The sequence below is a fragment of the Candidatus Halocynthiibacter alkanivorans genome (assembly GCF_003333265.1).
Taxonomy (GTDB): Bacteria; Pseudomonadota; Alphaproteobacteria; order Rhodobacterales; family Rhodobacteraceae; genus Halocyntiibacter_A; species Halocyntiibacter_A alkanivorans.
Genome location: NZ_QOLB01000136.1, coordinates 1 through 44,467 on the forward strand (window position 1 = coordinate 1; position 44,467 = coordinate 44,467).

General features: G+C 60.8%; 42 protein-coding genes, 1 tRNA gene and 1 riboswitch. Of the genes, 16 read left to right on the forward strand and 27 right to left on the reverse strand.

Annotation, left to right across the window (positions count from 1 at the left end; translation table 11 throughout):
• Positions 1-27: 27 nt before the first annotated feature.
• On the forward strand, positions 28-1,050 hold the full coding sequence (locus tag DWA01_RS17180; RefSeq protein WP_235008597.1) for a LacI family DNA-binding transcriptional regulator: 1,023 nt from the start codon (positions 28-30) through the stop codon (positions 1,048-1,050).
• Between the two features lie 226 nt (positions 1,051-1,276).
• Here the strand turns inward: DWA01_RS17180 and cuyB are convergent, their stop codons facing one another.
• Together cuyB and cuyA are read right to left on the reverse strand one after the other, a co-directional pair.
• Positions 1,277-1,981: a cysteate racemase gene (gene cuyB / locus DWA01_RS17185; protein ID WP_114287038.1), complete on the reverse strand. Its 705-nt coding sequence runs from the start codon at positions 1,979-1,981 to the stop codon at positions 1,277-1,279.
• 93 nt (positions 1,982-2,074) lie between these two features.
• Positions 2,075-3,094, reverse strand: a complete 1,020-nt coding sequence (cuyA, locus tag DWA01_RS17190) for a D-cysteate sulfo-lyase (protein WP_114287039.1) — start codon at positions 3,092-3,094, stop codon at positions 2,075-2,077.
• A gap of 80 nt (positions 3,095-3,174) precedes the next feature.
• Here cuyA and DWA01_RS17195 point away from each other — a divergent pair, with 80 nt between their 5' ends.
• Complete coding sequence (locus DWA01_RS17195) at positions 3,175-4,110, forward strand: LysR family transcriptional regulator (RefSeq protein WP_114287040.1); 936 nt, start codon at positions 3,175-3,177, stop codon at positions 4,108-4,110.
• Positions 4,111-4,343: 233 nt separating this feature from the next.
• Here the strand turns inward: DWA01_RS17195 and DWA01_RS17200 are convergent.
• Positions 4,344-4,419: transfer RNA gene (locus DWA01_RS17200), tRNA-Lys, on the reverse strand.
• Between the two features lie 125 nt (positions 4,420-4,544).
• On the opposite strand from DWA01_RS17200, the gene dapF reads away from it, so the two are divergent.
• Both dapF and mtaB read left to right on the forward strand, forming a co-directional pair.
• A complete protein-coding gene (gene dapF / locus DWA01_RS17205) occupies positions 4,545-5,378 on the forward strand; it encodes a diaminopimelate epimerase (protein ID WP_114287041.1) in 834 nt (277 codons plus the stop codon).
• The gene (gene mtaB, locus DWA01_RS17210) at positions 5,378-6,664 is read left to right on the forward strand and encodes a tRNA (N(6)-L-threonylcarbamoyladenosine(37)-C(2))-methylthiotransferase MtaB (protein ID WP_114287042.1); all 1,287 of its coding nucleotides are present in this window, start codon (positions 5,378-5,380) and stop codon (positions 6,662-6,664) included. Before dapF ends, mtaB begins: the two co-directional genes overlap by 1 nt.
• A 78-nt stretch (positions 6,665-6,742) precedes the next feature.
• Here mtaB and DWA01_RS17215 read toward each other — a convergent pair whose 3' ends face one another.
• Positions 6,743-7,636: a DMT family transporter gene (locus DWA01_RS17215; RefSeq protein WP_114287043.1), complete on the reverse strand. Its 894-nt coding sequence runs from the start codon at positions 7,634-7,636 to the stop codon at positions 6,743-6,745.
• A gap of 321 nt (positions 7,637-7,957) precedes the next feature.
• On the opposite strand from DWA01_RS17215, the gene DWA01_RS17220 reads away from it, so the two are divergent.
• The 5 genes from DWA01_RS17220 to DWA01_RS17240 all read left to right on the forward strand — a co-directional run bounded on the left by DWA01_RS17220 (position 7,958) and on the right by DWA01_RS17240 (position 12,442).
• The gene (locus DWA01_RS17220; protein WP_114287044.1) at positions 7,958-8,671 is read left to right on the forward strand and encodes a glutathione S-transferase; all 714 of its coding nucleotides are present in this window, start codon (positions 7,958-7,960) and stop codon (positions 8,669-8,671) included.
• Between the two features lie 3 nt (positions 8,672-8,674).
• Positions 8,675-9,286 carry an FMN-binding negative transcriptional regulator gene (locus DWA01_RS17225; RefSeq protein ID WP_114287045.1) on the forward strand — a complete coding sequence of 204 codons (612 nt, stop codon included), beginning with the start codon at positions 8,675-8,677 and terminating at the stop codon, positions 9,284-9,286.
• Between the two features lie 417 nt (positions 9,287-9,703).
• Positions 9,704-10,264, forward strand: coding sequence for a ubiquinol-cytochrome c reductase iron-sulfur subunit (petA, locus tag DWA01_RS17230; RefSeq protein ID WP_114287046.1), 561 nt, complete (start codon positions 9,704-9,706; stop codon positions 10,262-10,264).
• Between the two features lie 11 nt (positions 10,265-10,275).
• On the forward strand, positions 10,276-11,607 hold the full coding sequence (gene petB / locus DWA01_RS17235; protein WP_114287047.1) for a cytochrome b: 1,332 nt from the start codon (positions 10,276-10,278) through the stop codon (positions 11,605-11,607).
• Positions 11,608-11,623: 16 nt separating this feature from the next.
• Positions 11,624-12,442 carry a cytochrome c1 gene (locus DWA01_RS17240; protein ID WP_114287073.1) on the forward strand — a complete coding sequence of 273 codons (819 nt, stop codon included), beginning with the start codon at positions 11,624-11,626 and terminating at the stop codon, positions 12,440-12,442.
• Between the two features lie 527 nt (positions 12,443-12,969).
• Here DWA01_RS17240 and DWA01_RS17245 read toward each other — a convergent pair.
• From DWA01_RS17245 to thiB, 3 genes are read right to left on the reverse strand one after another with little or no spacing between them, the layout of a single operon-like run.
• Positions 12,970-13,668, reverse strand: a complete 699-nt coding sequence (locus tag DWA01_RS17245; protein WP_114287048.1) for a thiamine ABC transporter ATP-binding protein — start codon at positions 13,666-13,668, stop codon at positions 12,970-12,972.
• Entirely contained in the window at positions 13,655-15,232 is a 1,578-nt protein-coding gene (locus DWA01_RS17250) for a thiamine/thiamine pyrophosphate ABC transporter permease ThiP (RefSeq protein WP_114287049.1), read from the reverse strand. The genes DWA01_RS17245 and DWA01_RS17250 overlap by 14 nt, the downstream gene beginning before the upstream one ends.
• On the reverse strand, positions 15,208-16,200 hold the full coding sequence (gene thiB / locus DWA01_RS17255) for a thiamine ABC transporter substrate binding subunit (protein ID WP_114287050.1): 993 nt from the start codon (positions 16,198-16,200) through the stop codon (positions 15,208-15,210). The genes DWA01_RS17250 and thiB overlap by 25 nt, the downstream gene beginning before the upstream one ends.
• Before the next feature lie 36 nt (positions 16,201-16,236).
• Positions 16,237-16,346, reverse strand: a riboswitch (TPP riboswitch).
• A 276-nt stretch (positions 16,347-16,622) separates the two neighbouring features.
• On the opposite strand from thiB, the gene DWA01_RS17260 reads away from it, so the two are divergent.
• Together DWA01_RS17260 and aroC are read left to right on the forward strand one after the other, a co-directional pair.
• Entirely contained in the window at positions 16,623-17,363 is a 741-nt protein-coding gene (locus DWA01_RS17260) for a porin family protein (protein ID WP_114287051.1), read from the forward strand.
• A 137-nt stretch (positions 17,364-17,500) separates the two neighbouring features.
• Positions 17,501-18,604 (forward strand): chorismate synthase, encoded by a 1,104-nt coding sequence (gene aroC / locus DWA01_RS17265; RefSeq protein ID WP_114287052.1) that lies wholly within the window; start codon positions 17,501-17,503, stop codon positions 18,602-18,604.
• 309 nt (positions 18,605-18,913) lie between these two features.
• Here the strand turns inward: aroC and DWA01_RS17270 are convergent, their stop codons facing one another.
• Both DWA01_RS17270 and DWA01_RS23180 read right to left on the reverse strand, forming a co-directional pair.
• Positions 18,914-19,333, reverse strand: a complete 420-nt coding sequence (locus DWA01_RS17270; protein WP_114287053.1) for a hypothetical protein — start codon at positions 19,331-19,333, stop codon at positions 18,914-18,916.
• A 24-nt stretch (positions 19,334-19,357) separates the two neighbouring features.
• Positions 19,358-19,759 (reverse strand): sugar transferase, encoded by a 402-nt coding sequence (locus tag DWA01_RS23180; protein ID WP_160116074.1) that lies wholly within the window; start codon positions 19,757-19,759, stop codon positions 19,358-19,360.
• Positions 19,760-19,789: 30 nt separating this feature from the next.
• Here DWA01_RS23180 and DWA01_RS23185 point away from each other — a divergent pair, with 30 nt between their 5' ends.
• Positions 19,790-20,239: a hypothetical protein gene (locus DWA01_RS23185; RefSeq protein ID WP_160116075.1), complete on the forward strand. Its 450-nt coding sequence runs from the start codon at positions 19,790-19,792 to the stop codon at positions 20,237-20,239.
• A gap of 79 nt (positions 20,240-20,318) precedes the next feature.
• Here DWA01_RS23185 and DWA01_RS17280 read toward each other — a convergent pair whose 3' ends face one another.
• The 3 genes from DWA01_RS17280 to DWA01_RS17290 form a co-directional block, all read right to left on the reverse strand.
• Positions 20,319-21,200, reverse strand: coding sequence for a DMT family transporter (locus DWA01_RS17280; protein WP_114287074.1), 882 nt, complete (start codon positions 21,198-21,200; stop codon positions 20,319-20,321).
• A 78-nt stretch (positions 21,201-21,278) separates the two neighbouring features.
• Complete coding sequence (locus DWA01_RS17285) at positions 21,279-21,566, reverse strand: HU family DNA-binding protein (protein WP_114287055.1); 288 nt, start codon at positions 21,564-21,566, stop codon at positions 21,279-21,281.
• A gap of 139 nt (positions 21,567-21,705) precedes the next feature.
• Complete coding sequence (locus DWA01_RS17290; protein ID WP_114287056.1) at positions 21,706-23,190, reverse strand: AMP nucleosidase; 1,485 nt, start codon at positions 23,188-23,190, stop codon at positions 21,706-21,708.
• A 255-nt stretch (positions 23,191-23,445) separates the two neighbouring features.
• On the opposite strand from DWA01_RS17290, the gene DWA01_RS17295 reads away from it, so the two are divergent.
• On the forward strand, positions 23,446-24,306 hold the full coding sequence (locus DWA01_RS17295; RefSeq protein ID WP_114287057.1) for an SDR family oxidoreductase: 861 nt from the start codon (positions 23,446-23,448) through the stop codon (positions 24,304-24,306).
• Between the two features lie 101 nt (positions 24,307-24,407).
• Here the strand turns inward: DWA01_RS17295 and dxs are convergent, their stop codons facing one another.
• The 5 genes from dxs to DWA01_RS17320 form a co-directional block, all read right to left on the reverse strand.
• Positions 24,408-26,336 carry a 1-deoxy-D-xylulose-5-phosphate synthase gene (dxs, locus tag DWA01_RS17300; protein ID WP_114287058.1) on the reverse strand — a complete coding sequence of 643 codons (1,929 nt, stop codon included), beginning with the start codon at positions 26,334-26,336 and terminating at the stop codon, positions 24,408-24,410.
• 19 nt (positions 26,337-26,355) lie between these two features.
• Entirely contained in the window at positions 26,356-27,222 is an 867-nt protein-coding gene (locus DWA01_RS17305) for a polyprenyl synthetase family protein (protein ID WP_114287059.1), read from the reverse strand.
• A complete protein-coding gene (locus DWA01_RS17310) occupies positions 27,222-27,464 on the reverse strand; it encodes an exodeoxyribonuclease VII small subunit (RefSeq protein WP_114287060.1) in 243 nt (80 codons plus the stop codon). Before DWA01_RS17310 ends, DWA01_RS17305 begins: the two co-directional genes overlap by 1 nt.
• 231 nt (positions 27,465-27,695) lie before the next feature.
• On the reverse strand, positions 27,696-28,400 hold the full coding sequence (locus DWA01_RS17315) for a response regulator (RefSeq protein ID WP_419187019.1): 705 nt from the start codon (positions 28,398-28,400) through the stop codon (positions 27,696-27,698).
• Positions 28,397-28,909, reverse strand: a complete 513-nt coding sequence (locus DWA01_RS17320; RefSeq protein WP_114287061.1) for a MarR family winged helix-turn-helix transcriptional regulator — start codon at positions 28,907-28,909, stop codon at positions 28,397-28,399. The genes DWA01_RS17315 and DWA01_RS17320 overlap by 4 nt, the downstream gene beginning before the upstream one ends.
• A gap of 178 nt (positions 28,910-29,087) precedes the next feature.
• Here DWA01_RS17320 and DWA01_RS17325 point away from each other — a divergent pair, with 178 nt between their 5' ends.
• On the forward strand, positions 29,088-29,957 hold the full coding sequence (locus DWA01_RS17325) for a branched-chain amino acid aminotransferase (protein ID WP_114287062.1): 870 nt from the start codon (positions 29,088-29,090) through the stop codon (positions 29,955-29,957).
• 54 nt (positions 29,958-30,011) lie between these two features.
• Here DWA01_RS17325 and DWA01_RS23000 read toward each other — a convergent pair whose 3' ends face one another.
• Positions 30,012-30,209 carry a hypothetical protein gene (locus DWA01_RS23000; RefSeq protein ID WP_136057775.1) on the reverse strand — a complete coding sequence of 66 codons (198 nt, stop codon included), beginning with the start codon at positions 30,207-30,209 and terminating at the stop codon, positions 30,012-30,014.
• Positions 30,210-30,412: 203 nt separating this feature from the next.
• Between DWA01_RS23000 and DWA01_RS17335 the strand changes: the two genes are divergently transcribed.
• Entirely contained in the window at positions 30,413-30,865 is a 453-nt protein-coding gene (locus DWA01_RS17335; RefSeq protein ID WP_114287064.1) for a hypothetical protein, read from the forward strand.
• Between the two features lie 239 nt (positions 30,866-31,104).
• Here DWA01_RS17335 and DWA01_RS17340 read toward each other — a convergent pair whose 3' ends face one another.
• The 8 genes from DWA01_RS17340 to DWA01_RS17375 all read right to left on the reverse strand — a co-directional run bounded on the left by DWA01_RS17340 (position 31,105) and on the right by DWA01_RS17375 (position 42,364).
• Positions 31,105-32,028, reverse strand: coding sequence for a DMT family transporter (locus tag DWA01_RS17340; RefSeq protein WP_114287065.1), 924 nt, complete (start codon positions 32,026-32,028; stop codon positions 31,105-31,107).
• Positions 32,029-32,056: 28 nt separating this feature from the next.
• Positions 32,057-32,413, reverse strand: coding sequence for a DUF1294 domain-containing protein (locus DWA01_RS17345; RefSeq protein ID WP_235008596.1), 357 nt, complete (start codon positions 32,411-32,413; stop codon positions 32,057-32,059).
• Entirely contained in the window at positions 32,410-33,441 is a 1,032-nt protein-coding gene (gene queG / locus DWA01_RS17350) for a tRNA epoxyqueuosine(34) reductase QueG (protein ID WP_114287066.1), read from the reverse strand. Before queG ends, DWA01_RS17345 begins: the two co-directional genes overlap by 4 nt.
• 102 nt (positions 33,442-33,543) lie before the next feature.
• A complete protein-coding gene (gene fzlA, locus DWA01_RS17355) occupies positions 33,544-34,209 on the reverse strand; it encodes an FtsZ-binding protein FzlA (protein ID WP_114287067.1) in 666 nt (221 codons plus the stop codon).
• Between the two features lie 66 nt (positions 34,210-34,275).
• Positions 34,276-35,067 carry a monofunctional biosynthetic peptidoglycan transglycosylase gene (mtgA, locus tag DWA01_RS17360; RefSeq protein WP_114287068.1) on the reverse strand — a complete coding sequence of 264 codons (792 nt, stop codon included), beginning with the start codon at positions 35,065-35,067 and terminating at the stop codon, positions 34,276-34,278.
• Between the two features lie 41 nt (positions 35,068-35,108).
• Positions 35,109-36,050, reverse strand: coding sequence for a Hint domain-containing protein (locus tag DWA01_RS17365; protein WP_160116076.1), 942 nt, complete (start codon positions 36,048-36,050; stop codon positions 35,109-35,111).
• Positions 36,051-36,195: 145 nt separating this feature from the next.
• Positions 36,196-40,734, reverse strand: a complete 4,539-nt coding sequence (gltB, locus tag DWA01_RS17370; protein ID WP_114287077.1) for a glutamate synthase large subunit — start codon at positions 40,732-40,734, stop codon at positions 36,196-36,198.
• A 196-nt stretch (positions 40,735-40,930) separates the two neighbouring features.
• Positions 40,931-42,364, reverse strand: coding sequence for an NAD(P)-dependent oxidoreductase (locus DWA01_RS17375; RefSeq protein WP_114287070.1), 1,434 nt, complete (start codon positions 42,362-42,364; stop codon positions 40,931-40,933).
• 218 nt (positions 42,365-42,582) lie between these two features.
• Here DWA01_RS17375 and DWA01_RS17380 point away from each other — a divergent pair, with 218 nt between their 5' ends.
• On the forward strand, positions 42,583-43,386 hold the full coding sequence (locus DWA01_RS17380) for an undecaprenyl-diphosphate phosphatase (protein ID WP_200832608.1): 804 nt from the start codon (positions 42,583-42,585) through the stop codon (positions 43,384-43,386).
• Here DWA01_RS17380 and DWA01_RS17385 read toward each other — a convergent pair whose 3' ends face one another.
• Positions 43,387-44,373 carry a complex I NDUFA9 subunit family protein gene (locus DWA01_RS17385; protein ID WP_114287072.1) on the reverse strand — a complete coding sequence of 329 codons (987 nt, stop codon included), beginning with the start codon at positions 44,371-44,373 and terminating at the stop codon, positions 43,387-43,389.
• Between the last annotated feature and the right edge of the window lie 94 nt (positions 44,374-44,467).

Sequence of the window (44,467 nt, forward strand, 5' to 3'; positions counted from 1 at the left end):
GGATGTGTAGAAGAGACAGCCTTGACCATGCGCGATGTGTCTGAGGCCTCCGGGGTCAGCGAAATGACCGTCAGCCGCGTTTTGCGCAACCGGGGCGACGTGTCAGAAGCCACAAGGGCCCGGGTTCTGGAAGCCGCCAGAGTGATGGGCTATGTGCCCAACAAGATCGCCGGCGCCCTGGCCAGCCAGCGGGTAAACCTGGTTGCGGTGATCATCCCGTCCCTGTCCAATATGGTGTTTCCCGAAGTGATGACCGGCATCACCGGCGTGCTGGACAACACCGAGCTGCAGCCGGTGATCGGCATCACCCAGTACCGGCCCGAGCGCGAAGAAAAAGTGCTGTATGAAATGCTGTCCTGGCGGCCCTCCGGGCTGATCATCGCCGGGCTGGAACATTCCGACGCCTCGCGCGCCATGATCAAAGCCTCCGGCGTGCCCTGTGTTGAGATTATGGATGTGGACGGCACACCTGCGGATGCGGTCGTGGGCATTTCCCACCGCCGGGCCGGGCGCAATATGGCGCTGGCGATCGTCAAGGCGGGCTACCGGCGCATCGGCTTTATGGGCACCAAAATGCCGCTCGACCACCGCGCCCGCAAACGCTTTGAAGGCTTTACCGAAGCGCTGGCCAAAGAAGGTCTGGAGATCGTGGACCAGGAATTTTATTCCGGCGGCTCCGGCCTTGCCAAGGGGCGTGAAATGACCGCCGCTATGCTGGAACGCACACCTGACATCGATTTCCTGTATTATTCCAACGACATGATCGGTGCGGGCGGTTTGTTGCATTGCCTCGATGCCGGGCTGAACGTGCCTGGCGACATCGGGCTGGCCGGTTTTAACGGGGTGGAACTGCTCGACGGGCTGCCGCGTCAGCTGGCGACAATGGATGCCTGCCGCAATGAAATCGGCCGCAAAGCCGCTGAGATCATCGCCAAACGGGTGTCTGAGGGCGGCAGCGGTGGCGAAAGCATCGTGCTGGAGCCCTCGGTGGATTATGGCGACACGCTGCGCCTGTCGCGCAAAGGCGTGGCGCAACCGGGCCCCGAATAAAGCGGGCCGGGCGAGATCGGACACACAGGCGGCCCTGCGGGCCGCCTGTGGCCGTCTCAACCGGCAGCAAACGCGCCGGGACATCCGCTTTGCCTGCCTTGCACCAGTAACCGTGAGTGGTCTGCTGGGGGAGGTCTGGTTTAGACAGGTGAGCGGAATTTATAGTTGGCACCCCGGGCCGACGCAGCGCGCGCAATGCCCGGTGCCAGCAGCGGGTCCGGCGCAGCTACAGGCTGTCACCCAGTGCAAAATCAACGGCGGCCTGCACGATAACATCAAGACTGTCTGAGACCGGCACTGTGGCCACTATGGATTTGCGCAGCAGGGAGAACTCGGTACAGGCGACCAAAATACCGGCGACACCTGCGGCTTCAAGCTCACGCGCAAGCGCATTCAGCCCATCCACCGCGTCCGGCGTCGGTCCACCGGCCTTTACCACCCGGATAATCCTGAGCAGCGCGTCATCATCCGTGGCGTAAACCGGTTCCATGCCCACCCTGGCCAGCTCCGCTTCAAACAACCGGCTCAAGCGCACCGCCGGGGAGGCCAGCAGGCCGATCCTGCTGCCCGCAGGCAGCTCTGATGCGAGCTTTTCACAGGTCAGGGATATCATGTTGAGGAAAGGGACCGATATGTCTGTTTCAATGAAACCGGCATAGTGATGCGCGGTATTACACGGCATGATCAGCGCTTCAGCGCCGGCGCCTTCCAGATCCCGTGCCATTCTTTGCAGCACAGGTCCGGGGTTTTCGCCGGTGCCGTGGATCAGTGCGTCGATGCGGGAAGGGACCTGCGGGTTGTTGTCCACGATCATCGGAATGTGATCGCGGTCATCCTGAACCGGTGTCGCATCAATGATCTTCTGCATCAGCAGGACCGTGGCCTCCGGTCCCATGCCACCCAGGATTCCTATCTTGCGGGGCGTTGGCATCAAGCTCTCCATTGTTCGCTGAAGTTTATCAGGGGCGTGCGATGCGCAATGCCCGGCACTGCGCATCTGCGTGTTTTGACAGGTCAGCCAAGCTTAGCTGGCGCCGCGAAGGTGAGAAAAGTCAAAGACGGAATCGTAACCGAACAGCGCCACGGAGCCGCCGGTGTGAATGAAGACAATGCGTTCGTCTTTGCTGAAGACACCTTTGCGGATCAGATCGATCAACCCGGCAGCGCCTTTGGCAGAATAGACCGGATCAAGCAGGATGCCCTCCAGTTCGGCAAACATGCGGATGGCCTCAATGCCGCTTTGGGTCGGAATGCCATAGCCTTCACCGACATAATCGGTGTTTGCCACCACATCCTCGCGCTGAACAATGCCCGGGCAGCCGAGTTTTTCGGCCGTGGCCAGCGCCAGTTTGTAGACGTTTTCTTCCTGCAGCGCTTTGGGCGCCCGCACACCGATGCCCAGCAGAGAGATATTGGCGTTGATGGCTTTCAGACCAGTGATCAGCCCCGCCTGGGTGCCCGCCGAACCGGTCGCATGCACGATATGGTCAATTTTCAGATTGGAATTGTTCACCTGCCCCAACAATTCAAACGCACAGTTAACATAACCCAGCGCCCCGGTCGGGTTGGAGCCGCCACCGGGGATGATGTAGACCGTCTTGCCGTCCGCCCGCATCTTTTCCGCAACAGCTTCCATTTCGGCAGCCATATCGGTGCCGCCCGGAAGAATTTCGGTTGTGGCGCCATGCAGGTGGTCCAGCAGCACGTTGCCGTTGGTATTGTAGTTGGCATTGTCTGAGCCGGTGCGGTCTTCGAGCAAGATGTGGCACGGGATCCCCAGCTTCGCGGCAAAAGCGGCGGTCTGGCGGGCATGGTTGGATTGGGTCGCACCCTGGGTGATCACCATATCGGCGCCCTCCAGCTCGGCCTCGGCCATCAGGAACTCGAGCTTGCGCGTTTTGTTGCCGCCGGTTGAGAGGCCGGTGCAGTCGTCCCGTTTGATCCAGATTTCGGGTCCGCCCAACTCTTTGCTAAGGCGGTCGAGACGTTCCAGCGGGGTCGGCAGATGGGCGATAAAGCGGCGGGGAAAGCGGGCGAGATGCATGGGAGACTCCTGATTTCATGTATGGAGCGCATCATGTTCGCGGGTGATCCGCTGGGCAAGTGCGAAATACTGCGGTAAAGATGCAAGAATGGCATCATGTGGGGCGCACCATGCGACTGGAATGGATTGAAGACATACTGGCGGTGATTGATACCGGATCATTGGCGCGCGCCGCTGACAGGCGTTTGCGCACCCAATCCGCCTTCAGCAGGAGGCTCAACGCGCTTGAGGCCTACCTGGGAAACCCGCTGTTTGACCGCTCGATAAAACCTTTAAGACCATTGCCGGTGGTGTTTGAGCATGAAGCCGAATTGCGCGATCTGGCCGAACGGCTCAGACAGATCGAAAAATCTCTTGGCGCCAAATCCGGCAAAAACCGCCGGAAGCTCACCATTGTAAGCCCGCAGTCTCTGGCCACGACCCACGCCCCGCGCCTTGTTCAGCTCATTCACCATCGCTTTGATATTGGCGTGAATGTGCAATCGTCAGACCGGGACACCTGCATTATGGCGCTGCTGTCCGGGGAAGCCGATCTGGGGATTTTTTTCCGGCCCGTTGAAGAAGATAAGATCCTGAGCCGGATTGATGTCGAAGTGGTTTCAATCGGTGCGGACAGCTTTATTCCCGTCGCAACGCCACAGACCAGGGAACATTTGACCGCCCCGCAAAGCACCTGCCCGGTGATCGCCTATCCCAAGGGGGTCTTTTTCGGGCAGTTGGTCAATATTCGCCTGATTCCCGAACTGGCGAAAACACACCACCCCGAGGTCGTTGTAGAAAGCGAACTTACCCATGCTGTGCTTCAGCTTGTGCTGCAGGGGACCGGGATGGGGTGGTTGCCACAATCCCTGGTGCGCGATCACCTGGCAAAAGGGGAGCTGGTCGATCTGAGCGACAGTTTCCCACATGCCGGGTTCCAGGTGGTTCTTGTGCGGGCGGTGCAGTCAAACCGGCCGGATATTGATGAGGTGTGGCAGGCATTGCTGGAGTCTCTGCGCCGGGAGGCTCTGTCCTAAAAGCACATTTGCGGCGTTCGGGCCCTGCCAACTGGCCGGGCTGCGCGCAGTTGACCACAGCGACATTGATTAAGAGGTGCAGGTCAGCTGCTTTCCCGGTTTGCCACCCGGATATGAAACCCGCCCGGGTCTTTCGCGCCGCGTCCCACCCGGTGATAACCAGGTCGCAAAGACAAAAAGAGGGGCTGAAATGGAGAAAGGCTCAGGCGTTTCCGCCTGAGCCTTTCACAAAGTGGTGAGCCGTGATGGGCTCGAACCATCGACCTACTGATTAAAAGTCAGTTGCTCTACCAGCTGAGCTAACGGCCCACTCTGTAAGGGCGGAAGCAACCTCCCGGCCTGTGTTGGGGGGAGTACCGTCGGGGGCCGGGGGCGTCAACCGAAAAAGTGACTCCATCTGGCAAATTTTTTCCGCAGGGTTTATATGGCGACCTATGCAACAGGATTCTCCCCTTCAGGACCTGGCCTTTCGCAAGATGCACGGGCTGGGCAACGACTTTATCGTGATTGATTCACGTCATCGCGCCCCGGTGGTCAGCGAAGCGCTGGCGCGCGCTCTGGGCGACCGTAACCGGGGTGTCGGCTTTGACCAGCTGGCCGAGATTCGCAGCTCGGATGTGGCGGATATTGATCTGGATTTCTGGAATTCAGACGGCTCCCGCGCCGGCGCCTGTGGCAATGCCACCCGCTGTGTGGCGCAGCTGATCATGGATGATCTGGGGCTGGACACAATTTCGATCCGCACCGCCCGTGGCACATTACTGGCGGAACGCGCCGGCGATCAGGTGGCGGTGAATATGGGGCCGCCGCAGCTGCACTGGGATGAGGTGCCTTTGTCGCACCGGCTGGAGGTGGATGACCTGCCGCTGGCGGGCCACCCGGTGGCCGTTGGCATGGGCAATCCGCATTGCGTGTTTTTTGTCGATGACATCAATGATGTGGATGTGGAGGCCTGGGGCCGTTCGGTGGAAAACGACCCGCTGTTTCCCGAAGCCACCAATGTGGAATTTGCCGAGGTGCGCAGCCCTGGCGAGATCCGCATGCGGGTCTGGGAACGCGGCACCGGCATCACGCTCGCCTGTGGCTCCGGCGCCTGCGCCACCGCAGTTGCCGCCAATCTGCGCGGGCTGTCAGAGAAAATAGTGCGCATGGAGGTCGATGGCGGCTGGCTGTTGCTGGACTGGCGCGAAGATGGTGTCTGGATGACCGGCCCCACCGCGCATGTGTTTGACGCCACCCTCACCGCCGCATTTCTGGAGAGCCTCTGATGCCCGCCGATACCCCTGTGAAATCTGCGCTCAAAACCCCCGTTTTTGCCACGCTTGGCTGCCGCCTCAACGCCTATGAGACCGAAGCGATGAAAGAACTGTCGGCCGGGGCCGGCATTGAAAACACCGTGGTGGTGAACACCTGCGCTGTGACCTCTGAGGCGGTGCGCAAAGCGCGCCAGGAGATTCGCAAGCTGCGGCGCGAACACCCGGACGCCCATATGATCGTCACTGGCTGCGCTGCCCAGATCGAGCCGGAGACCTTTGCTGCGATGGAGGAGGTCGATCTGGTGATCGGCAATACCGAAAAAATGCAGCCCGGCACCTGGCAGGCGATGCAGGGGCCTGATTTTGTCGGTGAGACGGAAAAAATCCAGGTCGATGACATCATGTCGGTGACCGAGACCGCCGGCCATCTGATTGACGGCTTTGGCACCCGGAGCCGCGCCTATGTGCAGGTGCAAAACGGCTGTGACCACCGCTGTACCTTCTGCATTATCCCCTATGGTCGTGGCAATTCGCGCTCGGTGCCCGCCGGTGTGGTGGTCGATCAGATCAAACGCCTGGTCGACAAAGGCTATAATGAGGTGGTGCTGACCGGGGTGGATCTGACCTCCTGGGGGGCGGACCTGCCCGCGACGCCTCAGTTGGGCGATCTGGTGATGCGTATTCTGCGCCTGGTGCCCGATCTGCCACGGCTGCGCATCAGTTCGATCGATTCGATTGAGGTCGATGACAATCTGATGGCCGCGATTGCCACTGAGCCCCGCCTGATGCCGCATCTGCACCTGTCTTTGCAGGCGGGCGACAATATGGTGCTGAAACGGATGAAACGCCGCCATCTGCGCGACGACGCCATCCGCTTTTGTGAAGAAGCGAAAAAGCTACGCCCCGAAATGACCTTTGGCGCCGATATCATCGCAGGATTCCCCACTGAGACTGACGCGATGTTTGAAAACTCGCTGCGCCTGGTCGAGGAATGCGACCTGACCTGGCTGCATGTGTTCCCCTATTCGGTGCGCCAGGGCACGCCGGCGGCCAAAATGCCCCAGGTCAACGGTGTGGCAATCAAAGCGCGCGCCGCCCGGCTGCGTGCGGCTGGTGATACCCGCGTCGCGGCGCATCTGACGGCGCAACAGGGCCTGACGCACCGCATTCTGATGGAAAATGCGCGTATGGGGCGCACGGAACAGTTTACGGAGGTGCTTTTTGACCGCAACCAGGTTGAAGGCAGCATTGTCAGCGCCAGAATCACCGGCATGTCAGAGACGCAATTGCTGGTTTAAGATCAGGACCTGTGGATTCCGCACCACTGGCGCGGATGCGGGGTCATCTCAGTGGTGCCGCCCGCCTGCACCAGGACCCTAACGCTGCGCAATTGTGCCGGTGCGCATCGGGCGTTTCAGCGCGATCATCAGCCCGGCGCTGGTAATCGCAAACACTCCGATCAGCGACCAGGCCCCGGGCACCAGCTGAAAAATCAACATATCAATGGCCAGCGCCCAGATCATGCCGGTGTAATCATAAGGCGCCAGCACCGACACCGGCGCCCGCGCCGAGGCTTCCGTGCCGCAAATATGCCCCATGCCGCCCAGAAACCCGGCGCCCAGCAGCGCGGCAATCAGCGGGCGGTCCAGTGCCTCCCAGCCCAGGAAATATGACAGCGCCCCGATCAGGCTGGTGAACAGCGCAAAATAAAACGCAATCGCGGCGGGAAACTCGGTGCGGGTCATTTCTTTGATATGCACCCGCGTCACCGACACAGTCACCGCAAAACCAAGCCCGGCACCGATGCCGATCAGCGTGCCCTGATCGATCTCCGGCCCGGTGAAACTGCCCGACAGCATCGCCAGCACACCGCCAAAGCCAAGCAGGCAGGCCAGCACAAGCCGGCGCGACAAGTGTTCCCCCAGCACCAGCGCCGCCACCGGCAGGGTGATGATTGGCGACAGATAGCCCAGCGCCGAAGCGCTGGACACCGGCAGATATGCCAGCGCGGTAAAAGACAATACCATGGTGAAGGAGCCAAACACTGCCCGTTTAAGATGCATGCCCGGGCGGCGGGTCTGCAGCGCGCGCGGGAAGTCACCGCAGAGCGCCATATAGATCACGATCGGAATCAGCGCCACAGAGGCGCGCCAGAACATGATCTGCCCAAGCGGCAGCTCCTGCGCCACGATGCGGATACAGGCGGACATGCCGGTCATCAGCAAGCCGCCAAGAAGCCGCAACAAAATGCCTTTGCTTACCGCTGTCATGCATCCCTCCCAGGGTCAGGACCTGTTTATCCTGCACCTCTGGTTTGACAGATTAATTGTGTGATCAGGAACAGGGATGCAGGAAAAGGGGTTCATTTTCCAGCCCCCGTGGCGTCCTCGCGCGGAAAAACCGTCATATCCTGAGGGCGCAGTCGCTGCTTCATCTTTGTGGCCGGCGCGCCTGATCCCGGAACCGCTATGACCATCGCACACAAAACCTCTGACATATCGCGGCAATCGCGCCAGAGGGGCAGGATCAACAGGGCCTGAGCTCAATCAACGGGGCTTGCCAGCAGCAGCGGTTTTGGCCCAGATACAGCCATGACAGACCACATTCTCTATTCTTTCCGCCGCTGCCCCTACGCGATGCGCGCCCGCCTGGCGCTGCAATCGGGTGGAATCACGGTGGCATTGCGCGAAGTTGTGCTGCGCGACAAACCCGCAGAGATGCTGCGTGCCTCGCCCAAGGGCACGGTGCCGGTGTTGATCACCGGCGACCAGATGGTGAGTGCCGGAGCACCTGTGCCGGGAGCTGGCGGGCCGGTCGTGAGTGCTGGCGGACCGGTGGCAAATGCCGCTGCGCAAGTGGTGGAGGAGAGCCTGGACGTGATGTTTTGGGCGCTGGGGCGCAATGATCCCGAGGGCTGGCTTGATATGCCCGCCACTGGTCATGCCCTTATCGCGGAATGTGACGGGCCGTTCAAAACGTCGCTGGACCGCTATAAATATGCCAGCCGCCATCCGGAGACGGATGCAAACGAAGAGCGGGCCAATGCGTCTCTGTTCCTGCACAGACTGGACCAGATGCTGGTGGGGAAAAACTGGCTCTTTGGCGAGATCAGCCTCGCGGACATGGCGATGCTGACCTTTGTGCGCCAGTTCGCCAATGTGGACCGGGCCTGGTTTGACGCTGAACCCTGGCCGGATCTGCAACGCTGGCTCGAGACATTTCTCGCCTCCGACCGGTTTCTCGCCATTATGCAGAAATACCCGCAATGGCAGCCGGGCGACGCACTGACCTTTTTTCCGGAGTAGAGCATGCATCCCAACCCCGTCTTTCACAGCGCCACTGACAAAGAGAACCTCGCCTTTGCCGCCGGGCGTGGATTTGGCACCCTGGCCGTGAACGGGACGCAGGCTCCGATGCTGGCGCATGTGCCGTTCCACATCACCGGTGACTGCGCCGAACTGCACCTGATGCGCTCCAACCCCATCGCCGCCGCGGCCGCCAGTGGCCCACAACCTGCGGTGATCGCCGTGGCCGGCCCGGACAGCTATATCTCGCCCGACTGGTACGGTACGCAAGATTTGGTGCCAACGTGGAATTATGTTGCCGTGCATCTGCGCGGGCGGCTGGAAATGATGGAAGACAGCGCGCTGCCAGGCGTGCTGGCCCGGCTGTCTGAGCGCTTTGAAGCGGAGCTGGCGCCTAAGCCGGCCTGGCACATGGACAAACTCAGCCCCGGCGTGGCGCAACGTATGATGCGGATGATACGCCCCTGCCGCTTTCATATTGAGGCGGTGGACGGCACCTGGAAGCTGGGCCAGAACAAGACGGATGCCGCGCGTGCCGGCGCCGCGGATGCGCTGGAACAGGTGGCGCTGGGACAGAACCTGCAGCAACTGGCCACGCTGATGCGTCAGGCCTGAGGCCGGAACCTGAGGCCGGCGCTGCGACTGACAGCTGCGACAGAGCAGAGCAGAGCAGAGCAGACAGGATTCCATGCGCGGAGCGGTGCCGACAACAGCGACCAGGGCCTGATCTGGTGGCACGGATGCGCTTCTCTGCGCGGGGCTGGCGCCTCAGTGCAGATCACCGCGCGCCCCGCCTGCGCCCCATAGTTGCACAGCGTGCTTGCGTCCTGTGCTTACACGCGTAATCTGCAAAAACATGTCAGATTTACGCCACAGCCGGTGCCGGCGCGACAACAGGTCCGTATTTCAGCCGAATGTATACTGGACGCGGGCGATTCTCAGCGCTAAAAGCGGCGCAGATGGGCTGCTGGAAACTGCGGCCCGTTAAGGTATGCAACCGGACCCACCGGTTCAAGAAATGGAGAAACGCTCGTGTCCCACGCAGACGAACACGAAGGCACCCGCCGCGATTTCCTGTACTACGCCACAGCCGGCGTCGGTGCGGTCGCAACCGGGGCCGCAGTATGGCCGCTGGTCAACCAGATGAATCCTTCCGCAGATGTAAAGGCTTTGTCCTCCATCCGCGTAGATATCTCGGATGTTGAGGCAGGCACGCAGCTGACCGTAAAATGGCGCGGCAAACCCGTCTTCCTGCGTCGTCGCAGCCAGGACGAAATCGACGCCGGCCGTGCTGTCGCGATGGACGACCTTCCTGACCAGTTGTCGCGCAACGACAATGCCGGTTCTACGGATGACGCGTCGGATGCAAATCGCACTCTGGATGAAGCTGGCGAATGGCTGGTGATGATCGGCGTCTGCACTCATCTGGGCTGTGTACCGCTGGGCAATGGCTCTGGTGATTTCGGCGGCTGGTTCTGCCCCTGCCACGGTTCGCATTACGACACCGCCGGCCGCATCCGCAAAGGTCCGGCCCCTGAAAACCTGCTCGTGCCAACCGCTCGTTTCGACGGTTCGGTCGTCGTACTGGGATAAGGAGAATATCAATGTCTGGCATTCCGCACGACCATTACGAACCAAAGACGGGCGCTGAAAAGTGGCTGCATAAACGCCTGCCGATTGTTGCGCTGCTGCACAGCACGCTGACGATCCCGACTCCAAAAAATCTGAACTGGATGTGGATCTGGGGCATCGTGCTCGCGTTCACCCTGGTGATGCAGATCGCCACCGGTATTACCCTGGTGATGCACTATACCCCTCAGGTTGACCTGGCTTTTTCCAGTGTTGAACACATCATGCGCAACGTGAACGGTGGCTGGGCCATCCGTTACATTCACGCCAATGGCGCTTCGCTGTTCTTCCTCGCGGTCTATATGCATATCTTCCGCGGCCTGTATTACGGCTCTTATAAATCCCCGCGCGAGATCACATGGATCATCGGCATGCTGATCTATCTGATGATGATGGGCACCGCATTCATGGGCTATGTGCTGCCATGGGGTCAGATGTCCTTCTGGGGTGCGACTGTGATCACCGGCCTGTTTGGCGCGATCCCGCTGATTGGTGAACCAATCCAGACCTGGCTGCTGGGCGGACCTGCGGTGGACAATGCCACCCTGAACCGCTTCTTCTCGCTGCACTATCTGCTGCCCTTCGTGATTGTTGGCCTCGTCGTCATTCACATCTGGGCATTCCACACCACCGGGAACTCCAACCCAACCGGTGTTGAAGTGCGCCGCACCTCCAAGAAAGAAGCCGCGGCCGACACGCTGCCGTTCTGGCCTTACTTCGTGATCAAAGATTTCTTTGCTCTGGTGGTTATTCTGGTGGTGTTCTTTGCAGTTGTTGGCTTCATGCCAAACTACCTGGGTCACCCGGACAACTATATTGAAGCCAACGCGCTTGCCACACCTGCGCATATCGTTCCCGAATGGTACTTCCTGCCATTCTACGCCATCCTGCGCGCCTTTACCGCAGATGTCTGGGTGGTTCAGATTGCTTCATTCGTCACCGGCGGCATCGTTGATGCGAAGTTCTTTGGTGTGCTGGCAATGTTTGGGGCGATTGCGGTGATGGCGATGGCACCATGGTTGGACACATCCTCCACACGTTCGGGCAAATACCGTCCGATGTTCAAGTGGTGGTTTGCCCTGCTGGCGATCGACTTTGTGGTGCTGACATGGGTGGGCGCGCGTCCGACCGAAGGTATCTACCCCTATATCTCGCTGATCGGCGCTGCGTACTGGTTTGGCTATTTCCTGGTGATCCTGCCGCTGCTTGGCATCATCGAGAAACCGCTGCCGCTGCCGGAAACCATTGAGGCTGACTTTAACGCCCACCACCCGAAGGACGCGTCCGATGCGTCCGCGGCTGAGTGAGAAAGGATCGATTGATATGATCAAGAAATTCACCCTCTCCGCTCTGACGGTTTTGGCGCTGACGTTCAGCGCTGGCGTGGCAACGGCCGAAGAAGACAGCAAAATCGAAGATATCGATTTCTCCTTCGAAGGTCCGTTTGGCACTTACGACCAGATGCAGCTTCAACGTGGCCTTCAAGTCTACACTGAGAGCTGCGCCGCCTGTCACGGTCTGAAATTCGTGCCGATCCGCACCCTGTCCGATCCCGGTGGCCCACAGCTGCCTGTTGAACAGATGCGGGCCTACACTGCGCAACTTTCCGTCGACGACATCAGCTCCAACCTGAATTTGTGGGATCCGGAGACCGAAGAACTTCGCGCTCTGACGCCTTCGGATAAGTTTCCGGCTAACAACTCGGTAAACGCACCGGACCTGTCACTGATGACCAAGGCACGCGCTGCGTTCCGCGGCCCTTACGGCACCGGCATCAACCAGCTGTTCAAAGGGATCGGCGGACCTGAGTATGTCGTAGGCATCCTCACCGGTTATACCGGCGAAGAAAAAGAAGAAGCCGGCGTCACCTATTACGAAAACCATGTTTTCCCAGGTGGCTGGATCGCGATGCCTCCGCCGCTCTATGGCGATGATGTGGAATATATCGACGGCTCCTCCACCGAGCTGGAGGCAGAAGCCGAAGATATCGCCAGCTTCCTGACCTGGACGGCGGAACCCAAGATGATGGCCCGCAAGAAAATGGGCTTTGTCGCGGTGTCGCTGCTGATCCTGCTGTCCTCCTTGCTCTACCTGACCAACAAGCGCATCTGGGCGCCGGTCAAAGGCAAAAAGACCGCCTGATCCTCAGGTCATAACAAATCGAAAAACGCGCCTTCCGGGGCGCGTTTTTTTATGGGCAGAGGGGTTGCAGCCGCCCGAACATCAGGTTGGCCCGCTATGGCCGGAACACCTGACTTCGAAGCTCATCCCGCCCGGCGCCGCCGGGCAGCGCCTGACCCTGGGAAGGCGCTCCCCCCACCCGAGGGTCAGACGCCGCCCTGTTCCGGCATGCTCGTGCGCGTCTTAAAAACAGGCCAGAACGATTTGCGGAGACCCTTTTTCAGACCGGGGTATCTGCGTGGCTGTGCTTTGGCATCCGGAGCCCGGACAGCGAACTGCCGGGCACCCCGGCGGCCCGGATCAGCAGCGCTGCAACTTCACCGGGCAGCGTTCAACGGACCTGCGACAAAGAATCCAACCGCCAGATACCAGCGCGGCCATCAGCCGCCCGTCAGGACCGCCAGCCCAACGTCGCGGAAAAAGGCAAAGGTCAGCGGTTCCCGCTCCCCGCGCGAAGTCAGAGATCATCCGCCGCGCAACAAGGCCGCTCAGCTCTGCTGGCCCAGATAGGCCGCCAGAGCCGGCGGCGGCGCGTTAAACAGCGCGTCTGTGGCCACCGGCGCATGTACCACACCGGCGTCAACCCAGATCACCTGATCGGCGAACCGGCGGGCGTCCGTGGGATCGTGGCTGACCATCAGCGCGGTGCTGCCATTGGCGCGGCACAGCGCCGCCACCAGATCCAGCATCTCCGCCCGCATCGCCGGCCCCAGCGCCGCAAAGGGTTCATCCAGCAACACCAATGGCTTGCGTTGCAACAACATGCGCGCCAGCGTCACCCGGCTTTGCTGCCCGCCCGAAAGCTGCCCCGGTTTACGCGCGCCCATCCCCACGAGCCCGACCCGGGTCAGGCTGTCTTCCACCTGCTGATGCTCAGCTGCGCTCAACCGCAGACTGGCGCGCAGCCCCATCGCCACGTTCTGAAACGCTGTGAGATGGGGGAACAGATTGTTGTCCTGAAAAACCACCGCGCCGGGCCGCTCAGCCGGGCTCAAGCCGCTGATCTCCTGCCCCTGCCAGCGGATCGATCCGCGCACCGGCAAAAACCCCGCCAGCGCCGCCAGAAGTGTGGATTTTCCTGCACCGGATGCGCCAATAATGGCCACCCGGCTGCCCGGCGCCACGCTCAGATCGGCGCGCAGCACAAAGGCATCCTGCTGCACTTCCAGGCCCTCAAGTATCAGCATCAATGCGCCCTCCGCGGTCAAAAATCCAGAACAGCGCCAACGACAGCGCCAGCAAAAGCAGCGCCGCACCGGCGGCCGCCTGCATCTGATAGGCCGCCATCAGCCGGAACAGCTGCAGCGGCAATGTGGCAGCCCCCGGGTCGGCAAAAAGCGTGATCACCCCAAGATCCCCCATTGACAGCGCCGCACTCAGCCCGGCGGCAAACCCCAGAGGGCGGCGCAGACGCGGCAGATAGAGCCAGCGCAGCCGGGCCCAGCCAGTCAGCCCGAGACTGTCGGCCAGCGCACCATAGCGGCTTTCAATATCATTCAGCGCCGGCACCAGCGCGCGCAGCACAAAAGGCAGGCTCATCAGAGCATTGACCAGCCCGGTCACCGGCAGCGCCAGGGCCACCGGGTTGGCAAAGGGAAAGATCATCAGGAACAAGCCGGTGCCCATCACCAGCGGGCTGGCGGCAATGGTCAGATAGCCCAGCCCCTCAACCATACCGCGCGCCCAGCGCCGCCTCAGGTTCTGCACCGCAATAGCCAGCGCCAGCGCCAGGCCCATGCTCAGCGCCACCGAGACCAGCGCCAGCCACAGCGAGCGCAGCGCTGCCGCCCAGATTGAGGCCGGCAACAAGGCCAGCCCTGGCACGCCGCGCAGAGCAATCATCAGCAGCGGCAGCAACAGAAAACCAGCCGCAGCGATGATCCAGCCCGCGTCCATCAGCTTTGCCAGTCCCCCGCGCCCGTCCCAGCGCTCCACCGCCCGGTCAAGACCGGCGCCAAAACCGCCAGGCACAGCAATCCACAACGCCAGAAGCGCCGCTGCCGCGCCGACGCCAAATTGCATAAGCGACAGCAAGGCTGCGCGGCCGAGATCAAAATCAAAGCGGAACGCCTGATAAATCGCCAGCTCAACGGTGGTCGCTTTGGGGCCGCCCCCAAGCGCCAGCACCACAGTAAAACTGGTGAGACAGATGATAAATATAACGGTGAACACCCCGGGCAGCACCCCGCGCAGCATCGGATATTCCAGCAGATGGCGCATGTCGCGCGGGCTGAACCCCAGGCTGGCCGCGAGCCGGAACCGCTCAGAGGGGATCGACAGCCAACCCTGCAGGATCAGCCGCACCGCCAGCGGCAGGTTGAAAAACACATGCGCCAGCAGCACCCCGTGCAGCCCATAGATCTGCACCGGGTCAAACCCAATCCAGCCCAGCGCGACGCTGAAAACGCCCTTGCGGCCAAACACCGCCAGCAGCCCCAGCACCGCCACGATCACCGGCAGGATGAACGGCGCCCCCATCAAAGCCAGCAAAGCCGCACGCCCCGGGAACTGACGCCGGGCCAGCGCGCGTGCCACCGGCACCGCCAGCAATACGGAGAGCAGCGCCGACAGCAGCGCCTGCCACAAGGTGAAGCGCAGCGCTGCAAGATCAAACGGACCGAGCGCAGAAAATCCCTTTGCCCGCCACAACACCGCCGCCAGGGTGCCAAAAATCAGCACTGCGACAAGCATCGCAGCGCTGATCCCGGGCCAGAGCGGCGCCCGGCTTATTTTGAAAAGGCGGTTTGCCATTCAGCGATTGCCTCGTCGCGCAGATCAGCCGCCTGGTTCTCGTCCAGGAAGATGGCTTTCTGCGGATAGTTCAGCTGTGAAAACGCCTCGGGCCACTGATCTTCGGGCAAGGCTGCCGGATAGGACCAGTTGGCGGTGGGGATGATGTTCTGGAATTTTGGCGACAGCACAAATTCCATGAACTGATCTGCCAGCTCCGGCTGATCGGTGCCGGCCAGCTTCGCTGCCATTTCCACAAGGAAATAATGCCCCTCGTCAAACAGAGCCGCCGACTTGCTTTGGTCTTCTTCGGCGATGATGTGATAGGCGGGCGACGTGGTATAGCTCAGCACCATATCGGCCTCACCATCGGTGAACATGCCATAGGCTTCGGACCAGCCTTTGGTCACCGTCACCACTTTGGGTGCCAGTTTTTCCCAGGCTTCACCCGCCTTGTCGCCAAACACCGATTTGCCCCAGAGCACCAGGGCCAGACCCGAGATCGAGCTGCGCGGATCCTGGATCACCAGCCGCACATCATCGGGCATATCCACCAGCTCCTGAAAGCTTTTTGGCGGGTTGGCCATTTTTGTATTGTCGTAGATGAAGGCGGTATAGCTCCAGTTGAACGGCAGGAACGTGTCGTCTTGCCAGGCCAGCGGCAGCGTCAGCGCCGAGGTGTCCACACTATGGGGGGCAAACAGCCCGCTGTCGCGCGCCTTTTTGGACTCATCCGTGTTCAGACCGATGGCGATGTCGGCGCTGGTGCGCGTGCCTTCCAGCAACAGGCGCGGCAGCACGTCACCGGTGACATATTGCAGATCGCAACCACCGCAGACCTCTTCAAAGGCGGATTCAATGGCGGGGCCAGGCCCCCATTCAGAGCCGAAATAATCCGGCGCATAGACGGTCAGCACAGGGGTCGTTTCCTGGGCGGCAGCCGAATGGGCCGCCAGGGTCAGACCCGCGAGAAGTAAGATGTGTTTCATATCACGATCCTTGGTTCGCGGGCGGAGCAAGGGGGAGTGATGATCCCGAACCTTCCCTCCGCCGATGTTAGTCGGTTCAGGTTCAACGGGTCCGCATTTGCATCTCAGCCGGATCCGTACAAATCCAGGCACCCCGAGGTGGGACACAACATAGACAAAAGTCAAAAAGGTGCAAGCTGTGGCCTGCATCTGCCAGCATAGGCGCCGCCAGACAGAACGGGCATGACCAGGTGTGACACCCGCAGGCGGCCCGCCGGGGCCAGCCGGGTTTTTGGCCGGTTGCGCAAGAGCATCACCGCTCGACTGTGTCTTGCAGGCACCGACCACACCTATATGCAACAGCATGCATGAGAAAGATTGTGCCCCCAGCCGCCACCGCCTAGAGCGGGGTCCGTTAGTAACCATTTTTGTAGAGAATTTTTATGAATTACCGTACCTTACTGCTGTCAACCGCCGTGGCGATGCTGGCAACCTCAGCAACCGCATTTGAATTCACCGGCGGCGATGCGACCCTGCGTTACACCCGCTGGAGCGAAGGTGGCTTCTCAGAGAACAACACCGATTTCGGCGCTTCCGCCCGTTTCACGTTCGGTGCCGGGTTTGGTCTTGAGACCGGGCTGAACTACACCGATCTTGATGTCGCAGATGAGGATCTTAAAACCCTGTCCCTGCTGGGCACCTATGCGCTGTCGCCTGCGCTGCAGCTTGGCCTGTTTTATGACACCACCTGGATCATGGATGATACCATCAAATACTACGGTATCGAAGCCCGTTACACGCGCGACAACATCAGCCTTGGTGGGTTTTGGGGTCAGGGTGACTTTCCCGGGGGCCCGGGAAAACCCGACGTCTATGGCGCTGACATCGGATATGACATGGGCAATGGATTCGATTTTGGCCTGTTTTACCGCGCTGAGGACCTGTTCGGCGCCGAATTTTCTGAATATGGTCTGTCGGCCGGGTATCAGATTGCCGGCATCAGCACCCAGCCGGTGTATCTGAACGCCGAATACGGACGTTTCGACTTGTTTGGCAGCGAACTGGATCAGTTCGGCATCAGCATCACCGTCCCGTTTGGCAATCAGGGCCAAAAGGGTCGCAAACCCGCACACCCGCATTCGATCTATATGTCCTTGCTGCCACTGATGTTCAGCGGCGGCTGACCCGAAAAATTCTGTCAGCTACGGCCGCGCCGGGACGCGGTCGTATCAACACCCCTGCGCGCCGCCCTTTCTGCGTCAAATGGGTTTTCCACCACCGACTTTGGCGTTACACCGGTGAGAAGCAAAGGATATCGCCCATGAGCACCAACAGTTTCGGCCGTCTTTTCCGTGTCACCACCTGGGGCGAAAGTCACGGGCCTGCGCTTGGCGCCACTGTGGATGGCTGCCCTCCCGGCGTGCCGGTTGAAGCCGCCATGCTGCAGCGCTGGCTGGATCTGCGCAAACCGGGCACCTCTAAGCACACCACCCAGCGCCGCGAAGCCGATGAGGTGGAAATCCTGTCTGGCGTATTTGAAGGTGTTTCCACTGGCATGCCGATCCAGCTGATGATCCGCAATACCGACCAGCGCTCGAAAGACTACGGCGAGATTGTCGAAAAATTTCGCCCCGGCCATGCCGACATCACCTATTGGCAGAAATACGGCATCCGCGATTATCGCGGCGGCGGGCGCTCCTCGGCACGTGAAACCGCAGCCCGTGTTGCCGCCGGTGGCGTGGCGCGCGAAGCGTTGAAAAAACTGGCGCCCGGCATCGAGATCCGCGGATATATGGTCAAGATGGGCGCCAAAGTGCTGGACCGGGCGCGTTTTGATGATGCCGCGATCGACCAGAACCCGTTTTTCCTGCCCGATGCAGAGGCAGCGCATGAGTGGTCCGATTATCTCGACGGCATCCGCAAATCGCATAATTCCGTCGGCGCGGTGATTGAAGTGGTGGCGCGCAATGTGCCGGCAGGGCTGGGCGCGCCGGTCTATGGCAAGATCGACACTGATCTGGCGGCGGCGATGATGTCGATCAACGCGGTGAAAGGCGTTGAGATCGGCGAAGGCATGGCGGCGGCCGATCTGCTGGGCACTGACAATGCTGATGAAATTTATATGGGTGCTGAGGGGCCGGAATATTCCTCCAACCATTCCGGTGGTATTCTGGGCGGCATCTCCACCGGCCAGGACCTGGTGGTGCGGTTTGCGGTAAAACCGACCTCTTCCATCCTGACGTCGCGCAATACGATCACCAAATCCGGCGAAGAAACCACGCTGATCACCAAAGGTCGTCACGATCCCTGCGTCGGCATCCGCGCGGTGCCGGTGGGCGAAGCGATGATGGCCTGTGTGGTGCTGGACCATCTGCTGTTGCATCGCGGCCAGGTCGGGGAAGGGCTGCACGGCAAAATCGGATAAATCCGCCCGCCACCTGACTTCCGTCTTTGTGCGGGCGCTTGCTGGATTTTGCCCCGGTGCCAACACTGGCTGCTGCCCCCTGGCGCCGCCCCTGTCGCCGTCCCGGCCAGTGGTCTCCGTGCCAGCATAATTGGCGCTTTCGCGTCGTGCCAGGTGCCGGGTCTCGTGGCGCGTTACGTACCGGGTTACGTGCCGGGTTTCGTGGTGGGTTTCGTGGTGGGCCGGTTGCCCGCCCGGAGAACCGGCACATCACGCCTTCGCCCCGATACTGTGGACAGCGCTGGCCAGCTGTATCGGTGACGGGGCTGACTAAGGGGACCAGCGCAGAGAACCCGCGTCGCGCCCGGGGCCGCGATCAAGGCCGCCTCTCTCCCGGGAGACGTGTTCAGCGCTCCGCTGCGGCAGCATGCCCCGCCTGCACCGCTGCCACGGCCGCAACCACCCGAGGGCGCGCAACACTGGCAACCGGCGCAGGGCGCGCCGCAGGCGCAGCGGGCGCCGTGCTCCGCTCAGCAACAACAGCACTGTCCAGGCCAGGATCCACAGATCCAGCACCAGAGAGGCGCGGCGCCGGTAGATCCGCTCCAGCGCCACTTTGCGCGGCAGGCACCTGCGTCGGTAAATCTCCGCAGCCTCCGCGTCTGATTCCGTGTGCTGCAACAGCCGTGCTTCAGACCCAAACAGCATCAGCGTCGCCAGCCCGCTCAGACCCGGGCGGCGCTGCAACATCTCCCGGCATGTCCCCGGAAATTGCTACGCGCAGCCGAGGGTCGGTGGTCTGGGGCCGACAAAACTCATCTCTCCGCGCAGAATATTGATCAGCTGCGGCAGCTCATCCAGCCGGCTGGCGCGCAGCAACCGTCCCAAAGGTGTGATGCGCGGGTTGAGATGCCCCCCGGCCGGACCTTCAGCGGCCAGATCCTCAGAGGCTGCGCGGTCAGCGGTCATGCTGCGAAACTTGATCATATCAAAACGCCGGCCAAAAGCCCCGACCCGCTTTGAGATGTAAAACACTGGCCGGCCCTGCAGCAGCAACAGCAGCAGCGTGATCACCAGCCCCGGCAGCAGTGCCAGCACCAGGGCCGGCAGCAGCAGGCACAGGTCCATGCCGCGCTTGGCAACAGATATGTCGCGCGGACGCTTACCGGAGGCCATAGGAGGGCTGTCAAATGGGCAGGCAGCAGGGTGGGCGGCAGCGCAGGCACCGGGGACACCCGCGGAGCCAGGCTCAGGGCTGGTCTCCGGCTCAGCGCCCGGGCGGGAATCAACACACCGGGCAGGGCCAGTGTCGAGGCCGGTGTTGAGGCCGGTGTTGAGGCCGGTGTCGAGGCCGGTGTTGAGGCCGGTGTCGAGGCCGGTGTTGAGGTCGGTGTTGAGGTCGGTGTTGAGGTCGGTGTTGAGGTCGGTGTTGAGGCGGGCCTGCGGGTTTCTGGCCCCGTCGCAGGCACGGTCACCGACCGGGTCGCAGCCCGGGTCGCGGACGGGCCCGCCACCAGGCTCAGGGACGCAGCCGGCATCGCGGCCAGAATCGCGGCGGAAAAGAGCGTCGCCGAGAGCGCTGACGCGCAACCGGGCGGTTGCGCAGTCCGTCTGACGGGTAGTTGGGCAAGCAGTAGAGCGGGCAGCTGTCATTGAATACACTTTCGAAACAATGACCCCAGATTAGCTGGTATTGATGGCGATCTGGTAAACGGACACCTGCCCGCCGCCGCTCTCAGCTTGTGGCGGGCGCACGCTCTTGTTTCGCCAGCTGCACCGCCAGGATGCCGAGGGTGATAATCACCACCCCCACAACGTCCAGCGGGCCCAGCTTTTCTCCCAGCAGCACAGCGGCCACCGCAACGCCAAAAAACGGGTTGAGAAAATGAAATGTGGCCGCTTTCACCGCGCCGATACGCCCGACCAGTGCAAACCAGATCCAGGTCGCTGCCAGCCCGGGCACGATCGTCGTGTAGACAAAGGCCGCCACCAGCGAGGTGCTCATCTCAACCACCCAGACCTCGGTGAACAGCGAGACCAGCGCCAGCGCGGCCGCGCCGACAAACATCTGCAAGCCGACAACCATCAGCAGATTGCCCCCCGCGGCGGTTTTGCGGATCGACAGTGTCGCCAGCGTCAGCGCCATGGTGCCGAGCACACAGAGCATAACAGCGGTCAGATCCACGCCGGCGCTGAGGCGGCTGCCCATGATCAGCGCCACGCCGCCCAGCCCCGCCGCCAGACCGGCCAGCGCAAGAGGGCGCAGCTTCTGGCCCATAAACATCCAGCCGGCCAGCGCCACCATCAAGGGCATGGTGGAGGCAATGATGGAGGCCAGCGAAGCCTCAATCCGGGTCATGGCGAAAAAGAACAGCCCCAGATAAATCCCGTTCTGACACAGGCCAAAGATAAAGGTGCTGCGCCATTGCTCCCGGCTCAGCCGCCAGGTCTGACCCAGAGCGCGTGCGATCAGCACCCCGATCAGACCGGAGACCAGAAACCGCAGCGACAGCGTGGCCAGCGGCGGCGCCTGGGCCACAATGATCCGTGCCGATGTAAAGGCCGAAGACCAGGCCAGCGCAAAGGTCAGCCCCATCAGCAGTGAACGCAGATCCATCTGATAACCCCCAATGGGCAGGCCCAAAAAAAGGGCCGCCGGAGGGCGACCCTAATTCATTTGCATGTCAATGCAAGCTCAGACGTTGACGCTGTCTTTCAGCGCTTTGGCGATGGTCATTTTCACCACTTTGTCTGCGTCTTTTTTGATCTGCTCGCCGGTGGCCGGGTTGCGTACCATGCGTTCTGGGCGCTCACGGCAATAGATTTTGCCAACACCTGGCAGCGTCACAGCACCACCGCCGGCGACTTCGCGGGTGATGATGGCGGTCACAGCATCCAGTGCGGAACCAGCGGATTTTTTATCAGTGCCCATTTCTTCGGACAGTGCAGCTACCAGCTGGGTTTTGGTCATTGGTTTCGACACGTTTGAATCTCCTCATAGATCCCCCGCTCTGTTTTTTTGGGGGGTATGCCCAGGTTTGTAACGGTATTTTGGGGAGACGCACAATCATTACTGTGCGTTTCCCCTTAAATTTAGCGTTTTTGGGCGAAATTTCGCGAACTCAAAGGAAAGCCGTTTCTTCAAAACTGCGCAGTTTGCGTGAATGGATGCTTTCCAGCGGCATTTCGCGCAGGTTTTCCATTGCTTTGATGCCAATTTTCAGGTGGCTGGCGACCTGTGTTTTGTAGAAATCACTGGCCATGCCGGGCAGTTTCAGTTCGCCATGCAGCGGTTTGTCACTGACACAGAGCAGGGTGCCATAGGGCACCCGGAAGCGAAACCCGTTGGCGGCGATGGTGGCACTTTCCATATCCAGCGCCACGGCGCGGGACTGGCTGAGGCGCTGCACCGGCCCGGCCTGCTCGCGCAGTTCCCAGTTGCGGTTGTCGATGGTGGCCACCGTGCCGGTGCGCATGATGCGCTTCAGCTCATAGCCCGACAGTTTTGTCACTGAGGCCACCGCCTGTTCCAGCGCGATCTGAATTTCCGCCAGCGCCGGGATCGGCACCCAGACCGGCAGATCATCGTCCAGCACATGGTCTTCGCGCAGATAGGCATGCGCCAGCACAAAATCGCCCAGCCGCTGGGAATTGCGCAGCCCGGCGCAGTGGCCCACCATCAGCCAGGCGTGCGGCCGCAGCACCGCGATATGATCGGTGGCGGTTTTGGCGTTGGAGGGGCCGACGCCAATGTTCACCAGGGTGACGCCGCTGCCACCGGCGCGTTTCAGGTGATAGGTCGGCATCTGCGGCAGTTTTGCCGGCTGGACCATGTCGTCCTGCGCACCGGCGATTTCAACATTCCCCGGCCCGACAAAGGAAGTATAGCCAGAGTCCGGATCCGCCAGCGCCTCGCGGGCATAGGTCTCAAATTCTTCGACATAGAACTGATAGTTGGTGAACAGCACGTAGTTCTGGAAATGCTCCGGCGCGGTGGCGGTGTAATGGGCGAGCCGCGCCAGCGAATAATCCACCCGTTGGGCGGTGAACGGCGCCAGCGGATGCGAGCCGTCCGGGTGGGTCCAGCCCATCACATTGACGATTTCATCATGGGTGGTGGAGAGATCCGGCACATCAAAAGCGTCGCGCAGCGGATACTGCATCGCGCCCTGCTGCGGCACGGTGACAGAGGGGTTGTTGGAAACGGCAAAATGCACCGGCATTTCGGTGCCCGAGGGGCCCACCATCACAGAAGTGCCGTGGTTTTCAATCAACAGCCCGATCTGTTGTTCCAGATAGCCCGCAAACAGATCCGGACGGGTGATGGTGGCAGAGTACATGCCGGGTGCGGCCACATGGCCAAAACTCAGCCGGCTGTCAGTCTGGGCAAAAGTATTGGTGGTCAGGCGCACTTCTGGATAAAACGCCCGGAAGCGCACGTCCGGGCGCGGGCCGGAAACGCTTTGGGAAAACTGGTTACAGAGAAAATCCGTCGCTTCCTGGTAGAGTTCGATCAGCCGCGCGGTGGCGGCGCGCGCGTCACTGAAAGCCTCATGTGCGCGCAACGGCGGGGTCAGAATCGGAAAACTGGCGTCTGGTGTGTTCATATGCGTCCTCAATCTGAATATGTCTGGCGGCGTCTGCTGGCCTGCCTTGTGGTGCCGGTAATGCTCCGGAAAAAGAAAGGCTGAAACCCGGTCCCGCACCGGCGCGGATCGCTGCCACGGCTGTGCCGGGCGTACAGAGCCAGGCTCTGGGGCGGGGAGAGAGTCTTCAGCGGGTCCATAGAGCATTTGTCCATAAGATCGCGGCCGGCGCAAGCCCCCCTTGAACCCGGCGGCACTCCGGTCCAGATTGTGCCCATGACACAGAGATTGCTTTCCTTTGGCCACGGCTACTGCGCCCGGGCCCTGACCCGGTTGCTGCACCAGAGCGGCGGTTGGTCCGTCACCGGCACCACGCGCACGCCAGAGAAGACCCGGGCGCTGGCACAGGACGGTGTTGCACCAGTGCTCTGGCCGGGGACCGATATGTCAGCGCTGGTGGCGCAGGCCAGCCACGTGCTGATATCGGCCGCGCCAGGAGCAGAGGGGGATCCGGTGCTGAAGGACTGCCGCGGCGCTTTTGAAACCGCGCGGCCAGCCTGGATCGGCTATCTGTCCACCACCGGTGTCTATGGCGACCACCAGGGCGGCTGGGTCGATGAAGAGACGCCGCTCCATCCCAGCACAAAACGTGGCCAGCAACGGGTTGAGGCCGAAGCCGCCTGGCAGCAACTGGCGGCGGAGTATGATCTGCCGCTGCATATTTTCCGCCTTGCCGGCATCTATGGCCCTGGCCGCGGACCATTTGCCAAAGTGCGGGCCGGTACCGCGCGGCGCATTCTCAAACAGGATCAGGTGTTTTCCCGCACCCATGTGGAAGACATCGCCCAGGTGCTCACAGCTTCAATCGCGCAGCCGCGCCCTGGTGCCGTCTACAATGTCTGTGACAATGACCCCGCGCCGCCTGAGGATGTAATTGCACATGCGGCGGAGCTGCTCGGGCTGCCGCTGCCCCCGTCTGAGAATTTTGAAACGGCTGAAATGACAGCAATGGCGCGCAGCTTTTATTCAGAAAGCAAAAAAGTGAGCAATGCGCGTATTAAAGACGAACTCGGCGTGGTGTTAAAATATCCGGATTACAAGGTCGGGCTGGCGGCGCTTCTGGTGGCGAAAGACTGAGATTTTCTCTTTGTTTAAGTATCCCCGCCGGAGGCTTTTTTTGCCGCGCGACGCGTAAGAATGCCTCCGGCGGGGATATTTAAACCAAAAAGAAACGGAAGTTACGCTCGTTTGCTGTCCAACTGCGCAACGCCCAGTACCTCAAGTACCTTGGCTTCAATCTGCGGTGCGTTCATAGCAGCCACCGCATACATGTCTTCCGGGCTGGACTGGTCGATAAAGATATCGGGCAGCACCATCGAGCGGAATTTCAAGCCGTGGTCAAACACGCCTTCTTCTGCCAGAAGCTGCGCCACATGAGAACCAAAACCGCCGACCGCGCCCTCTTCAATGGTGATCAGCGCTTCGTGACTGGCCGCCAGATCCAGGATCATGTCCCGGTCCAGCGGTTTGGCAAAACGGGCGTCCGCCACTGTCGGGATGATACCGCGTGCCGCGAGTGTTTCACAGGCTTTCTGCACCTCTTCCAACCGGGTGCCAAAGGACAGGATCGCCACTTGCTTGCCCTCACTGACGATGCGGCCCTTGCCGATCTCCAGCACTTCGGGCGTGGCGGGCAAGTCAACGCCGGTGCCCTCGCCGCGTGGATAGCGAAAGGCGATCGGCCCGTCGTCATAAGCTGCGGCGGTGGCCACCATATGAACGAGCTCGGCCTCATCCGCGGCCGCCATCACCACCATGCCCGGCAGGTTGGCCATAAAGCTGATGTCGAAACTGCCGGCATGGGTGGCACCGTCTGCACCGACAAGCCCGGCGCGGTCGATGGCAAAGCGCACCGGCAGGCGCTGAATCGCCACATCATGCACCACCTGGTCATAGCCGCGCTGCAAAAAGGTCGAATACAGCGCGCAGAACGGCCGCATGCCGCCCGCTGCCAGAGCGGCCGCAAAAGTGACGCCGTGCTGTTCGGCAATGCCCACGTCAAAACAGCGCGACGGGTAACGTTCCGCCATCAGTGACAGGCCGGTGCCGTCCGGCATCGCCGCAGTGACCGCACAGATACGGCTGTCCGCCGCGGCGTGGCGCAGCAACTCTTCGCCAAAAATCCCGGTATAAGACGGCGCGTTGGACGGCGTTTTTTTCTGTTTGCCGGAGATCACATCAAATTTCGCAGTGGCATGGCCCCGGTCATCTGCGGCCTCGGCCGGCGCGTAACCCTTGCCTTTTTTGGTGATCACATGGATCAGGATCGGCCCGGTGGCGCGCTCTTTCACCGTGCGCAGCACCGCCAGAAGCTGCTCCATATCATGGCCGTCAATCGGCCCGACATAGGAGAACCCCAATTCTTCAAACAGCGTGCCGCCGATGGTCATGCCCTTAAGCATTTCCTTGGCCCGGCGTGCGCCTTCCTGAAACGGCGGTGGCAGCAGGCTGACCGCGCCGCGCGCCGCGGCTTTCAGCTCCTGAAACGGCGCGCCGGCATAGAGCCGGGTCAGATAGCTGGACAGCGCCCCCACCGGCGGCGCGATCGACATGTCATTGTCGTTCAGCACCACAAACAGCCGCTTGCCCAGGTGGCCGGCATTGTTCATCGCCTCAAAGGCCATACCCGCCGACATCGCACCATCACCAATCACCGCGATGGCGTCGCCCAGCCCGTGTTCCGGCGCACCACCCAGATCACGCGCCACCGCAAAACCAAGCGCGGCCGAGATCGACGTCGAACTGTGCGCGGCACCAAAGGGGTCAAAGGCGGATTCACTGCGTTTGGTAAAGCCCGACAAGCCGTTTTTCTGGCGCAGGGTCCGGATCCGGTCCCGGCGCCCGGTGAGAATTTTATGGGGGTAACTCTGGTGGCTCACGTCCCAGATCAGCCGGTCTTTCGGCGCCTCAAACACCGCATGCAGCGCCACCGTCAACTCAACCACACCCAGCCCGGCGCCCAGATGGCCGCCGGTCTCAGACACCGCCGAGATGGTTTCGGCACGCAGCTCAGCGGCCAGCCGGCTCAGATCAGCGTCTGACAACAGTTTCATATCCGCTGGCACATGAACCCGGTCAAGGGTCGGGGTGATGGGTCTGTCTGACATAACGTCTCCGCAACGCTGCTTACTTGTCTCGCGAAATAACGAAAGTTGCTGCCTGCCGCAAGGTCGCAGCGCGTTCGCCGTAGGGTGCCAGAGCGTCACAGGCTTCGTCTACCAAAGATTTCGCCCGCTGCCGGGCCGGTTCCATGCCCAAAAGCGAGACAAAGGTGGCTTTACCCGCCTCGGCGTCCTTTTGCAGACGTTTGCCGGCGGTTTCCGCGCAGCCCTCAACATCCAGAATATCATCAGCGATCTGAAACGCCAGGCCCAGCGCCTTAGCGTAGCTGCGCAGCGGTGCAATATCAGCCCCGCCCAGACGGGCACCGGCCTCTGCGGACCAGGTGATCAGCGCGCCGGTCTTGGCCGCCTGCAAACGGGTAATCTGATCAAGTGTCAGCGGGGTCTCGGCGGTTTCTGCCGCAATATCCAGCGCCTGGCCCAACACCATGCCGGAGGCGCCGGAGGCACGCGCCAGGGCCGCCACCAGATCAAGCCGCACGGCGGTATCCGCATGCAGCTCACGCCGGGTCAGCAGGTCAAACGCCAGCGTCTGCAGCGCATCCCCGACCAGCACGGCGGTGGCCTCGTCCCATTGCACATGCACCGTGGGCAGGCCGCGGCGCAGATCATCGTCGTCCATACAGGGCAGATCGTCATGCACCAGCGAATAGGCGTGCAACGCTTCCACCGCCGCTGCGGCAAAGACCGACTGATGGTCCGGCACATCGTGCAGCGCGGCAGATTCCATCACCAGAAACGCGCGCAGCCTTTTGCCGCCCGACGTGGCGTAGCGCATGCCCTCCAGCACCGGCAACACACCCGCAGGGACTGCATCGCGGATACAGGCCTCGCTCAGATCTGCGCAGGTTTTCAGTCGCTCAGAAAACATTACAGCCCTTCAACAGGGGTGGTGCCCCGGGGCTGACCATTGGGGTCCAGGGTGATTTTGGCAACCTTTTCCTCGGCTTCTTTCAGCCGGGTCTCGCAGCGGGCTTTCAGCTCAGCACCGCGCTCATAGAGCTTGATCGAATCTTCAAGCGGCACATCGCCACGCTCCAGCTGCCCGACCACACGCTCCAGCTCGGCCATCGCCTGCTCAAAACTCATTTCCGATACGGGTGTTTCGCTCATTGGGGCATCCCTTTGTCTGTGATCCAGGCAGTCAAACCATATCCACCCGCCAGTGTCGAGACCGTGTGCCGCCGCCACCTGCTTCGTTGGCCCGGCTGCCCTGCGTATTGCGGGCCACCCGGTGCCGGCCTGGACGGGAGGCGGCACACACGCCTGGCTGGCGATATTGTACTCAGCCGGCACCCGGTTCGGCTCACGGCCCGGCACACGGTCCGGCGCTCAGTCCGGCGCTCAGTCCGGTGCCAGCATATAACCGGCCCCCCGCACGGTCTGCAGATAGCGCGGCTGTTTGCTGTCGGCTTCAAGCTTGCGCCGCAACCGGGTGATCTGCACATCCACCGCCCGTTCCTGCGCGCCACCGGTGTCCCGGCCCAATTTTTCCACCAGGGCGCTGCGGCTGACAGGCTCGCCGGGACAGGCCGAAAAAATCTGCATCAGCTGGCTTTCAGTGGCGGTCAGCCGCACCAGCTGATCCCCGTGCCACAATTCACCGCGCTCCACGTCATAGCGCACTGGACCGAGCTGCAGATGTTTGGGTCGCCGGGCGCTGGCATCCGTCACCGGCACCCGGCGCAAAACCGCGTTGATGCGCAGCAGCAATTCGCGTGGTTCAAACGGTTTGGCGATATAATCATCCGCCCCGGCCTCGAGGCCGCGAATGCGGTCTTCGGTCTCACCCCGCGCGGTCAACAGCAGGATCGGCGTGCTCAGGGTCTCACGCAGCGACCGGGTCAGCGCGATACCGTCTTCGCCCGGCATCATCACATCCATCACAATGAGATCAAATTCGAGCCCGTCAAGCAGTCGCCGAGCATGGGCCGCATCCCGCGCCGCCGAGACATAAAACCCCTGACGGATCAGATATTTCTGCAACAGGCTGCGGATGCGCTCATCATCATCCACGATCATCAGATGGAATTCGGACTGGGCAATCATTTACGGCTCTCCCGGGCCGCGTTGAATTTGCGGCGCAGTTCAGGGTCCATCATCGCTTCCAGCACCTGGCGGAAGCCGGAAACTGCCTGGGGGCCCACGGTGCGGTAGGCGGCACGCATCCGCACCCGCTGCGCGTCTGACAGCTGATGCTCGAGTGCAACACCGATTTCGGTCAGATAAAGATGGCGTTCACGCTTGTCCTGAGTGCCGACGCGGCTTTCGACCAGCCCGTCGGCGATCAGAGTGCGCAACACCCGGTTCAGCGACTGCTTGGTCACCCCGAGAATCGACAGCAGATTGTTCACCGTATTGCCCGGCGCCCGGTTGATAAAATGCAGCGCCCGGTGATGTGCCCGCCCGTAGCCCTGCTCATCCAGAATCCGGTCAGGATCCGCCGTGAAGCCGCGATAGGCGAAAAACATCGCTTCTATGCCTTTGCGCAGCTGTTCATCTGTCAGGAATAAAAGACTTTCTCCACCCGCACGGCCACCGCCACTGTGTTCTGTCATTTCAGTCCCCTGGTTCACAATTCATGTTACAGACCCCCAGTTTAAGTCAGCCTTGTTGACATTCCAAGAATCAATTGTTAGCGAAAAGCATATTCTGCGCAACTTTATACCCGCTTCGGACTGAATTGGCGCAACATTCGAAAAAACCCACCCCGGGAACCACAGGAAAGGATGCAACATGGCCGGCTCATATGATGACCGCGACGGCAAAATCTGGATGGACGGCACGCTTGTCGACTGGCGCGATGCCAATGTGCATATCCTCAGCCATGCGATGCATTACGCGTCCTCGGTGTTTGAAGGCGAACGCGCCTACAATGGCAAGATTTTCAAATCCCGGCTGCATTCGGAGCGACTGATCCGCTCCGGCGCCCTGATCGACATGCCAATCAGCCAGAGTGTTGATGAGATTGAAGCCGCCAAAGCCGCAGTGATGGCCGCCAATGGTCTGACCGACGCCTATATCCGGGTTCTGGCCTGGCGCGGTGCCGGCGAAGACATGGGGGTCGCTTCGGCCCGCAACCCGGTGCGCATGGCGGTTTCCGCCTGGGAATGGGGCAACTACTATGGCGATGCCAAAACCAAGGGCGCCAAACTGGACATTTCCAAGTGGAAACGCCCGAGCCCGGAGACCATCCCCTGTGAAGCCAAGGCGGCCGGTCTCTATATGATCTGCACCATGTCCAAACACGCGGCCGAAGCCAAAGGCTGTTCGGATGCGATGATGTTTGACTATCGCGGCTATGTTGCCGAGGCCACTGGCGCCAATATGTTCTTTGTCAAAGACGGCGAAGTGCACACACCGCTGGCGGATTGTTTCCTCAACGGGCTGACGCGGCAGACCGTGATCGGGATGCTGAAAGAAAAAGGCATCAAAGTCACCGAGCGCCACATCATGCCAGAGGAGCTGGAAGGCTTTGAGCAATGCTGGCTGACCGGCACCGCAGCTGAAGTCACCCCGGTGGGGCAGATCGGCGATTACAACTTTGAAGTTGGTGCCATGGCGCGTGACATTTCAGACTCTTACGAGAAACTGGTGCGGCTCTGAGCGCAACAGACACTGCTGTCACATGAGGCCGGGCGCAACCAGCGTCCGGCCTTTTTAATGTTCAGAATCGCGGTCTATGCGCAGATAATTGGCCACGCGGGCGCTGGGGCCAGCGCGGCTGTGGTCGCGTTTCATCAACACCTGAGAGGCCGGGTGGCTGCCTTCCGGCCCGGTAGAGCGGATGACTTTGGCATAGGGTTTGACGCGGGTCTCGGCGCTGTCTTTTTCATGATCAACGGGGTGGCGGCTCATAAGCTCCTCCTGTGATACGGGGCACCAGAATGCCTGCAAATCAGATTCGTTTCCAGCCCCGCGCCCCAATGCACCCGCTTTTTGCGGAAAATCGCGAAAATTCGCATCAAACCCTCCGCAATAAGCCGGGTCGCCGCATTGATTTTCAATCGCCATTTAACCCACATTCGTGATTGTAATGCGTGGAACACACGGGGGCGAAAATGAAACGGCGTGATACAATAATAGCTGGTGTGGCCCTGACCCTGGTTTTGGGTCCGGCTTTGATCACGATGGCACTCTACTATATTACCAAAAACCCCGACTTCCGCCCGCTCAGCCTGACAAAAGAGTCGCTCACGGAATACCGCGGCGAAACCGGCGGACCCGGGTTGACGGTGGAAGTGGTGCTGCCAATCGGCGCCACGCTGCGCATGCCCCGGGAAGAATTTGAACAGATGCTGCGCAATTCGTTCAGCATGTATGGCACCGGTGCGCGTTTTGTTTACAGCGAAGAATATGGGTTGAAAGCACCCCAGGTGACCTATGTCGCCGGCGCCAGCCGCATCGGGCCCTATTCGCCCAACAATCTTGCCAGCGGCATCAAAGCCGCCGCCGCCGCATTTCAGATCGAAGCCGATCGGGATCTGCGCCAGCGCATTGCCGCTTTCGACTGAGCGCCGGCCGCTGATTACGGCGTTGACGCGGTCCTGAGAACGTCCCCGCAGCCGGTGCCGGGCGCTGCACAGCCTGCCACGCCCGCGCCGGAGCGACACACCCGCACCGGCCAATTGTCTGAGCTTGCCGGACGGTTTGCCTCACGTTTCCAGACGCCCGGTCAGTGCCCGGTCTCCGCCCCCCAGTGGTTGCGCGACGGACGCGCGGTGACCGGCCTGCAGTGACGGGTCCGGCGCGTTTAACCTTGCGGTGTCATCACTTTGCGCTGCTTGTCCCGCTCCAGCCCCAGCCGCCGTTCGCGCCAGATAATCAGCACCCCGGCCGAGATGACAATCGCCGCGCCGCCCAGCATCTGCCCGCTCGGCACCTCGTCAAAAAACGCATACCCATAGATCAGCGCCAGCAGCATCGAGCTGTATTCAAACGGCGCGATCACGCTGGCATCGGCAAAGCGGTAGCTGGAGGTCAGCAGGATCTGCCCGATGCCGCCACAGAGCCCCGACAGGCCCAGCAACAGCGCCACTTTTGGCCCCGGTATCACCCAGCCCCAGGGCAGGGTCAGCAGCGACAACAGCGACGCGGTCACCGAAAACCAGAACACGATGGAGGCGGTGCGTTCCACTTGCACCATCTTGCGGATAAACACCTGGGCCAGCGCCGCACAAAACGCTCCGGCGAGGATCAGCATGGCACCAAAGGCCTCGGAATATTCCACCCCGGCGCTCAGATCCTGCATCCGCGGCTGCAGCACCACCAGCACCCCGATGAGCCCCAGCGCCACCGCTGACAGCCGGAACGCACGCACCTCTTCGCCAAGGAACATCGCCGCAAAAATCACCACCAGGATCGGCGCCGCATAACCGATGGCGGTGGCTTCGGGCAAAGGCAGCAGACCGAGGCCGGCAAACATCAGCATCATCGCGCTGGTGCCCACGAGGCCGCGCCAGAAATGCCCCATCGGATGGACTGTTTTCACACCCTCCCGCAGATCGCCGCGCAGCACCAGCCAGGCAAAAATCACCGGCAGCGCCAGGATTGAGCGGAAAAACACCGCTTCACCCGCCGGCACACCCTCCGCCGCCGCCGCTTTGATCATCGCGGCCATGGTCACGAACATGGTGACCGAACCGATTTTCAACAGGATACCTTGCAGCGGATTCATCTTATTGCCTTCCGGGCTTTGGATTGGGTCACTGCCCCGGCATAGCCGCCCCGGCGAGATCTGGAAACAGAAAGTTCAGCGCCCACAGACCCAGTGCCAGACCCCAGAAAGCAGCAATCTGATTCAGACGACGGCCAAAGGGCTGTTTGTAGGTTTTATGCCGCAGCCGGCGCTGGCCATATTTGGCGCCGGCAATACCGCCCACCACGGCCAGCCACAGCAGCCTGGCTTCTGAGACCCGCCGCCAGCCGCGCCGGGCGCAGAATTTGTCCCAGGAAAATACCAGAAAGGTCAGCACGCCCCAGAACAGCAGCCAGGCCAGCAGCGCGGGTACAGCAGCTGCGCTCCCCGCCAGATCCACCACCAGATCCACCGCCGCATTCACAGCCGGGACACCGCCCAGCGCGCCGCCTCAGACACGGTCCCGTCCGCATCTTCACACAAGCCCTGCGCCACCTCGCGCAGGCGTACGTCCCCGGAATTGCCGATCGCATAGAGCACATTGCGCACAAAGCGGTCCCGCCCGACGCGTTTGATCGGCGAGCCGGAAAACAGCGCCCGGAACGCCGCATCATCCAGCTGCGCCAGCTCCGACAATTTCGGCGCCAGCAGATCCTCGCGCGCGGCATACCGCATCTCGCGCGCCTCAGACGCAAATTTGTTCCACGGGCAGGCGGCCAGGCAATCATCGCAACCATAGATCCGGTTGCCCATCTTCTCGCGCAGCTCAAGATCCACCGGGCCGTGATGTTCAATGGTCAGATAAGAAATGCAGCGCCGCGCATCCAGCTGATAGGGCGCTGGAAACGCATCTGTAGGACAGGCATCGAGACAGGCGGTGCAGCTGCCACAACCGCCCTGGGCAAGACCGTCACGCGGCAATTCAATGGTGGTGAATATCGCGCCCAGAAAGAACCAGGAGCCAAGCTCGCGACCCAGCAGGTTGGTATGTTTGCCCTGCCAACCCAGCCCCGCCGCTTCGCCCAGCGGTTTTTCCATCACCGGCGCGGTGTCGACAAAGACTTTGATGCCCGCCTCCGTCTGCTGCTCCAGCAACCAGCGCCCGACGCGTTTGAGCCGTTTTTTCACGATGTCATGATAATCGCGGTTCTGGGCATAGACCGAAATCGCACCCCGGTCCGGCCGCGCAATCACCGCCATCGGATCGTGCTGTGGTGTATAGGATTCCGCCAGCATAATCACCGACTTCGCCTCAGGCCAAAGCGCCGCCGGATCGCCGCGCCAGCCCATGCGTTCGCCCATCCAGCTCATCTGTCCATGGCGCCCGTCATCAACATAGTGCTGCAACCGCGCCGCAATCTGGGGCACCGCATCCGGGCCGGTAATGCGACAGGCGGAAAAGCCTTCTTCCAGCGCCTTTGCCACCAGTTTTGATTTCAGATCGTCAGCCACGTCTCACCTCTGCCGGCTGCGCCGGCACTTTCCCGCCCAGGATACATCGGGCAGACACCAGCCGCCACTGTACGGCGCCAAAGCGCCGCCGTGGCGATCGAATCAAAAATCCAGATCGGCGTAATGGGCCGGCTGCGGGAAACCCGGAATGTTATCGGCCAGCAACGAGCGGAACGCCGGGCGCGATTTGATCTTGGCGTACCAGTCTTTGACACTGGCGTGCCGGTTCCAGTCCACGTCCGAAATATAGTCCAGCGCCGAGAGATGCGCCGCAGCGGCAAAATCCGCCAGCGTCATGCTGTCGCCCGCCAGCCAGCGGCGCTGATCCAGCAACCATCCCATATAATCGAGGTGAAACTTGATCGCCCGCGCCCCGGCTTTTACATTTCCGGAATCGGGATACCCGGCGCCGCTCAGCTTTTTGTTCACCCGCTCATACAGCAGTTTTGAGGTCACCTCATGGTGGAATTTGTCGTCAAACCAGCTGACCAGGCGGCGCACCTCAAACCGGCCCTCCGCATCGCGCGGCATCAGCGCCGGTTCCGGGTGTTTTTCCTCGATAAATTCGCAGATCGCGGCGCTTTCGCTGAGCACCATGCCGTCCATGCGCAGCACCGGTACTTTGCCAGCCGGGTTGCGGTTGAGGAAATCCGGCGTCTTCTCCCAATAGCGTTCCTCAACCAGCTCAACTTCAAGACGTTTTTCGGCAAGGCTGAGGCGCACTTTCCGGCAGAAGGGAGACAGGGGGATCTGGTACAGACGGATCATGGTTCGCTCTTTATGTTTTGGTAAGATGTCGCAGCCCTTCTCTATTGCGCCGAAAGGCCGGGCAATTCAATCCTCCAGACAGGCGGCCCGGCCATCTGCTCGGATTGTCGCCGCCCCGTCGGCAATCAAGACCGCACGTCTGGCCATGCCGGCGCTGGTCGCGGAGGCCGACCAGCCTTTAGGATTGGGCAGCACCGCCGCCAGCCGCGCAGCCTGGTCGGCGCTCAGATCCTGGGGCCCGACGCGGAAATAACGCCAGGCGGCGGCATCAACCCCAAACACGCCTTCGTCAAATTCGGCCACGTTCAGATAGAGCTCCAGAATGCGCCGTTTGCTCCAGACCAGCTCCACCACCGGCGTCAGCAGCGATTCAAGCGCCTTGCGTGGCCAGGACCGGCCCTGCCACAGGAACAAGTTTTTCACCACTTGCTGGGAAATGGTCGAGGCGCCGCGGTTGCTGCCGGCGTCAATCGCCGCCCGGATCGCGCCCATGTCAAAGCCCCAGTGCTCGCAGAAATTGGCATCTTCCGCCGCCACCACGGAGAGCAGCATTTCTGGTGCGATCTCCTCCAGCGGTGCCCATTCGCGCTCCACCCCGCCCAGACGGCGCGATTCGGAAAAAATGTAAGGCGTCAGCGGCGGGTTCACCACCGCATAAAGCAGGATCACCAGCAGCAGCAGCGCGGCAAACCCGCCGCCGATCAACAACGCCCAACGCCGCAATAAAAGCGGGGCATGGCGCAACCGTGCCGTGAGGCCAGGTGCCGCCGCGCCGGTCTTGCGTTTGCGCGCCTTGCCGGTCGCCGTTTTCGCGGTGGTTTTAGCCTTGGTACTGCGTGGTTTTTTTGCTTTTGACATAGGTCCGGTATAGGCAGTGCGGCCGCGGCTGAAAACCCTTGTCAGGCGCCCAGCAGCGCCGCCTCAAAGCGTTTGATCTGCGGACGGACCAGCGGCATACGCCGCAATCCCTCGTTCAGCCCCCCGGCCAGGTCCGCGACCAGGTCCGGGAACAGCGCCCGGATTTCTGCCGCCGCCGCCCGGTCTGCACGCGCGTCTGCCTCGGCAGGATAAAAACTTTCCGAGTCGATACCGGCGGCGGTGACGATCTCATGGCGTTGAAACAACAGGTGAATATAGTCTACCTGGCCGCCAGGCCGCAGCCGGATTGTCTGGTCATTCAGCAGGTGCAGCGCCGGCACCAGCACCTCGTCTTCACCGTAATATAACTGCGCCCGCCAGCCGGTGATCAACATGCGGTGCTGTTGCGACACCAGCAGCGCCACCTCATTGCCCAGCGCGCCAGCCGCGAAAAGTACCGGCGCAAATACGCCACTGGCCGCCACGCTCTGACGGCTGATCTGCAACAGGGGCTGGGCACCGTGGTCACGCGTCATCACCAGATCGCCGGGCTGCAGCGCCTCAATCAGGCGCTGCCCGCCCGGCACATCAATCCAGGTGCCCGGGGTAAAACAGGCCGGGCCAAATTCGCCGACGTTGATTTTGGTGGATTTGGTGACAAAACTCGCGCTGACGAATGTGGCGGTCTGCAGCACCGTGCCGTCCGTCGGAGTGAACAGCGCCGCCTGGCCGTCGATATAGAATGTCACCCCGGTGATGGTGACATCGCCAACGCCGGCAATATTGACGGTGATGGTGTCATCGACCCAGACTTTGCTGACGCTGCCACCATTGACCAGGTCCCCGGCGTTGGCGCGGGTGTTGATCACGCCGTCTTCGTTGCTGTCGGTTATTTCTGTCTTAAACACGCTCAGCACTGTGCCCGCGTCCGGCGGGTCGCCGGGATCGATCACAAAGAACTGGTCTGTATACTCAATCGCCACCGCATCCGTCCTCATTGGCCCGGATTGCAAACTAGCCGTTAACCTGGTGTTAACTTTAACCACTTTGCGGCAAAACAAAGGCCCGGATCCGGGGATCCAGGCCTTTGCATTTGTTCAGCTAATTCCGCTTATGCGGCGGCGGCGATTATTCCGCCGGAACTGCGACCACCTCTTCCGTCAGAGGCGCCGGCAGGTGTTTCAGCATCTCAATCGGGCAGATCTGCACGAAATTCGCTTTTTCGCTGTCCCAGTATTGCAGGATCTCTGCCGCTTTGACCGATCCGGTTTCCGCCTGGTGACGTTCAATCAGCCCCTTCAGCTGCGCCTGCCAATGCGCCACTTCCACCGCGCCGGTGACCAGGGTCTCGCCGTTGATATTGTCCGCGGCCACACCTTCGGGATCGTAAAGATAGGCCATGCCGCCGGTCATACCCGCACCAAAGTTGGCGCCAATAGAGCCAAGGATCACCGCCACACCACCGGTCATATATTCACAACCGTTGGAGCCACAGCCCTCAATCACCGTATGGGCGCCCGAATTGCGCACCGCAAAACGTTCACCGGCACGGCCGGCCGCAAACAGATAGCCTGCAGTGGCGCCATACAGCACCGTATTGCCGATGATGGTATTTTTGGCCGCCACCAGCGGACTGTGCATTGGCGGACGCAGCACAATGGTGGCACCGGACAGGCCTTTGCCCACATAGTCATTGGCGTCGCCGGACACGTCCAGCTTCAGACCATGCACCCCGAACGCCCCCATCGACTGGCCGGCAGAGCCGGTCAGTTTCACCGTCAGATGATCGTCCTGCAATTTGTTGTTCATGCCGAACTTGCGCACGATGTGACTTGAGGTCCGCGTGCCAATGGTGCGCAACGTGTTCTGCACCGCATAGGACAGCTGCATTTTCTCGCCATCTTCAAGGAAACGCGCCGCGTCTTTGACGATCTGCGCATCCAGCGTATCGGGCACTGCATTGCGCGGCTTGGAGCGGTCGTAAACGATCTTTTCCGCACCATCGACGGTGATCAGCAGCGGGTTCAGGTCGAGATCATCCAGATGTGCAGAACCCCGGCTGACCTGGGTCAGCAGATCGGCCCGGCCAATGATGTCATCCATCGAACGCGCACCGATGCTGGCGAGGATTTCGCGCACTTCCTGAGCATAGAAGGTGATCAGGTTGACCACTTTATCCGCCGAGCCGGTGAACTTGCCGCGCAGCGCTTCGTCCTGAGTACAGACCCCGACCGGACAGGTGTTGGATTGGCACTGACGCACCATGATACAACCCATCGCGATCAGCGCCGCAGTGCCGATGCCGTATTCTTCGGCCCCCATCATCGCCGCCATCACAATGTCACGCCCGGTGCGAAGACCACCGTCGGTGCGCAGAGTGATGCGCTCGCGCAGGTTGTTCATCGCCAGAACTTGATGCGCCTCGGTCAGGCCCATCTCCCATGGCAGGCCGGCGTATTTGATCGAGGTTGCCGGGCTGGCGCCAGTGCCACCATTGTGACCCGAGATCAGGATCACATCGGCATCCGCCTTGGCCACACCGGCCGCAATAGTGCCCACACCCGACGCTGCCACCAGTTTCACGGTGACTTTACAGCGCGGGTTGATCTGTTTCAGGTCGTAGATCAGCTGCGCCAGATCTTCGATCGAATAGATGTCGTGGTGTGGCGGCGGTGAAATCAGCGTCACGCCTTTGGTCGAATGACGCAGACGCGCAATCAGGTCGGTGACTTTCATCCCCGGCAGCTGCCCACCTTCCCCGGGCTTGGCGCCCTGGGCCACTTTAATTTCCAGCTCTTCACACTGGTTAAGATATTCGGCGGTGACACCGAACCGGCCTGACGCCACCTGTTTAATCTTGGCGGACGGGTTGTCGCCATTGGCTTCAGGATGGAAATGCGCCGGATCTTCGCCGCCTTCGCCCGAATCCGATTTGGCGCCGATCCGGTTCATCGCCACGTTCAGCGTTTTATGCGCCTCCGGGCTCAGCGCGCCGAGTGACATGCCGGGGGTGACAAAGCGTTTGCGGATCGAGGTGATGCTTTCCACCTCTTCAATCGGCACTGATTTGTTCAGCGGTTTGATATCCAGAAGATCGCGCAGATGGATCGGCGGGTTGGACCGCATGCGGGCGGAATACTGTTTCCACATCTCATAGGAGGCACGGTCACAGGCCGATTGCAGCATATGCATCGACTGCGCTTCCCAGGCATGGGATTCGCCCGATTTGCGCGATTTGTAGAAACCACCGATCGGCAGCACCCGGTCCTGACCCAGCCAGCCGCGCCCGTGCACCGCTTCCAGTTTGATCTGAATGCCACTGACACCAATGCCGGAGATGCGCGAATGCATGCCGGGGAAGAATTCCGCAACCATGGCACGCGACAGGCCCACGGCTTCAAAGTTCAGACCGCCACGATAGGAGGAAATCACCGAAATCCCCATTTTGCCCATGATTTTCAGCAGACCAGCGTCAATCGCGGCGCGATAGCGCGCCACGGCTTCGGTCAGCGTACAATCCAGCAGGCCGCGTTCAATCCGGTCAGCAAGCGAATCTTCGGCCAGATAGGCGTTCACAATGGTGGCACCGCAGCCGATCAGCACCGCGAAATAATGTGGGTCCAAACATTCCGCCGAACGTACACCGAGCGAGCAGAATGTGCGCAGCCCGTTGCGGGTCAGCCAGGAATGCACCGCGCTGGTCGCCAAAATCATCGGCATCGCAACTTTGGATTCACTCTGATTCTGATCGCTCAGAATGATGTGGCCAGCGCCGGAACGTACCGCGTCTTCCGCTTCGGCCCGGACCCGCGTCAGTGCGTCCTGCAGCGCTGCCTCGCCTGCGCCTGCCGGGAAGGTACAGTCGATCTGCACCATCGGTGCGTTGAACTGTTTCACCAGCGCGTCAAACTGCGTATTGCCGACAAACGGGCTGCTCAGCACCAGAATCTCGGTCTGGCTGCTGTCTTCATCCAGCACGTTCTTCAGATTGCCAAAGCGTGTCCTCAGCGACATCACCCGGTATTCGCGCAGCGCATCAATCGGCGGGTTGGTCACCTGGCTGAAGTTCTGACGGAAGAAGTGGCTGAGTGGACGGTATTTTTCCGACAGCACCGCGGAGGGGGTGTCGTCGCCCATGGAGGCCAGGACCTCTTTGCCATCCTCGGCCATCGGCGCCAGGATCTGCTCCAGCTCTTCAATGGAATAACCAGCGGCAATCTGACGTTTTTTCAGTTCAGCCCCGGCGAAAAGCGGCGCTTCAACAAGACCCGACAGCGAACCATCGAGATCATTGATCTTGCCGACCCATTCATCAAACGGCTGCGACGCGGCCAGTTTGTCTTTGATTTCGCCGTCGTGATACAGTTTGCCTTCGCGCATATCGACCGCCAGCATCTGCCCCGGGCCCAGCGCGCCTTTTTCCACCACAGTGGCTTCATCGGTCGGCACCATGCCCACCTCAGAGCCGGCAATGACCAGACCGTCACTGGTGATGACATAGCGCATCGGACGCAGGCCGCTGCGATCAAGCCCGGCGCAAACCCAGCGCCCGTCGGTCATCGCCAGTGCAGCGGGACCATCCCAGGGCTCCATCACCGAGTTGCAATAGGCGTACATGTCCAGCCAGGGCTGCGGCAGTTTGGTCGCGGTCTGCGACCAGGCTTCCGGCACCATCATAATTTTTGCCATCGGCGCCGAACGGCCGGCACGCACCAGAACTTCAAACACACTGTCGAGTGCCGCCGAATCAGACGCCCCGCCGGCCACGATCGGTTTGATATCGTCAGCCAGATCGCCAAAGGCCGATGACGCCATGCGGATCTCGTGGCTTTTCATCCAGTTCAGGTTGCCTTTGAGCGTGTTGATCTCACCGTTGTGGGCCAGCATGCGGAACGGCTGTGCCAGCCACCACTGCGGGAAGGTATTGGTGGAATAACGCTGGTGATAGATCGCGAAAGCCGATTCAAAGCGCTCATCCATCAGATCCGGATAAAATTCGGCCACCTGCTCCGCCAGCATCATGCCTTTGTAGATGATGGAACGACAGGACAGCGACGCCAGATACAGCCCGTTGATTGCAGCGGCGATGGCGGCTTTTTCAATGCGACGGCGGATCACATAAAGCTCGCGCTCAAAGGTGTCCTCGTCCACCCCTTTGGAATTGGAGATCAGGATCTGCTCTATTTCCGGCCGGGTGGCGTTGGCTTTTTCGCCGAGACAATCAATTTTCACCGGTACATGGCGCCAGCCATAGATGTAATAGCCCATGCGCAAAACTTCGGTTTCCACGATGGTCCGGCAGGTCTCCTGGGCACCAAAATCGGTACGGGGCAGGAACACCTGACCGACGGCGATCAGCTCATCTTTGCGCGGAGTGTGGCCGGTGCGCTCAACCTGGTCGTAAAAGAACTTTACCGGGATCTGCACATGGATGCCGGCGCCGTCGCCGGTCTTGCCATCTGCATCCACCGCACCGCGGTGCCAGATCGCTTTCAACGCATCGATACCGTTTTGCACCACTTTGCGGCTTTTTTTGCCGTCCACCGACACCACAAGCCCGACACCACAGGAAGAATGTTCGTCATCTTCCTTGTACAGGCTGTTTTTGGACATCCACTCGCGACGGGCTTCTTGTTTGGCAGCCCAGCTGGCATCAAATTTTGTCATCATTCTCTCCGCATTGCGGGGGGCATGGCCGCCCCGGTCTGGAATTTGCGCGAAACGTGCCGCGCCTTCTGATTTGCGTAAAGGGTCAGTCGTGCTGCCCTTTGTCGTATTTTCCCGCCGGCGGAACATTGTATGGGTTTGTACAAAACGTGCGCTGTTATGTGCAATTTGTACAAACCCCCGCCGGGTTAAGCCTTTATTCAGCCGCCAGCGCTGCCGCTCCGGCCATGTATTCGATCATCGCATCCGCCGCTTCGCGCCCGTCACGGATCGCCCAGACCACAAGGCTGGCACCGCGCTGGATATCGCCGCAGGCATAGACACCTTCCATTTCGGTGGCATGGGTCAGGAAGTCGGCCTTGACCGTACCCCAGTTGGTGACTTCCAGCTCGGGCTGATCCCATTGCGCCGGCAGGTCTTCGGCTTCAAAACCAAGCGCTTTGATCACCAGATCCGCCTCTTCAACGTAATCGGCGCCGGCAATCACTTCCGGGCGCTGACGGCCGGAAACATCTGGAGCGCCGAGGCGCATTTTCTGCACCATCACCCCGGTGACCGGATTGCCGGCAAAGCCTTTTGGCGAGGAAAGCCACACGAATTCAACACCTTCTTCTTCGGCGTTCTGAGTCTCACGCACGGAGCCCGGCATGTTGGCGCGGTCGCGGCGATAGAGGCATTTCACCGAGGTTGCGCCCTGGCGGATGGCGGTGCGCACACAGTCCATCGCGGTATCACCGCCGCCGATGACCACAACTTTTTTACCGGCCGCGTTCAGCTCACCGCTTTCAATCTCGGCAACCGTGTCACCAAAATCCTGCCGGTTGCTGGCGGTCAGATAGTCGATCGCCTTGACCAGACCTTTGGCACCGGACCCGGGCCCGCCCAGATCGCGGGACTTATAAACACCGGTCGCCACCAGCACCGAATTATGTTTGTCGCGCAACTGCTGGAACGAGATATCGCTGCCCACATTGCAGTTCAGTACAAAGTTGACACCGGATTTCTCCAGCTGCTCAATGCGGCGCATCACCACATCTTTTTCCAGTTTAAAGCCCGGAATACCATAGGTCAGCAAGCCACCAGCGCGGTCACTGCGCTCATAGACGGTGACCTGAAAACCAGCCCGGCGCAGACGATCCGCCGCCGCCAGGCCACCAGGGCCGGAACCGATAATACCTACGGATTCAGCACGTTCGCTGAGCGGCTTGATCACCTCGACCCAACCATTTTCCCAGGCCGTGTCGGTGATGTATTTCTCAACAGCGCCAATGGTCACGGTGCCATGGCCGGATTTCTCGATCACACAATTGCCTTCGCACAGCCGGTCCTGCGGGCAAATGCGGCCACAGATCTCGGGGAAAGCATTGGTGGCCTGGCTGATCTCATAGGCCTCTTTCAGACGCCCGGTGGCGGTCAGGTTCAGCCAGTCCGGGATATTGTTGTGCAGCGGACAGTGGTTCTGACAATACGGCACCCCACACTGGCTGCAGCGGCTGGACTGTTCCGCCGCCTTTTCCGCCGCAAACGCAGCATAGATTTCGTGGAAGTCGGTGCTGCGCTGATCCGCATCCCGTTTAAGAGGCATATCCCGCTCGACAGATACAAATTTTAGCATAGGCTGCTTCGCCATGGCTCGACTCCCTGATTTCGCTGTTAGCTTCTTTTAAAACGATCACGCGCCAGATTAAAAGGCAGTGTAACTGACCTATATGCGTTTTTATTTCACCTGACCAGCCCTCGACACCTGCCTTTTCGCGACTTTAATGGCAGCAATACTGACTCACTTTAGGCTTTTCACTGCATAATCAACACTATAGTTTTCCGATGAATTCCAGAGGAGCCCGCGCAGTGTCACTTTTTTACTTGTTCATTCTTGCGTTCGTTCAGGGGATTACCGAATTCCTGCCGGTCTCGTCCTCAGCGCATCTGATTCTGGTCCCGGTATTGACCGGCATGCCCGACCAGGGCCAGGCACTGGATGTTGCGGTGCATATCGGCACCCTGGTCGCCATCGTGCTGTTTTTCCGCAAGGACGTATTTATGGCGCTCGGCGGCCTGCCCCGGCTGCTGCGCGGCAAGTTTGATACCCCGGGCGCCCGGCTGGCGTTCCTGCTGATCATCGCCACCATCCCGGTCATAATCATCGGATTTATCCTGAATGCCACCGGGCTCAGCGATATGATGCGCTCGGTCAAAGTGATCGGCTGGACCATGCTGCTGTTTGGCCTGGTGCTCTATGTGGCAGACCAGAAAGGCGGCACTGCAAAAACCGACCGCGACTGGTCATTGAAAGACGCCATCATCATGGGGCTCTGGCAGGCGGTGGCGCTGATCCCGGGCACGTCGCGCTCCGGCATCACCATCACTGCAGCGCGAATGCTGGGCTACAACCGCACCGACGGCGCCAAAATCGCGATGTTGATGTCGATCCCGACCATCCTGGCCTCGGGCGTGCTGCTGGGGATCGAAGTCGCGGCAGAAGCCAATCTGCAAACGGCAAAAGACGGCGCCATTGCCGCCGTCTTTGCCTTTGTCGCCGCGCTGCTGGCGCTTTCAGTTATGATGCGCCTGCTCAAATCCGTCAGCTTCACGCCCTATGTGATCTACCGGATCATTCTGGGCGTGGTGCTGTTAATCTACGCCTATAGCTGATCAGTGTCTGCGCAGATTTTTGGCCGAGTCTTTGATCTCATCAAACTGACCTGAGGGGCGGTAGCACCACAGGTAATCCGTCAGGATCAGTTCCATCGGCATCGGGTTGATGCCCAGGTCTGCAAAGCCTTTGGCATCGGCGCCGACAACACTGTCGCTGCGCAATCCCTTGAGCTGATCGCGGGTCAGGATCTTGTTGGGCAACATGCCCATGGTCATGGCGGAAGCGAAATCAAGCATGGTTGCCGCGATACGCGCAGCAAAGAACGGCAGATTCACCACCAGACGGCGCCGGTGAATGATGGTCAGCATATCGGCGATCAGCGCTCGCAGGGTTTTCACCTCCGGGCCGCCCAGCTCATAAATACCGGACGCAGCGCCTCCGGAGACAGCCAGAGCCGCCGCTTTGGCCACATCATCCACATAGACCGGCTGGAACCGGGTGTTGCCACCGGCAATATTCACCACCGGCAGGCCCGCTGCCATTTTGCCAAACTTGTTAAAAAACTGATCTTCGGCGCCAAATATCACCGAGGGGCGCAGAATGACCGCAGCTGGAAACTGAGACAGAACCCCGTCTTCGCCGTGCCCCTTGGTCTGGGAATATTCGCTCAGCCCGTCTTTGGATGCACCGATGGCCGACAGGTGCACCAGCCTGGCGACACTTAGTTCTGTCGCAATGCGCGCGATGCGCTCTGCGCCGTGTTGCTGCACGGCTTCAAAACTGTTGGCGCCGGATTGCGCCAGGATACCAACACAGTTGATCACCGCATCAGCGCCCTGCATCACCGAACGCACCGAGGCGTCATCGCGTATGTTGCAGAACACCGGCTCGACCTGGCCCACACCGCCATAGGTTTTGACATGCATCGCTTCATTGGGGCGGCGCACCGCCACCCGGATACGCCAGCCATCTTTGGCCAGACGCCGCGCAATATAGCGGCCAACGAAACCAGAGCCGCCGTAAATTGTGACAAGTTTGGCCATGAGCCCTGTCTCCTGCAAATAAGATTACCCCCCAAATACCCCTCCCGGTCCAACAGAACAAGCCGCTATCGCCACGACAAAACCGGGGGCACAC

Excerpts from the sequence above, each read along its gene's own strand:
- DWA01_RS17315 (WP_419187019.1), bottom strand. The coding sequence starts at position 28,400 with ATGATTGCCCAGTCCGAATTCCATCTGATGATCGTGGATGATGATGAG.
- DWA01_RS17240 (WP_114287073.1), top strand. The coding sequence starts at position 11,624 with ATGATCAAGAAATTCACCCTCTCCGCTCTGACGGTTTTGGCGCTGACG.
- cuyB (WP_114287038.1), bottom strand. The coding sequence starts at position 1,981 with ATGCCAACGCCCCGCAAGATAGGAATCCTGGGTGGCATGGGACCGGAG.
- petB (WP_114287047.1), top strand. The coding sequence starts at position 10,276 with ATGTCTGGCATTCCGCACGACCATTACGAACCAAAGACGGGCGCTGAA.
- DWA01_RS17335 (WP_114287064.1), top strand. The coding sequence starts at position 30,413 with ATGAAACGGCGTGATACAATAATAGCTGGTGTGGCCCTGACCCTGGTT.
- DWA01_RS17195 (WP_114287040.1), top strand. The coding sequence starts at position 3,175 with ATGCAAGAATGGCATCATGTGGGGCGCACCATGCGACTGGAATGGATT.
- DWA01_RS17215 (WP_114287043.1), bottom strand. The coding sequence starts at position 7,636 with ATGACAGCGGTAAGCAAAGGCATTTTGTTGCGGCTTCTTGGCGGCTTG.
- mtgA (WP_114287068.1), bottom strand. The coding sequence starts at position 35,067 with ATGTCAAAAGCAAAAAAACCACGCAGTACCAAGGCTAAAACCACCGCG.
- DWA01_RS17305 (WP_114287059.1), bottom strand. The coding sequence starts at position 27,222 with ATGTTTTCTGAGCGACTGAAAACCTGCGCAGATCTGAGCGAGGCCTGT.
- DWA01_RS17310 (WP_114287060.1), bottom strand. The coding sequence starts at position 27,464 with ATGAGCGAAACACCCGTATCGGAAATGAGTTTTGAGCAGGCGATGGCC.
- DWA01_RS17320 (WP_114287061.1), bottom strand. The coding sequence starts at position 28,909 with ATGACAGAACACAGTGGCGGTGGCCGTGCGGGTGGAGAAAGTCTTTTA.
- mtaB (WP_114287042.1), top strand. The coding sequence starts at position 5,378 with ATGCCCGCCGATACCCCTGTGAAATCTGCGCTCAAAACCCCCGTTTTT.
- DWA01_RS17260 (WP_114287051.1), top strand. The coding sequence starts at position 16,623 with ATGAATTACCGTACCTTACTGCTGTCAACCGCCGTGGCGATGCTGGCA.
- DWA01_RS23180 (WP_160116074.1), bottom strand. The coding sequence starts at position 19,759 with ATGGCCTCCGGTAAGCGTCCGCGCGACATATCTGTTGCCAAGCGCGGC.
- DWA01_RS17290 (WP_114287056.1), bottom strand. The coding sequence starts at position 23,190 with ATGAACACACCAGACGCCAGTTTTCCGATTCTGACCCCGCCGTTGCGC.
- DWA01_RS17220 (WP_114287044.1), top strand. The coding sequence starts at position 7,958 with ATGACAGACCACATTCTCTATTCTTTCCGCCGCTGCCCCTACGCGATG.
- DWA01_RS17270 (WP_114287053.1), bottom strand. The coding sequence starts at position 19,333 with ATGTTGCAGCGCCGCCCGGGTCTGAGCGGGCTGGCGACGCTGATGCTG.
- DWA01_RS17385 (WP_114287072.1), bottom strand. The coding sequence starts at position 44,373 with ATGGCCAAACTTGTCACAATTTACGGCGGCTCTGGTTTCGTTGGCCGC.
- DWA01_RS17245 (WP_114287048.1), bottom strand. The coding sequence starts at position 13,668 with ATGCTGATACTTGAGGGCCTGGAAGTGCAGCAGGATGCCTTTGTGCTG.
- dxs (WP_114287058.1), bottom strand. The coding sequence starts at position 26,336 with ATGTCAGACAGACCCATCACCCCGACCCTTGACCGGGTTCATGTGCCA.
- DWA01_RS23000 (WP_136057775.1), bottom strand. The coding sequence starts at position 30,209 with ATGAGCCGCCACCCCGTTGATCATGAAAAAGACAGCGCCGAGACCCGC.
- fzlA (WP_114287067.1), bottom strand. The coding sequence starts at position 34,209 with ATGATCCGTCTGTACCAGATCCCCCTGTCTCCCTTCTGCCGGAAAGTG.
- gltB (WP_114287077.1), bottom strand. The coding sequence starts at position 40,734 with ATGACAAAATTTGATGCCAGCTGGGCTGCCAAACAAGAAGCCCGTCGC.
- dapF (WP_114287041.1), top strand. The coding sequence starts at position 4,545 with ATGCAACAGGATTCTCCCCTTCAGGACCTGGCCTTTCGCAAGATGCAC.
- DWA01_RS17225 (WP_114287045.1), top strand. The coding sequence starts at position 8,675 with ATGCATCCCAACCCCGTCTTTCACAGCGCCACTGACAAAGAGAACCTC.
- aroC (WP_114287052.1), top strand. The coding sequence starts at position 17,501 with ATGAGCACCAACAGTTTCGGCCGTCTTTTCCGTGTCACCACCTGGGGC.
- DWA01_RS17340 (WP_114287065.1), bottom strand. The coding sequence starts at position 32,028 with ATGAATCCGCTGCAAGGTATCCTGTTGAAAATCGGTTCGGTCACCATG.
- DWA01_RS17180 (WP_235008597.1), top strand. The coding sequence starts at position 28 with ATGCGCGATGTGTCTGAGGCCTCCGGGGTCAGCGAAATGACCGTCAGC.
- thiB (WP_114287050.1), bottom strand. The coding sequence starts at position 16,200 with ATGAAACACATCTTACTTCTCGCGGGTCTGACCCTGGCGGCCCATTCG.
- DWA01_RS17295 (WP_114287057.1), top strand. The coding sequence starts at position 23,446 with ATGACACAGAGATTGCTTTCCTTTGGCCACGGCTACTGCGCCCGGGCC.
- cuyA (WP_114287039.1), bottom strand. The coding sequence starts at position 3,094 with ATGCATCTCGCCCGCTTTCCCCGCCGCTTTATCGCCCATCTGCCGACC.
- DWA01_RS17250 (WP_114287049.1), bottom strand. The coding sequence starts at position 15,232 with ATGGCAAACCGCCTTTTCAAAATAAGCCGGGCGCCGCTCTGGCCCGGG.
- DWA01_RS17325 (WP_114287062.1), top strand. The coding sequence starts at position 29,088 with ATGGCCGGCTCATATGATGACCGCGACGGCAAAATCTGGATGGACGGC.
- DWA01_RS17375 (WP_114287070.1), bottom strand. The coding sequence starts at position 42,364 with ATGGCGAAGCAGCCTATGCTAAAATTTGTATCTGTCGAGCGGGATATG.
- DWA01_RS17280 (WP_114287074.1), bottom strand. The coding sequence starts at position 21,200 with ATGGATCTGCGTTCACTGCTGATGGGGCTGACCTTTGCGCTGGCCTGG.